Source organism: Delftia sp. WSY_10 (assembly GCF_043104705.1).
In the GTDB taxonomy this organism is placed as follows: Bacteria; Pseudomonadota; Gammaproteobacteria; order Burkholderiales; family Burkholderiaceae_C; genus Comamonas; species Comamonas tsuruhatensis.
Map to the genome: position 1 here is coordinate 226,129 of NZ_JBICKY010000015.1, position 55,682 is coordinate 281,810.

At 66.2% G+C, this 55,682-nt stretch carries 48 protein-coding genes and 5 tRNA genes (1 of these 53 running past the window's edge); 19 read left to right on the forward strand and 34 right to left on the reverse strand.

Annotation, left to right across the window (positions count from 1 at the left end; genetic code table 11):
• From ACF8ML_RS07395 to ACF8ML_RS07465, 15 genes are all read right to left on the reverse strand, one after another.
• Nucleotides 1-3,396: the 5' portion of a pilus assembly protein gene (locus ACF8ML_RS07395; RefSeq protein ID WP_392406817.1), read on the reverse strand. 1,014 nt of this gene lie to the left of the window's left edge; the window shows 3,396 of its 4,410 coding nt (coding positions 1-3,396); the start codon lies at nt 3,394-3,396; its stop codon lies off the left edge, out of view.
• Between the two features lie 115 nt (nt 3,397-3,511).
• Nucleotides 3,512-4,105: a PilX N-terminal domain-containing pilus assembly protein gene (locus ACF8ML_RS07400; RefSeq protein WP_392406820.1), complete on the reverse strand. Its 594-nt coding sequence runs from the start codon at nt 4,103-4,105 to the stop codon at nt 3,512-3,514.
• On the reverse strand, nt 4,102-4,896 hold the full coding sequence (locus tag ACF8ML_RS07405; protein ID WP_017404957.1) for a prepilin-type N-terminal cleavage/methylation domain-containing protein: 795 nt from the start codon (nt 4,894-4,896) through the stop codon (nt 4,102-4,104). The genes ACF8ML_RS07400 and ACF8ML_RS07405 overlap by 4 nt, the downstream gene beginning before the upstream one ends.
• A gap of 28 nt (nt 4,897-4,924) precedes the next feature.
• Nucleotides 4,925-5,446 carry a type IV pilus modification protein PilV gene (gene pilV / locus ACF8ML_RS07410; protein WP_392406823.1) on the reverse strand — a complete coding sequence of 174 codons (522 nt, stop codon included), beginning with the start codon at nt 5,444-5,446 and terminating at the stop codon, nt 4,925-4,927.
• 23 nt (nt 5,447-5,469) lie between these two features.
• A complete protein-coding gene (locus ACF8ML_RS07415; protein WP_133072676.1) occupies nt 5,470-5,982 on the reverse strand; it encodes a GspH/FimT family pseudopilin in 513 nt (170 codons plus the stop codon).
• Between the two features lie 446 nt (nt 5,983-6,428).
• A tRNA-His gene (locus ACF8ML_RS07420) sits at nt 6,429-6,504 on the reverse strand.
• A gap of 269 nt (nt 6,505-6,773) precedes the next feature.
• Nucleotides 6,774-6,849 (reverse strand) — tRNA-His (locus ACF8ML_RS07425).
• A 73-nt stretch (nt 6,850-6,922) separates the two neighbouring features.
• Nucleotides 6,923-8,818, reverse strand: coding sequence for a SurA N-terminal domain-containing protein (locus ACF8ML_RS07430; RefSeq protein ID WP_392406826.1), 1,896 nt, complete (start codon nt 8,816-8,818; stop codon nt 6,923-6,925).
• 57 nt (nt 8,819-8,875) lie between these two features.
• Nucleotides 8,876-8,951: transfer RNA gene (locus tag ACF8ML_RS07435), tRNA-Val, on the reverse strand.
• A gap of 14 nt (nt 8,952-8,965) precedes the next feature.
• Entirely contained in the window at nt 8,966-9,238 is a 273-nt protein-coding gene (locus ACF8ML_RS07440; RefSeq protein WP_012204727.1) for an HU family DNA-binding protein, read from the reverse strand.
• A 452-nt stretch (nt 9,239-9,690) separates the two neighbouring features.
• The gene (pgsA, locus tag ACF8ML_RS07445) at nt 9,691-10,260 is read right to left on the reverse strand and encodes a CDP-diacylglycerol--glycerol-3-phosphate 3-phosphatidyltransferase (RefSeq protein ID WP_026062576.1); all 570 of its coding nucleotides are present in this window, start codon (nt 10,258-10,260) and stop codon (nt 9,691-9,693) included.
• A 77-nt stretch (nt 10,261-10,337) separates the two neighbouring features.
• Nucleotides 10,338-12,290, reverse strand: a complete 1,953-nt coding sequence (uvrC, locus tag ACF8ML_RS07450) for an excinuclease ABC subunit UvrC (RefSeq protein ID WP_392406829.1) — start codon at nt 12,288-12,290, stop codon at nt 10,338-10,340.
• A 58-nt stretch (nt 12,291-12,348) separates the two neighbouring features.
• The gene (locus tag ACF8ML_RS07455) at nt 12,349-13,335 is read right to left on the reverse strand and encodes a tripartite tricarboxylate transporter substrate binding protein (protein ID WP_016445351.1); all 987 of its coding nucleotides are present in this window, start codon (nt 13,333-13,335) and stop codon (nt 12,349-12,351) included.
• A 51-nt stretch (nt 13,336-13,386) separates the two neighbouring features.
• A complete protein-coding gene (locus ACF8ML_RS07460; protein WP_047327164.1) occupies nt 13,387-14,376 on the reverse strand; it encodes a hydroxymethylglutaryl-CoA lyase in 990 nt (329 codons plus the stop codon).
• Complete coding sequence (locus ACF8ML_RS07465) at nt 14,373-15,590, reverse strand: CaiB/BaiF CoA-transferase family protein (protein ID WP_047217675.1); 1,218 nt, start codon at nt 15,588-15,590, stop codon at nt 14,373-14,375. Before ACF8ML_RS07465 ends, ACF8ML_RS07460 begins: the two co-directional genes overlap by 4 nt.
• A 168-nt stretch (nt 15,591-15,758) precedes the next feature.
• On the opposite strand from ACF8ML_RS07465, the gene ACF8ML_RS07470 reads away from it, so the two are divergent.
• From ACF8ML_RS07470 to ACF8ML_RS07490, 5 genes are all read left to right on the forward strand, one after another.
• A complete protein-coding gene (locus ACF8ML_RS07470; protein ID WP_017406152.1) occupies nt 15,759-16,643 on the forward strand; it encodes a LysR family transcriptional regulator in 885 nt (294 codons plus the stop codon).
• Nucleotides 16,644-16,648: 5 nt separating this feature from the next.
• A complete protein-coding gene (gene earP, locus ACF8ML_RS07475; RefSeq protein WP_392406832.1) occupies nt 16,649-17,782 on the forward strand; it encodes an elongation factor P maturation arginine rhamnosyltransferase EarP in 1,134 nt (377 codons plus the stop codon).
• A 163-nt stretch (nt 17,783-17,945) separates the two neighbouring features.
• Nucleotides 17,946-18,500, forward strand: a complete 555-nt coding sequence (efp, locus tag ACF8ML_RS07480; protein ID WP_016445346.1) for an elongation factor P — start codon at nt 17,946-17,948, stop codon at nt 18,498-18,500.
• A 153-nt stretch (nt 18,501-18,653) separates the two neighbouring features.
• Nucleotides 18,654-19,253 (forward strand): DUF2239 family protein, encoded by a 600-nt coding sequence (locus ACF8ML_RS07485; RefSeq protein WP_392406992.1) that lies wholly within the window; start codon nt 18,654-18,656, stop codon nt 19,251-19,253.
• Between the two features lie 47 nt (nt 19,254-19,300).
• Nucleotides 19,301-20,722: an MATE family efflux transporter gene (locus tag ACF8ML_RS07490; RefSeq protein WP_046983666.1), complete on the forward strand. Its 1,422-nt coding sequence runs from the start codon at nt 19,301-19,303 to the stop codon at nt 20,720-20,722.
• A gap of 63 nt (nt 20,723-20,785) precedes the next feature.
• On the opposite strand, the gene adhP is transcribed toward ACF8ML_RS07490, so the two are convergent.
• From adhP to ACF8ML_RS07535, 9 genes are all read right to left on the reverse strand, one after another.
• Nucleotides 20,786-21,814: an alcohol dehydrogenase AdhP gene (gene adhP / locus ACF8ML_RS07495; RefSeq protein ID WP_016445343.1), complete on the reverse strand. Its 1,029-nt coding sequence runs from the start codon at nt 21,812-21,814 to the stop codon at nt 20,786-20,788.
• Between the two features lie 149 nt (nt 21,815-21,963).
• Nucleotides 21,964-23,352, reverse strand: coding sequence for a 30S ribosomal protein S12 methylthiotransferase RimO (rimO, locus tag ACF8ML_RS07500; RefSeq protein ID WP_017406156.1), 1,389 nt, complete (start codon nt 23,350-23,352; stop codon nt 21,964-21,966).
• Between the two features lie 92 nt (nt 23,353-23,444).
• Nucleotides 23,445-23,984: a polyhydroxyalkanoate synthesis repressor PhaR gene (gene phaR, locus ACF8ML_RS07505; protein WP_016445296.1), complete on the reverse strand. Its 540-nt coding sequence runs from the start codon at nt 23,982-23,984 to the stop codon at nt 23,445-23,447.
• Between the two features lie 245 nt (nt 23,985-24,229).
• Nucleotides 24,230-24,306, reverse strand: a tRNA-Val gene (locus tag ACF8ML_RS07510).
• A 70-nt stretch (nt 24,307-24,376) separates the two neighbouring features.
• Complete coding sequence (locus tag ACF8ML_RS07515) at nt 24,377-25,645, reverse strand: Zn-dependent hydrolase (protein ID WP_392406836.1); 1,269 nt, start codon at nt 25,643-25,645, stop codon at nt 24,377-24,379.
• A 24-nt stretch (nt 25,646-25,669) separates the two neighbouring features.
• Nucleotides 25,670-27,130, reverse strand: coding sequence for a dihydropyrimidinase (gene hydA, locus ACF8ML_RS07520; protein WP_013803148.1), 1,461 nt, complete (start codon nt 27,128-27,130; stop codon nt 25,670-25,672).
• Between the two features lie 30 nt (nt 27,131-27,160).
• Entirely contained in the window at nt 27,161-28,654 is a 1,494-nt protein-coding gene (locus tag ACF8ML_RS07525; protein ID WP_392406838.1) for an NCS1 family nucleobase:cation symporter-1, read from the reverse strand.
• A 132-nt stretch (nt 28,655-28,786) separates the two neighbouring features.
• Nucleotides 28,787-30,106, reverse strand: a complete 1,320-nt coding sequence (preA, locus tag ACF8ML_RS07530) for an NAD-dependent dihydropyrimidine dehydrogenase subunit PreA (protein WP_012204710.1) — start codon at nt 30,104-30,106, stop codon at nt 28,787-28,789.
• 34 nt (nt 30,107-30,140) lie between these two features.
• Nucleotides 30,141-31,508: an NAD(P)-dependent oxidoreductase gene (locus ACF8ML_RS07535; protein WP_392406840.1), complete on the reverse strand. Its 1,368-nt coding sequence runs from the start codon at nt 31,506-31,508 to the stop codon at nt 30,141-30,143.
• A gap of 324 nt (nt 31,509-31,832) precedes the next feature.
• On the opposite strand from ACF8ML_RS07535, the gene ACF8ML_RS07540 reads away from it, so the two are divergent.
• A complete protein-coding gene (locus tag ACF8ML_RS07540; RefSeq protein WP_392406842.1) occupies nt 31,833-32,513 on the forward strand; it encodes a TetR/AcrR family transcriptional regulator in 681 nt (226 codons plus the stop codon).
• Nucleotides 32,514-32,517: 4 nt separating this feature from the next.
• The gene (speG, locus tag ACF8ML_RS07545) at nt 32,518-33,048 is read left to right on the forward strand and encodes a spermidine N1-acetyltransferase (protein ID WP_016445275.1); all 531 of its coding nucleotides are present in this window, start codon (nt 32,518-32,520) and stop codon (nt 33,046-33,048) included.
• Nucleotides 33,049-33,194: 146 nt separating this feature from the next.
• Here the strand turns inward: speG and ACF8ML_RS07550 are convergent.
• From ACF8ML_RS07550 to ACF8ML_RS07560, 3 genes are all read right to left on the reverse strand, one after another.
• Nucleotides 33,195-33,271: transfer RNA gene (locus ACF8ML_RS07550), tRNA-Val, on the reverse strand.
• Nucleotides 33,272-33,338: 67 nt separating this feature from the next.
• Nucleotides 33,339-35,588, reverse strand: a complete 2,250-nt coding sequence (locus tag ACF8ML_RS07555; RefSeq protein ID WP_016453022.1) for a bifunctional (p)ppGpp synthetase/guanosine-3',5'-bis(diphosphate) 3'-pyrophosphohydrolase — start codon at nt 35,586-35,588, stop codon at nt 33,339-33,341.
• Nucleotides 35,585-36,592, reverse strand: coding sequence for an alpha/beta fold hydrolase (locus tag ACF8ML_RS07560; protein WP_392406993.1), 1,008 nt, complete (start codon nt 36,590-36,592; stop codon nt 35,585-35,587). The genes ACF8ML_RS07555 and ACF8ML_RS07560 overlap by 4 nt, the downstream gene beginning before the upstream one ends.
• Before the next feature lie 69 nt (nt 36,593-36,661).
• Between ACF8ML_RS07560 and ACF8ML_RS07565 the strand changes: the two genes are divergently transcribed.
• Nucleotides 36,662-37,456: a 3-hydroxybutyrate dehydrogenase gene (locus ACF8ML_RS07565; protein ID WP_016445272.1), complete on the forward strand. Its 795-nt coding sequence runs from the start codon at nt 36,662-36,664 to the stop codon at nt 37,454-37,456.
• Between the two features lie 73 nt (nt 37,457-37,529).
• On the opposite strand, the gene ACF8ML_RS07570 is transcribed toward ACF8ML_RS07565, so the two are convergent.
• Nucleotides 37,530-38,276 carry an SIMPL domain-containing protein gene (locus tag ACF8ML_RS07570; RefSeq protein ID WP_034363125.1) on the reverse strand — a complete coding sequence of 249 codons (747 nt, stop codon included), beginning with the start codon at nt 38,274-38,276 and terminating at the stop codon, nt 37,530-37,532.
• A gap of 305 nt (nt 38,277-38,581) precedes the next feature.
• Here ACF8ML_RS07570 and ompR point away from each other — a divergent pair, with 305 nt between their 5' ends.
• Nucleotides 38,582-39,319, forward strand: a complete 738-nt coding sequence (gene ompR, locus ACF8ML_RS07575; protein ID WP_017404718.1) for a two-component system response regulator OmpR — start codon at nt 38,582-38,584, stop codon at nt 39,317-39,319.
• Between the two features lie 243 nt (nt 39,320-39,562).
• On the forward strand, nt 39,563-41,065 hold the full coding sequence (locus ACF8ML_RS07580; RefSeq protein ID WP_392406845.1) for an ATP-binding protein: 1,503 nt from the start codon (nt 39,563-39,565) through the stop codon (nt 41,063-41,065).
• 102 nt (nt 41,066-41,167) lie between these two features.
• On the opposite strand, the gene ispF is transcribed toward ACF8ML_RS07580, so the two are convergent.
• Nucleotides 41,168-41,647, reverse strand: a complete 480-nt coding sequence (ispF, locus tag ACF8ML_RS07585; protein ID WP_013803157.1) for a 2-C-methyl-D-erythritol 2,4-cyclodiphosphate synthase — start codon at nt 41,645-41,647, stop codon at nt 41,168-41,170.
• A gap of 16 nt (nt 41,648-41,663) precedes the next feature.
• Nucleotides 41,664-42,494, reverse strand: coding sequence for a 2-C-methyl-D-erythritol 4-phosphate cytidylyltransferase (ispD, locus tag ACF8ML_RS07590; RefSeq protein ID WP_279492826.1), 831 nt, complete (start codon nt 42,492-42,494; stop codon nt 41,664-41,666).
• Between the two features lie 161 nt (nt 42,495-42,655).
• Here ispD and mfd point away from each other — a divergent pair, with 161 nt between their 5' ends.
• From mfd to ACF8ML_RS07610, 4 genes are all read left to right on the forward strand, one after another.
• Nucleotides 42,656-46,150 (forward strand): transcription-repair coupling factor, encoded by a 3,495-nt coding sequence (gene mfd, locus ACF8ML_RS07595; RefSeq protein ID WP_016445269.1) that lies wholly within the window; start codon nt 42,656-42,658, stop codon nt 46,148-46,150.
• A gap of 16 nt (nt 46,151-46,166) precedes the next feature.
• Entirely contained in the window at nt 46,167-46,832 is a 666-nt protein-coding gene (locus ACF8ML_RS07600) for a hypothetical protein (RefSeq protein ID WP_392406847.1), read from the forward strand.
• Nucleotides 46,833-46,967: 135 nt separating this feature from the next.
• Nucleotides 46,968-47,681: a phosphoserine phosphatase SerB gene (gene serB, locus ACF8ML_RS07605; protein ID WP_016445267.1), complete on the forward strand. Its 714-nt coding sequence runs from the start codon at nt 46,968-46,970 to the stop codon at nt 47,679-47,681.
• A 306-nt stretch (nt 47,682-47,987) separates the two neighbouring features.
• Nucleotides 47,988-48,518 (forward strand): hypothetical protein, encoded by a 531-nt coding sequence (locus tag ACF8ML_RS07610; RefSeq protein ID WP_016453029.1) that lies wholly within the window; start codon nt 47,988-47,990, stop codon nt 48,516-48,518.
• 64 nt (nt 48,519-48,582) lie between these two features.
• Here ACF8ML_RS07610 and ACF8ML_RS07615 read toward each other — a convergent pair whose 3' ends face one another.
• The gene (locus ACF8ML_RS07615; RefSeq protein WP_016453030.1) at nt 48,583-49,068 is read right to left on the reverse strand and encodes a PaaI family thioesterase; all 486 of its coding nucleotides are present in this window, start codon (nt 49,066-49,068) and stop codon (nt 48,583-48,585) included.
• A 102-nt stretch (nt 49,069-49,170) separates the two neighbouring features.
• Here ACF8ML_RS07615 and ACF8ML_RS07620 point away from each other — a divergent pair, with 102 nt between their 5' ends.
• A complete protein-coding gene (locus ACF8ML_RS07620; protein WP_209669748.1) occupies nt 49,171-50,511 on the forward strand; it encodes a PLP-dependent aminotransferase family protein in 1,341 nt (446 codons plus the stop codon).
• A gap of 38 nt (nt 50,512-50,549) precedes the next feature.
• On the opposite strand, the gene ACF8ML_RS07625 is transcribed toward ACF8ML_RS07620, so the two are convergent.
• Entirely contained in the window at nt 50,550-50,768 is a 219-nt protein-coding gene (locus tag ACF8ML_RS07625) for a DUF3820 family protein (protein ID WP_034391884.1), read from the reverse strand.
• A 196-nt stretch (nt 50,769-50,964) separates the two neighbouring features.
• Here ACF8ML_RS07625 and ACF8ML_RS07630 point away from each other — a divergent pair, with 196 nt between their 5' ends.
• The gene (locus ACF8ML_RS07630; protein WP_209669750.1) at nt 50,965-51,750 is read left to right on the forward strand and encodes a MetQ/NlpA family ABC transporter substrate-binding protein; all 786 of its coding nucleotides are present in this window, start codon (nt 50,965-50,967) and stop codon (nt 51,748-51,750) included.
• A gap of 92 nt (nt 51,751-51,842) precedes the next feature.
• Here the strand turns inward: ACF8ML_RS07630 and ACF8ML_RS07635 are convergent, their stop codons facing one another.
• Nucleotides 51,843-52,745 carry an EamA family transporter gene (locus ACF8ML_RS07635; protein WP_016445261.1) on the reverse strand — a complete coding sequence of 301 codons (903 nt, stop codon included), beginning with the start codon at nt 52,743-52,745 and terminating at the stop codon, nt 51,843-51,845.
• Between the two features lie 97 nt (nt 52,746-52,842).
• On the opposite strand from ACF8ML_RS07635, the gene ACF8ML_RS07640 reads away from it, so the two are divergent.
• Nucleotides 52,843-53,331, forward strand: coding sequence for an Lrp/AsnC family transcriptional regulator (locus ACF8ML_RS07640; RefSeq protein ID WP_017404432.1), 489 nt, complete (start codon nt 52,843-52,845; stop codon nt 53,329-53,331).
• Nucleotides 53,332-53,387: 56 nt separating this feature from the next.
• On the forward strand, nt 53,388-53,696 hold the full coding sequence (locus tag ACF8ML_RS07645; protein ID WP_016445259.1) for a hypothetical protein: 309 nt from the start codon (nt 53,388-53,390) through the stop codon (nt 53,694-53,696).
• Nucleotides 53,697-53,736: 40 nt separating this feature from the next.
• On the opposite strand, the gene ACF8ML_RS07650 is transcribed toward ACF8ML_RS07645, so the two are convergent.
• The gene (locus ACF8ML_RS07650; protein ID WP_016445258.1) at nt 53,737-54,387 is read right to left on the reverse strand and encodes a LysE/ArgO family amino acid transporter; all 651 of its coding nucleotides are present in this window, start codon (nt 54,385-54,387) and stop codon (nt 53,737-53,739) included.
• Nucleotides 54,388-54,458: 71 nt separating this feature from the next.
• Here ACF8ML_RS07650 and ACF8ML_RS07655 point away from each other — a divergent pair, with 71 nt between their 5' ends.
• Nucleotides 54,459-55,364, forward strand: coding sequence for an HTH-type transcriptional regulator ArgP (locus ACF8ML_RS07655; RefSeq protein WP_017404434.1), 906 nt, complete (start codon nt 54,459-54,461; stop codon nt 55,362-55,364).
• Nucleotides 55,365-55,682: the final 318 nt, after the last annotated feature.

The following is a 55,682-nucleotide window of genomic DNA, read 5'->3' on the forward strand; positions in this document are numbered from 1 at the left end:
GCTGGACTCGCCGGAGGCGCTGTTCGACGCCTGGTAGCCATTGGACAGGAATACCACCCACCTGCCCTTGGACCGGCCGGCGTCGTTGAGCCGCGCCACGACGGGTGTGGGCATCGAGTAACCCATGCGTTCGTCCTGTTCAACGCCGAACTCCCACAGCAACCGGGGGGAGGTGGGGTCCGTGACGTCCAGCGCGAAGACCTGCCGCCCGCCCGCGCCCAGGCTGCCGACCAGCACCCTGTGCCAGGCGTTGCCGAAGTAGACATCGGAGACCACGGGCGTCCCGTCCACGAAGTAGCGGTGGGGAGCGCCGCCCGCGCCATACCGGGACGTCAGGACATTGAGCGAATTCTTCACCCCCGATGGAATGAAGGCGAACTCCTCCTTGCCAGATGCCGCGTCGAAGGCGTGCAGCATGCCGTCGTTGGCGCCCACATACAGCATCTCCTTGGCAGCCTGTTTCGCGGCAAAGGCGGCATAGGTGGCACTGCCCTCCAGCTTGTCCGCGGCGGAGGCGCGGTACAGGCCGCCCTTGACCCGCACCAGCGAGGAATTGACGATGTCGCCCAGCACATTGGGCTTTCCGCTGGCCAGGGGCTTGCGCACGCGCAAGTCATCGCGCACCTCGCCACGCAGGAACTCGATGCGCTTTTTTGCCTGGCCATCGGCGGAGTTCGTGGCCGGGTCCGTGTTGAGCACGGCCAGCCAGGACGCATCGGCGCGCTGCCCGCTGAGACTGGAGTACGTGAAAGGACTCAGCGACACGGCACTGCCGGTCCTGCTGGGGTAGTAGATCTTGCGGTCATCGGCGGACCGCTCCGACAGGAGTTCCGCCGCGCTCCACACCAGCGTTCTGTCGCTGGTGGTGAGCTTCTCGCGGATGACATCGCCGCTCCAGTACTGGACCTCGAACGTGGTCCGATACAGGTCGGCGCCTTCGCCCAGTGTCGCCGTGGGCATGTCCACGCTGACCGCCGTCACGGAACTGATGTTCTGCAGGATGTCGTTGAACGCCTTGGTCAATTGGTCCTTGAGCGTGCCGGCATTGGTCACCAGAAAATAGTTGTCCGGATCTCCCGTGATCTTGGAGGGGTCGCGGTCCGGCACGCCGTACTTGGCGGCATACCACAGCGGTCCCTTCAGGAAGCTGCCCGCGTCGGTCGCATTGCCGGGAGTGAAGCTGCGGGTGGCCGTGAGCCCCAGGTTCGAGCATTCCGTGCGCTGCTGGGCCGAGATGCTGCCCCGGCAGTAGCCCGGATCGCGATTGGGGGGCGTGTTGTAGGCGTAGTAGGCCGAGGCGGTGTCCTTGTCACGCACCTCCAGGTACATGCCGTCCTTGGTGGTGCCCGAGATCACATAGCCCATGTGCTGCCCCAGGCCGCCAGCGGCGTACTCGGACACCATGTCGATCTTCACCTTGCCATCGGCCTGCAGCGCGATCGTGTAGCGCGCGATGGCGTCCATGTCATGGTCGGCGCCCTGCTCCACGTCCTCGTAGTTGATGCGGAACTCCGCATAGGGCCGCCCGCCATTGACCGAGGCATCGATGTCCGCCTTGCCCGTGTTGGCAATGTTGACCACGTAGTAGTCGACGATCTGGTTGGTCGGCGTGAAGACCGCATTGTTCACGGTGCTGCCACCGGCACTGCCGGAGACGGTCTTGGCAAACGGTGCAATGGTCACAAAGCGCTTGCCGCCGATCGGAAAGCGTATTTCCGGCAGCGGTGACGCAATGGCCACGGAGTAGGTCCTCAGCGCATTCTTGCCCTGGCTGTTGCCGAAGATGGCATTCCTGGCGCCGAAACGGGCCACGCCTGCGGCATAGTAGGTGCCTTCCTTGCTGGGCTCCTCGGGAGACAGGCCGCGCGCCCATGACAGGTCTGCAATGGTCTTGACCGAAGGAGCCTGGTCGGCATTGGCCGACGTTGACTGGCCGATGAAGAAGTTCTTCCCGTCTATGCGCTCGGCCGAGCCGATGGCCGCCACCTCGTCAGAGACATTGAAGCCATTGAGGGCGCTGGCGCCGACGCTCGCGTAGCGGCTGCCGGGCAGCTTGCCGTCGTAGGAGGGATTGATGTCGCTGAGCACCGTCATGACGGGACGGGAGCAGTACTGGTAGCCGCCCCCGCCTTCGGCCTTGGCCCTGTAGGGCGTTTCCCAGGCGGGCTTGGACAGGCCCAGGGACGCATCCTTGGAGGAGCCGCCGGCGTAGTCATAGATGCCGAGGGCCTGGGACGCGCCGCTGAAATAGCGCATGGTCTCGAACATCATCTCGCTGATGGGATTGCCCCACATGGCGCACTTCGAAGGCTTGTCCAGCGAACTGATGGGGCCGGACGTGATCCAGCCGCATTCCACGTATTTGCCGCCGGTGTAGCCGATCAGCCGCTGGCGGTCTATGTTGGCGACCACGCCATTGACACCCGTCTTGAACTGGCCCGTCTGAGGGTCGACTTCCTCTGCGAAATTGCCGATATTGCGACGCAGCACGCCGCCGGCGATGTTTTTCTCGTACGAGCCTGTGAGCAGGCCGAAGTACATCTTCCCGTTCTCCCCGAAGTCGTGCAGCAGCCCCGTGGGCTTGTAGATGGTCTTGCCACCGTTGGGATAGGCCTTGCAGCTGGCCTCGAGCAACTGGACATTGCTGCTGGAGCAGGCCTCCACAAGCAGGTTGTAGTCGGTGATCCTGCTGCTGGCCCGCGCGCACGAATTGCCGCCTGCACAGTTGCTCTGCCCTGCAAAGCCCTCCTGGGACACCCAGTCCCAGATCTGGAACGAGGAGTCATTGAGCACGCGCAACTGGGTGATGACGCCAGCGGCCTCCCCCAGCGTGGTGACGGCAAACAGATGGCGCGTGCCGACCGCCGGCGGGCGCAGCGGCGCATAGTCCGAAATGCTGTAGACCTTGGCATCCCGCGCAGGGTCATAGGCCTTGCCCCAGCTGTGCGCATCCCTGGGAATGTAGGCGGTCTGCAAAACGGTGCGCGAAGCCGTGTCCTCCGCACGCATGCCGCCATAGAGCACGCGGCGTATGGCGTCCATGCGCGATGTGCCCAGATAGTTCAGGAAGTCGCCGCTCCAGTGGTTCGAGCACTTTTTCCTGTTGCTTCCGGTCGCTGCCTGCGAGGGCACGAAAACACCCTTGGAATAGCTGTAGCAGACGTTGTTGTTGAAGTAGCCGTAGTAGTCGATCTGGTCCGGCTTGTACCCGACATCGATCACACCGTCGCCGTTGAGGTCGGAGGCATCGTTGTAGGCCTCGTAGTACAGCTTGTGGTCACGCCCCATCACCAGCATGTTCAAGGGCGCCAGCGCCTGGTTCACGAACAGCGGCATCTGGGACAGCACGGTGTCCGCGCGCCCCTGGGCATGCGCCGGCGTACTGGCCAGTGCCAATGCGCACGTCCATAGCGCCAGGGCCGGCCAAGCGCGTGCCCGGCCCTGGCGCCCCCTCGGGCCATGCCTGGTCTTCCAACTTGCAATGCGAGCCATTGAAGCTCCCTCCCCCTGCTTACTTTATGAACATGTTGACGCTGGACCGCAGGCACAGCGCATGCGCTCCGCAGGCCTGGGCCTGCGACTTTTCCGTGGCCTGGGCATTGACCTCATAGAAGTCCGTGCAACCGGTGGCGGGTGCATCCAGCGCGGACGTCGCACTACCCGACTTGGGACAGGCGGTCGTGATGTATCGGGGATACCAGTACCCATCGGGCTGCTGAAACCCGACCGCCTTGGCCTTGGTCGTCCGGAAATCCGTACCGAGCCCGATGGAGTCCGTACGCACATCGGATACCGAGCAGGGAATGCCGCTGCTCTCGGCCACCGGAGTGCCGGCGCCATTGCAAGGCTTGAGTGCGACGGCATGCTCCAGCAGCTTGCGCTCACCTTCTCGCAGCGTGCCATCCGCGGTTTCATACAGCCGCTGGCTATCCACCATGTTGGCGGCGATGCGTGCCTCCAGCGTGGCCACGCGCATGCCGACCACCGCCAGCAGCAACACCAGCAGCAGCATGATCATGGACACCAGCAAGGCATTGCCGCGCTGGCGCCCGTGCAGGACACAGGACATGCAGGGGCGGCGCCGGGCTCCGATCAGCGCGGTCATGGCATCAGATTCCTCAGGGTGAGCGTGCCGGTGGCCAGTTGCAGCAGGGAGCCGGCATTCGCATCGCATCGGGCCCGGGCGCCGCCCAGTTGCGCCCAACGCTCGCAGACGGTGGAGGTCATGCCCTGCGTCACCTTGCCGGAGCTTTCCAGCAAGAGGGCAAGGCGCAGGGAACGGATGGCTTCCTGCGTCCCGGGCAACGTGGCCGTGAAGGCATCGACCCTGCGTATCGCGCCGGGCGCTGTCTGCCGATCGATGCCGAACTCGAAATGCACCGCCCGCACGCCATCGGCGAGCGGCACAACCTCCTGCGCGGCCCGGCAGACCAGCACACCACTTTCGACGGTGTATTTCTCCGCGAACATGCCGGTCGCCGGCGCCGGAGCGTCATAGGGGCCCGCGGCCCCCAGGTTCGCCGGCGTGCCCGCACAGTCGGTTTCCGCAGCGTCCCGGGGCTGGAAGCGAAGGCAGATGGTCTGCGCGTCAGCCGCGTAGAGCGCCTGTCCCTGGGCGAACTGGCAGCCGTTGGGATGGGGCGAGGAATCGGCAGGAAATGCGTCGAACATCGCCTGCGAAGGGTCTCTCCTGTAGCCTGCCTTGGAGAACTCGGAGTCCAGCACGGCCAGCGCCAGCCGGCTGTTGCCGAGGTTCTCGCTCTGCCCCACGCGAAAACCGAAGCTCGACAGCCCCTGCATGTAGATGGTGGTGGCAATCAGCACGAGGAACAGGCCGATGGCCAGCGCCACCAGAATCTCCACCAGGGACAGGCCCGCCTGGGACGGCATGCGCATGCGGCACGCCCGTGCGCCCGGCCCGCGCTCAAAGCCGCGACCGCAGCGTGAATGTGCAAAATTCATTGTCGCTTCCATCCAGACATTGGCCTTTCTTGACCGGCCAGGCCACCGTCACGGACACCAGGCCGTCGGCATCGGCGCTCACGGCGAAGGAGCTGTCGATGCGGTCCTCGGTGAGATCGGGCACCAGCTTGCGGGCCCGCTCGCCCCAGCAGGCCAGGCGCTGCGCCCGCGGCTGCGGCAAAGGCTGGCAGGCCACGGGTGCCGCGGGCATCGCGGCACCCTCCAGCTTCTGGTAGCCGCCCAGTTCCGCCACGGGCGCGCCCTTCGCGTCCAGGACCGTGGCCGTGTCCCCCCGCAGGGTCTCCAGCAGTTCGGAAGCCAGCATGGATGCCATCTGGCGACGCTCGGTATCCACGGTGTATTCAATGGCACGCACATGGACGCGCACGGCGCCCAGCAGCCCCACGGCCACCAGCAGCACGGCGACGAGTACCTCGATAAGGCCTGCGCCGCGTTGCCTGCGAGAAGGAAAAGGAATGGACATGTGGCAGACCCGTTGCACGCGCATCAGCAACTGCCGCCGGCAGGCAGCCGCTGCTGGCGCACAAGCCCGGCGCGAGTCACTCTCAGGCATTGCATGCGCGTGGCATGGCGAGCCGTGACGGTCAGCGTGTACAGCGTGCTGGCGCCGGAGAACTGCCTGGCGGTCCCCGTGGTTTCGAACAGGACACCCTGGGAAGAATCACCGGAGGGCGAGACGGTCACGGCATCAGGCACCCGGGCCTCGCGCACCAGTTGCCCGCCCGACTTGGCGGACCATGTCTGCCCCGCGCCCACGAAGCTGCTTTCCACCCGTTTGTAGACCGCTTCGGAGCGAGCCAGCTGCAGCAACGACTGCAACTCGAGCGCAGCCGAGCTGACGCGCTGGTTGGCTATTTGAGCGATGAAGGAAGGAGCGGCCAGAGCGGCCAGAATCGCGACCAGCGCCACCACCACCATCATCTCGATGAGGGTGAAGCCACGGGGCCATTGCCATGTGCCGCCTGGACAGCCGTTGCGCGTGTGACCGGGGTTTTTCATGCAAGCGTGCTTCTCGTTGCCGGGGAACCATGCGACAGGCCTGCAAGCCCTACGCCATTGCTCTTGATTGATGTTTGCAATCGTAATGCAAAGGCAATTTGGAAAACCTATTGACACAGGTTATGGGACAAATATAGGACTTGTCTTATAAAAACCTGCGCAAAGCGCAACACCCCATCCAGCAAGCCCGGCCCGCCGTCCGTGCACGCAAGCTCGGCGGAACGGCCCGCGCAACGGGCATGGCCACGGTGGCGGTACGGCAGATCGCGAAGTCAGGCAGGCCTCGCATCAAGCGCCTGAAAATCCACGGCAGCATGAGCGGCCGCAATCCAGCCGCAGCGCGATTGGCCATGCGAATATCCCGTCTGCTTCCAGCCCGAGGAAGATAAAGTTTGCGCCCAAAGCAAAAATCCCCAGTGCATTTCTGCACTGGGGATTTTCTTGTTTGGGGTGGCTGATGGGGCTCGAACCCACGACAACAGGAATCACAATCCTGGACTCTACCAACTGAGCTACAGCCACCGTTGAAGCATTCGATTATATGCCAAAAACCAGCAGACAAATGCTTTGGAACAGGCGTTGCGTGACGGATCGGGTGCAGCAGGAACAACGGCGCATCGGGGGACGCGGGCAAAGGGCAGGATGGCGCCATCCTCCATGCAGCCACAGCCGGCAGGGACCTTGTCCGGCGCACCTGAAGCTGCCGGGGACAAGCTGCCGGGCACAAGCAGACCCCCTGCCGCCCAAAGCAAAAATCCCCAGAGCATTTCTGCTCTGGGGATTTTTTTATTTGGGGTGGCTGATGGGGCTCGAACCCACGACAACAGGAATCACAATCCTGGACTCTACCAACTGAGCTACAGCCACCGTAGAAGAACGCTATTTTATTCCAAAAAACTGCTTGATTTCTGAAATTTCTGTTTTCTAGAAATTTCCCTCATCAGGGGCGCGGGACCTTGATCTGCACCTTGAGCTGTTTCTTGAGAAGCTCGTAGTATGCCATAGCTTCCGCCACGGCCGAGCTTCGCAGGAAGTCCTGCTTCTGCGCGGCAGCCGCCTGCGCATCATCGGCCGGACGCTCGACGATGCGGTTGATCTTGACCACGGCATAGCCTTGCGCGCCCAGGTCAACACCCGTCCATGCAGGCAGCTGGGCCGTGGGCGCACGCAGGGCAGCGTCCACCACTTCGCGCGACTGGCCTTCGGGCTGGTCACGGCTGATCACCTTGGCTGCGGGCAATTGCGCCGCGTCAGGCTTGGCCTTCCATGCGGCGAGCTTGGCTTCGCCATCGGCCTTGGCCAGTTCGGCGGATTTTTGCGCCACATACAGGGTGCGCAGCTTGTCGCCGACCTCGGCCATGGGCAGCGTGCGGGCAGGCGTGTACTCCACCACGCGGCCGGCCACCAACTGGTTGGAACCCAGCTCCACCGCATCGGTGTTGCGCTTGTTGTTGAGCGAATCGCTGGAGAACAGCGCCTCCAGGAAACGGGGATTGGCCAGGGGGCCCTTGACGTTGGGGCCGGGCTGGCGCGTCACATGGTCTGCCTTTTGCACGGTGAGCTTGAACTTCTCGGCCACGGGCTGCAGGCTGTCCGACTGCTCGTAGACCGCGTTGGAGAAGCCTTCCGCCAGTTCGGCGAACTTGCGCTGCGCCTGCTGCTGCTTGAGTTCTGCTTCCAGCTTGGGACGCATCTGCTCGAAGCTCGGCGCCTTGGGCTTCTTGATGTCCACCAGCGAGATGATGTGGTAGCCGAAGTCGCTGTGCACCACGTCGCTGATGTCGCCGACCTTCATTCCGAAGGCTGCGTCCTCGAACGGCTTGACCATGGCGCCACGGCCGAAGTAGCCCAGGTCGCCACCCGATGCAGCGGAGCCGCCGTCCTGCGAGTTGGCCTTGGCCAGCTCGGCGAAGCGCTTGGGGTCCTTGCGCAGCTCGGCCAGCAGTTCCTCGGCCTTGGCCTTGGCTTTCTCCTGCTCTGCCGCGGGGGCATCCTTGGATGCGTTGATCAGGATGTGGCTGGCGCGGCGCTCCTCGGGACCGGCCAGGCGCTCGGCGTTCTGGTTGTAGTAGGAACGCACATCGTCTTCGCTCAGCGTAATGCCGGCCTCGATGCTGGGCACATCCAGCAGCAGGTATTCCACTTTGGCCTGCTCCAGTTGCTGGAACTGGCTGGTGTGGGCGTCGTAGTAGGCCTTGAGGTCGGCCTCGGAGGGCTGGACCTTGCTGGCGTAGGCGCTGGCTTCGAAGCGTGCCACCTGCACTTCGCGGCGCTGGTACAGCGCATCGATGGCCTGCTTGACCTGGGCGTCGGTCGCAAAGGCCGTGCCCGTGACGCCACCCATCACCTGGTTCATGGACAGTTCGCGGCGCAGATTGGCTTCGAAGCCCTCAGGCGTCAGGCCCTGCGATCCGACCAGGGCGCGGTAGGCTTCGGCATCCATGGAACCATCCGGCTTCTTGAGCGCGGCAATCGCGGGGATTTCCTGCAGCGTGCGCACCAGCTGTGCATCGGATGCGGCCAGGTGCATCTTCTGCACGGCAGCGGCCAGCACCTGGTCACGCACCATCTTCTCCAGCGTGGCGTAGCGCGCCTGCGGCGAATCCAGCAGCTTGGGGTCGACGTTGGGGTTCTCGGCGCGCAGGCGGTCGCTTTCCATGCGGTGCGCGTTCTCCCAGTCGGCCTGTTTGATCTCATGTCCATCCACACGCGCGACGATCACGCTGGATTCGGTGAAGTAGTTCTGGTTGACCCCCACGAAGATGAACGAGGGAATGATCAGCAAGAACAACAAGATCATCACGAACTTGGAATGCTTGCGGATGGATTCGAACATGGTCTGTCTTTCAGTGGCAGAAATAGAAAAGGCGAACTTTCGTTCGCCTTTTGTTCTTGGTGGGTGCTGACGGGGTCGAACCGCCGACCTACGCCTTGTAAGGGCGCCGCTCTACCAACTGAGCTAAGCACCCCACCTTGACTGGTGTCAGTTCAGGGCATCCTTCAATGCCTTGCCCGGACGGAACTTGGGAACCTTGGCGGCCTTGATCTTGATGGTCTCGCCGGTGCGGGGGTTGCGGCCCGTGCGGGCGGCGCGCTTGCCAACGGCGAATGTACCAAAACCAACGAGCGACACTGTACCACCCTTTTTGAGGGTTTTCTTCACAGCCTCAATCGTGGAATCCAGTGCGCGAGCAGCCGCAGCCTTGGAGATGTCGGCGTTGTTAGCGATGTGCTCAATCAGTTCGGTTTTATTCACAAGATGCCTCTGGAGAAATAAGTGAATGGAATGTCTCTGCGGCCACCAACTTGGCGCGACCAGAAACCCGGCGCGACGGATACGGAATCTGGCTTGCCGTTCGACGCTTGCCTCGGGGCAGGCATCGGTGAATTAAAGCCATCGACCTTCCAGGTGTCAATGCACGCTGTGCATCGCAACGACAGGGCACGATTCTATGCGGTTTTGGCGCCAGCTTTGGCTTTGCGGCCGGTTTTTTGCGCGCAGCGGGTGCTAGCGGCTTCACGAATTGACAAGGGTTGACAATGGACTTGCCCGCCGCAGGCCTTGCCAGTGCTGCAATGTGCCTCACCGCTTCGCATCCACGACGCCGCAGCGGCTGCCCTGCCTGATTCAAATGCTTCCAAAAAAATAGCAACGCCAGACAGTTTGACGTGTCTGGCGCAGGATCCCGGGAACGGCCGGAAAGGCCCTCAGTGCGTGACCCGCGCGCGGATCTCCGGCAGGGCTTTTTGCAGGTAGTACACCATGGACCAGACGGTGAGCACGGCGGCCACCCAGATCAGCACCTGGCCCCAGACGCCGGTGTCGATCATGCCGAACACACGGCCGTCGTACAGCAGGAAGGGGATGGCCACCATCTGCGCCGTGGTCTTGAGCTTGCCCAGCATGTGCACGGCCACGCTCTTGCCCGCGCCCAGGTGGGCCATCCATTCGCGCAGGGCCGAGATGGCGATCTCGCGGCCGATGATGATCAGGGCCACGAACACATCGGTGCGCTGCAGATGCACCAGCACCAGCAGCGAGGCGCAGACCAGGAACTTGTCGGCCACGGGATCGAGGAAGGCGCCGAAGGCCGATGTCTGGTTGAGCTTGCGCGCCAGGTAGCCGTCGAGCCAGTCGGTGGCCGCGAAGACGATGAACATGACCGTGGCGACCAGGTTGCGGGTCGCCACGTCGAAAGGCGCATAGAACACCCCGACGATCAGCGGAATCGCGACGATCCGCGTACAGGTCATCAAGGTGGGGATTGTGAGAAACATGGCCGCCATTGTGTCACGTACCTTGGTGTTTGAGGTTCTGTTTGCGGGCCTGCGGTGCAGCCCGCGGGACAGTCGTTTCAATGCAATGCACGGTAGATATCTTCAGCCAGCGCGGCCGAGATGCCGTCCACGCTGCACAGGTCTTCCACCGTGGCTTCCGACACGCCGCGCACGCCGCCGAAGCGCTGCAGCAGGCGCGCGCGCTTCTTGGGGCCCACGCCCGGAATCTCCTCGAGCTTGCCGCCGCCCACGCGCACCTTGGCGCGCGCCGCGCGCATGCCGGTGATGGCGAAGCGGTGGGCCTCGTCGCGGATCTGGGCCACCAGCATCAGCGCGGCCGAGTCGTAGCCCAGGTAGATCTTCTCGCGCCCGTCGGCAAAGACCAGCTCCTCCAGGCCGACCTTGCGCCCCTCGCCCTTTTCCACGCCCACGATGCGCGAGACATCGAGGCCCAGCTGCTCGAAGACTTCGCGCGCCATGCTGACCTGGCCCTTGCCACCGTCGACCAGCACCAGGTCCGGCAGTTGCGGCTGCTTGCCGGTGAGCTCGGCACCGCCCGCCTCTCTTTGCGCCTCGGCCACGCGGCTGTAGCGGCGCGTCAGCACCTGGCGCATGGCGGCATAGTCGTCGCCGCCGGTGATGCCTTCGATGTTGAAGCGCCGGTATTCGCTGCTTTGCATCTTGTGGTGATGGAAGACCACGCAGGAGGCCTGCGTGGCCTCGCCTGCCGTGTGCGAGATGTCGAAGCATTCGATGGTGAGCTCGTCCAGGTTCTCGCAGGCCAGGTCCAGCGCCTCGACCAGGGCGCGCGTGCGCGCCTGCTGCGAGCCTTCTTCAGCCAGCAGGCGGGCCATCTGGATGTCGGCGTTCTTTTGCGCCATCTCCAGCCAGATGCGCCGCTGCTCGCGCGGCTGCTGCACGGCGGTGATGCGCACGCCGCCTTGCTCGCTCAGCAGCGCCAGCAGTTTCTTGTCCACCGGGTGGCTGACGATGAGCACGGGCGGCACGGCCACGCCGGTGTAGTGCTGGGCGATGAAGGCCTCCAGCACGATGTCCTCGACCGGGCGCGCGGATTCGGCAAGATTGGCCTCTTCCTCGCCGGCGTAGACCGAGGCGGCATCGCCCAGATTGGCGGGAAAGTAAGGCCGGTCGCCCAGATGGCGGCCACCGCGCACCATGGCCAGGTTCACGCAGGCGCGGCCGCCCTGCACTTTCACGGCGAGGATGTCCACGTCGCGGTCGTCGGCGGTTTCTATGACCTGCTGGTGCAGCACGCGCGACAGTGCCGTCATCTGGTTGCGCACCTCGGCGGCCTGCTCGTATTCCATGCGCCCGGCGTGCTCCATCATGCGGGCCTCCAGCTGGCGCAGCAGTTCCTGGGTCTCGCCGCGCAGCATGGCCTCGGCATTGCGCACATCCAGCGCATAGGCTTCGGGCGAGATCAGGTCCACGCAGGGGCCGGAGCAGCGCTTGATCTGGTAGAGCAGGCAGGGCCGCGAGCGGTTGGCGAAGACCGTGTCCTCGCAGGTGCGCAGCCTGAAGACCTTTTGCAGCAGCTGGATGCTTTCCTTGACGGCCCAGGCGTTGGGATAGGGGCCGAAGTAGCGGTGGCGCTTGTCCACGGCGCCGCGGTAGTAGGCCATGCGGGCGAAGAGCTGGTGGGCCGGCTCGCCATCCCGGCCGTCGCGCGCGGCGACGCCGGTGATCTTCAGATAGGGATAGCTCTTGTCGTCCCTGAACAGGATGTTGTACTTGGGTTGCTGCGTCTTGATCAGATTGTTTTCGAGCAGCAGGGCCTCGGCCTCGGAGCGCACCACCGTGGTCTCCATGCGGGCGATCTTGCCCACCATGTGGCCTATGCGCGTGCCGCCATGGTTCTTGGTGAAGTAGCTGGAGACGCGGCGTTTGAGGTTGATGGCCTTGCCCACGTACAGCAGCGTGCCTGCCGCGTCAAAATAGCGGTAGACGCCGGGCAGACCCGGCAGCGCTGCCACCTGGGCCAGCAGTTCATCGGAATGGGGTTCGGACATGCGCCTATTGTGGCCGCTGCCCGGGCCCGCCGCAGCGGGCCTGCGGGCCCTCGGGCTCTTACTCGGCCTCGATCTTCGAGGACTTGACCACCTGGGCCCAGTTGGCCCAGTCGGTCTTGACCATGGCGCCGAGCTGCTGCGGGTTCATGTAGTCGGCCGTGGCGCCCTGCTCCTGCGCCTTTTGCTTGAAGGCCGGGTTCTCCACGACCTTCTTGAGGTCGGCCGTGAGCTTGTCGATCACGGGCCTGGGCGTGGCGGCGGGCGCGAACACGGCAAACCAGGAGGTGGCGTTGACGCCTGCGTAGCCGGCCTCGGCCGTGGTGGGCGCATCCGGCAGGCTGGGCAAGCGCTGCGTGCCGGTGACGGCCAGCACGCGCAGCTTGCCGCTTTGCACATGGGGCATGAAGGGCGGCGCCGTGCCGAAGGTCAGGTCCACCTGGCCACCCAGCAGGTCCTGCAGCGCGGGGCCCGTGCCCTTGTAGGGCACGTGGACCATCTTGATGCCGGCCTGCTGCTCCAGCATGGCGCCGGTCACGTGCTGCAGCGATCCGTTGCCGGAAGAGGCGTAGTTCAGCTTGCCCGGGTTGGCCTTGGCATAGGCCACGAGTTCGGCCAGCGTCTTCACGGGCAGCTCGGACCGCACCACGATGATCTGCGGCGCCGACAGCACATTGGCCACGGGCTGGAAGTCGCCCTGCTCCCAGGTGCGGGCCTTGGTCAGGTGGGGCGAGATCACGTGGTAGCCCGAGTACTGCATGAGCAGGGTGTAGCCATCGGCCTCGGCACGCTTGACCAGGCTGGCCGCGATGGAGCCGTTGCCACCGCCCTTGTTGTCCACCACCACCGACTGGCCGATCACCGGCGCCAGCGCCTGGGCCGCCATGCGCGCGGCCAGGTCGGTGGTGCCGCCGGCTGCGGCCGGCACGATCATGGTGATGGTCTTGGCGGGGTAGCCGCCCTGCGCCAGCGCGGCCGTGCCGCCCAGGCCCAGTCCTGCGATGGCCATGGCCACGGCTGCGATCTGTCTGCGTTGAATCTTCTTCATCTTTGTCTCCTTGGTTTGCTCGGTTCTTGTGAATGAGAATGCGCGCCGGCCTCAGCCCTTGGCCAAAGCCCGTTCGCGGATGGCTGCGAACTCGGCCGGTGGCTGGTGCAGGTCCAGCCGCGCGCCGGCCTTGGCGATCTGGCTGGCCGTGTCATGGCCGATCAGCGCGGGCAGGCTGCGCGCGGCCGCGACGATCTGCGCCAGGTCCACGCCGGTGTCGTAGCCCATGAGCTGCAGCGCGTGGACGATGTCCTCCGTGCAGGCATTGCCCGAGGCGCCCGGCGCATAGGGGCAGCCGCCCAGGCCGCCGATGGAGGCGTCGAAGCGGTCGCCGCCCGCCTCGATGGAGGCCAGCACATTGGCCAGCGCCATGCCGCGCGTGTTGTGGAAATGCAGGGTCATGCCCAGCTGCGGCCAGCGCTGCCGGAAGGCGGCCACCATGGCGCGCACCTGGGTCGGGAAGGCCATGCCCGTGGTGTCGCACAGCGTGATGCCCTGCACGCCCAGATCGGCAAAGCGCTGCACCCAGCCGAAGACTTCCTGCTGCGGCACATCGCCCTCCATGGGGCAGCCAAAGCAGCATGACAGCGAGACGTTGACGGGCACGCCCGCCTGCTGCGCCGTGGCCACGACCTGGGCCAGCGCCGCGAACGACTGGCTGCGCTGCATGCGCAGGTTGCACAGGTTGTGGGTCTCGCTGACCGACATGACCAGGTTGAGTTCGTCCGTGCGCGCCTCGATGGCGCGCTCGGCGCCCCGCGCATTGGGCACCAGGGCGGTGTAGACGGTGCCGGGGCGGCGCTCTATCTCACGCATGACGATTTCGCCGTCGCGCAGCGCGGGAATGGCCGTGGGCGAGACAAAGGCCGTGACCTCGATCTTGGACAGGCCGGCCTGCGACAGCGCATTGACCAGGGCGATCTTGTCTTCGGTGGGGACAAAGGCCTGCTCCATCTGCAGCCCGTCGCGCGTGCCGACCTCGTTGAAGAAGACGCGGCGGCCCGCGCCCTGCCAGACATCCGTGGGGTGGACGGCATTCATTGGATCACTCCCTTGCTGCGCAGCAGCGCAATCTGTTCGGCCGTGAGGCCGGCCTCGGCCAGCACCGCGTCGGTGTCGTCGCCCACATGGGGGGCGCTGGTGCGCACCGTGCCCGGCGTGAGCGAGAGCTTGGGCACGATGCCCGGCACCTCGATGTCGTCGCCGTCGCGCGTGTGCTGGCTGAGGATCATGTCGCGGGCGCGGTAGTGCGGGTCCTCGGCAATGTCCTTGGCGGTGTAGACCTTGCCGGCCGGCACGCGTGCGGCGGCCAACTGGTCCATCACGGCCTGCACGCTCTGCGTGCGCGTCCAGCCGCCGATGACGGCATCGATCTCGGCAATGCGCGCCACGCGGCCCGCGTTGTCGGCCAGTTGCGGATCGTCGGCCAGGTCCTGGCGGCCGATGGTGGCCATCAGGCGCTTGAAGATGGAGTCGCCATTGCCGGCCACCAGCACCCAGCCGTCCTGGCAGGGATAGGCGTTGGACGGCGCGATGCCCGGCAGCGCGCTGCCTGCGGCCTCGCGCACGGCGCCGAAGGCGCTGTATTCGGGCAGCAGGCTTTCCATGACGTTGAACACGGCCTCATGCAGCGCCACGTCGATGACCTGGCCGGCACCGCCGTTCACCTTGCGGTGGTACAGGGCCATCATCACGCCGATCACGCCATGCAGCGCGGCCAGCGTGTCGCCAATGGACACGCCCACGCGCACCGGCACCCGGCCCGGCTCGGCCGTCAGGTGGCGCAGGCCGCCCATGGCCTCGCCGATCACGCCAAAGCCCGGCAGGTCGCGGTAGGGGCCGGTCTGGCCGTAGCCCGAGATACGCAGGATGACCAGCCCGGGGTTGAGCGCATGCAGCTCTTCGGGCGACATGCCCCAGCCTTCCAGCGTGCCGGGGCGGAAGTTCTCCACCAGCACATCGGCCTCGGCGATCAGGCGCCGCGCGATGTCCTGGCCCTCCTGCTGGCGCAGGTCCAGCGCCACCGAACGCTTGTTGCGCGACTGCACCTGCCACCAGACCGAGGTGCCGTTCTTGATCAGGCGCCAGTTGCGCAGGGGATCGCCCGCGCCCGGCGCCTCGATCTTGACCACGTCGGCGCCGAACTCGCCCAGCGTCTTGCCGCAGAACGGCCCGGCGATCAATTGCCCCATCTCGACCACGCGCACGCCGCTGAGCGCGCCGGGTGTGGGGGCCTGCCTTGTCTGTTGTGTCATGGGTAAGCGCTTCCTCTTTGTCTCCTGCGGCCGGCCTCCGATGGCATTGCCGCGGCGCCGATCTTGCCGCCGTCCGCGCCGGCCGCAAAACGCTCAAGCGCGACGCTGCCATCGCAAACCGGCATGGCAGAACCCAGCCGGGCGGGGCCGGGCGATAATCGCCACCCCATGAAACTCGACCCGATCTCGCTGCGCCTGTTCGTGGCCGTGATGGAGGAAAGCGCCATCGCCCGCGCCGCCGCACGCGAACACATCGCCCCCTCGGCCGCCAGCCGGCGGCTGGCCGAGCTGGAGAGCCAGCTGCAGGTGGAGCTGTTCACCCGCAGCAACCGCGGCAGCGTACCCACGGCCGCCGCCTATGCACTGCTGAACATGGCGCGCGGCGTGCTCAATGACCTGGACGGCATCGGCGAGCAGATGCGCGAGTACGGCAGCGGCCTGCGCGGCCATGTGCGCGTGATGGCCAACATCTCGGCCATCACGCAGTTCCTGCCCTCCCAGCTGCAGCGTTTCCTGGACCAGCACCCGCATGTGGACGTGCGCCTGCAGGAGCGGGTGAGCAGCGACATCGCGCGCGCCGTGGCCGACAACGAGGCCGATATCGGCATCCTCAACCAGGGCAGCTACGGCGAGAAGATCCGCCTGCGCCCGTACCGGCGCGATCGCCTCATCGTCATCGTCCCCCAGGGCCATGCGCTGGCGCGCCGGCGCTCGCTGCGGCTGGCCCAGGTGCTGGACCATGACCTGGTGGGCATGCACGCCGGCAGCGCGCTCAACCACCAGATCACGCGCGCCGCGGCCGACCTGGGCCTGCAGCCCCGGCTGCGCATGAAGGTCACGGGCTATGACGCGCTGTGCCTGATGGTGGCCTCGGGCCTGGGCGTCGGCATCCTGCCCGAAGGCAGTGCCCGCCTGTACCTGGGCGCCCTGCCGCTGCGCTGCATTGCGCTGGACGAGCCCTGGGCCGAGCGCCAGCTGATGTTGTGCGTACGCTCGCAGGAGGCCCTGCCGCCAGTGGCGCAGTTGCTGGTCGAACACCTGTGCGAACCCTGATTCCCATGCTTGCCTTCAACCCCATCCCCCCGGACCCTCTGCCAGAACAGGCCGCTGCACGGACCTGGGACATCTTCTGCCAGGTCATAGACAACTTCGGCGACATCGGCGTGTGCTGGCGCGCGGCGGCCGACCTGGCCTCACGCGGCCAGCGCGTGCGGCTGTGGATGGACGACGCCAGCGCCCTGACCTGGATGGCGCCCCGGCCGCACCCGGCCGGACTCAGCGTGCACGGCTGGCCCACGCAGGCGCAGGACATTCCGCAGGCCGTGGGTGATGTGGTCATCGAGGCCTTCGGCTGCGAGATTCCGCCGCCCTTTCTGGCGGCCATCGCGCGCCGCGCGCCGCTGTGGATCAACCTGGAGTACCTGTCGGCCGAGGACTATGTGGAGCGCTGCCACCGCCTGCCCTCGCCGGTGATGTCGGGGCCGGCTGCGGGGTTGACGCGCTGGTTCTTCTACCCGGGCTTCACGGCCGCCACGGGCGGCCTGCTGCGCGAGCCGGACCTGGCCGCGCGCCAGGCGGCCTTTGCTTCCGGGGGCCGGCAGGCCTGGCGCACACGCCACGGCATAGGCACCGGCGATTGCGCAATCTCGCTGTTCTGCTACGAACCGCCTGCCCTGCCGCACTGGCTGTGCCAGCTGCATGCTGCGCCGCCCGCACCACAGGCCACGCATCTGCTGGTGACTCCCGGGCGCGCGGCAGCCGCGGTGCAGCAGGCCATGGCCGGCGTGACCGCCGCAGACCACGGTTCGGTGACCCGGCATGCGCTGCAGCCCTGCCCCCAGCCGCAGTTCGACGAGATGCTCTGGGCCTGCGACCTGAACCTGGTGCGCGGCGAGGATTCGCTGGTACGCGCGCTGTGGGCCGGCCAGCCCCTGGTCTGGCACATCTATCCCCAGCACGACGACGCCCACCACGACAAGCTAGACGCCTTCCTGGACTGGCTGCAGGCGCCGGCCAGCCTGCGCGCCTTCCACCATGCCTGGAACGGCATGGCGCCGGCAAGCACCCTGCCCGCGATCACGGCTGCGCTGCTGCAGCAATGGCAGAAATGCGTGCAGGCGGCGCGCCTGCGGCTGCTGCAACAGACCCCATTGATTGAGCAGCTGCAAGCTTTCGTGACCGAAAAAAGCTAGAATGCACGTTTTGCCTCCCTGGAGGCGCCGTTGCGGGCGACCGCCAGCCGGCCGCCATCGACCAACCAGGGTTGCACCCGCCGCGGAACTGCGGCAGGCGCACCGTCCCAGCGACTTCGCTTGCCTGCCCTGTTGAGCGGCTTCAACCTCAGCCAAGCAAGCTATGAAAATCGCTCAAGAAATCCGCGCCGGCAACGTGATCATGCACGGCAAGGACCCGATGATCGTCCTGAAGACCGAATACGCTCGCGGTGGCCGCGGCGCCGCCACCGTGCGCATGAAGCTCAAGGCCCTGCTGTCGAACATGGGCACCGAAGTCGTGTTCAAGGCCGACGACAAGATCGACAACGTGATCCTGGACAAGAAGGAGTGCACCTACTCCTACTTCGCCGATCCGATGTACGTCTGGATGGATGCCGAATACAACCAGTACGAAGTGGAAGCCGCCAACATGGGCGACGCCATCAACTACCTGGAAGACGGCATGCAGGCCGAAGTCGTGTTCTACGACGGCAAGGCCATCTCCTGCGAACTGCCCACGTCCGTGGAACGCGAAATCACCTGGACCGAACCCGCCGTCAAGGGCGACACATCGGGCAAGGTGCTCAAGCCCGCCAAGATCGCCACCGGCTTTGAAGTGCCAGTGCCCCTGTTCGTGAGCCAGGGCGACAAGATCGAAATCGATACCCGCACCGGCGAGTACCGCAAGCGCGTCTAAACAACGCTTGCAGTTCCCTCTGCGAAGCCCCTGGCAGTCTCTGCCAGGGGCTTTTTCTTTGGGCGCGCGGCATCCATGCAGATATTTACCCGGGTTTAATTGACTTGCATATTTTACCCGGCTAATATCTAGCACATGACTACCGACTCTTGCATGGCGGGCGCCGAGCCCGCACCCAGCTACACCATCTTCCAGGGCCATGGCCGCCTGCTGCAGGGGGACAGGCATGCCGTCCTGCAGTTCCTGCAAAGCCATGAACAGCAGCCGCAAGGCAGCGGATCGGCGCCGCCGCTGTGGGTTTTCGACGACCACAGCGGCATGCGGCTGGACCTGGACTGGCGCAGCGAACTGGCCGCATCGCCCGCACCCGGACAAGCCGCCGCACCGCGCAGCGTGGGCCGCCCCAAGCTGGGCGTGGTGGCACGCGAAGTCACATTGCTGCCACGGCACTGGGAATGGCTGAACCGCCAGCCCGGCGGCGCCTCCGGCGCACTGCGCAGACTGGTGGACGAGGCGCGTGGCAAGCATGCCGCACAGGATGCCGTGCGCGCCGCCACCGAGGCCGCCTACCGATTCATGAGCGAGATGGCGGGCGACCTGCCCCATTTCGAGGACGCCAGCCGCGCCCTCTTTGCACACCAGGCCGACGCCTTTGCAAGGCACACCGCCACCTGGCCCGAGGATGTGCGAAGCTATCTGCAGCAACTGAGCAGCGCTGCCTGGTCCTCGCCGCCATCGCCAGGGCAGGACTGAAGCCCCCGCCTTCCATTGCATTTTCTCGTCGCATTAACAGACACAACATGACGAAACCTAACGAACCTCTGCCCCAGGCTGCTGCGCCTGCCGCATCCAGCCCCGCCGGGCCGCCCATCGCCCACGGCACCCAGCCACTGTGGCGCACCTTCCTGGTGTTCCTGGGTCCCATGGTCCTGGCCAATATCCTGCAGTCGCTGTCGGGCACCATCAACAGCGTCTTCATCGGCCAGATGCTGGGCGTGCAGGCCCTGGCGGCCGTCGCGGCCTTTTTTCCGGTGATGTTTCTCTTCATCGCCTTCGTGATCGGCCTGGGCGCAGGCTCCTCGGTGCTGATAGGCCAGGCCTACGGTGCGCGCATGCACGACAAGCTGCGCGCCATCGCAGGCACGGCCATGTGCATAGGGCTGCTGTTCGGCGCCGTCGTGGCCCTGTTCGGCGGACTGTTCACCGAGCCGCTGATGCGTCTGCTGGGCACGCCGCCCGACATCATGGAGCAGGCCACGCTGTATTCGCGCATCGTGCTGCTGGGCATGCCGGGGCTGTTCGTGTTCCTGCTGGCCACCTCGCTGCTGCGCGGCGTGGGCGACACGGTCTCGCCCATGCTGGCCCTGCTGATCTCCACCGGCACGGGCCTGGTCTGCACGCCGGCGCTGATTGCGGGCTGGGGCGGCCTGCCGCGCCTGGGCGTGGCCAGCGCGGGCGTGTCCATGATCCTGGGCTTCACCCTGGCCCTGGCCTGGCTGGGCTGGCGGCTGCGCCGCATAGCCAGCCCGCTGGCGCCCAATGCCGCGCTGTGGAAGGCCATGCGCATTGACCGGACCCTGCTCAAGAGCATCCTGCGCGTGGGCATACCCACGGGCGTGCAGATGATCGCCTCGTCCATGGCCGGGCTGGTCGTCGTGTCGCTGGTCAACGGCTTCGGCTCCAGCGCCACGGCAGCCTACGGTGCGGTCAACCAGATCAACTCGTTTGCGCAGTTCCCGGTCATTTCGGTGGCCATCACGGCCTCCATCCTCGGCGCCCAGGCCATCGGCGCTGGCCGCAGCGAGCGCCTGGGCGCCATCACGGCCACGGCCATCCGCATGAACCTGGTGCTGGGTGCCGCCCTGGCCCTGATCGGCAGCCTGTTCGCGCGGCCGCTGCTGGGCATGTTCATCACCGACGAGCAGGTGCTGGTGCTGGCCATCGAGCTGCTGTACATCGTGCTGTGGAGCGGCCTGCTGCTGGGCTGCTTCATTGCCCTGTCGTCCATCATGCGTGCCAGCGGCGATGTGGTCATTCCCACGGCCATCACCATCACGGTGCTCGCCGTGCTGGAGCTGCCCATGGCATGGTGGCTGAGCCGCAGCTTCGGGCTGATGGGAATCTGGATGGCCTTTCCGCTGTCCTACACCCTGACGCTGTGCCTGCAGACCGCCTACTACAAGCTGGTGTGGAAGAAGCGCCCGATCCGCCGCATGGTGTAAGGCGTGCGCCATGCAAAACAGGCTTCCCGAGGGAAGCCTGTTTTTTTGGGGGTGGGCAAAGCGTCAGGCGTTCAGGTCCAGCACCACGCGCCCTTCGATCTTGCCTTCATGCATGCGCGCGAAGATGTCGTTGATGTTCTCCAGCCGGTCGGTGGACACGGTGGCCTTGACCTTGCCCATGGCCGCGAAATCCAGCGACTCCTGCAGGTCCAGCCGCGTGCCCACGATGGAGCCACGCACCGTCACGCCGCTGAGCACCATGTTGAAGATGGGCAGCGGGAAGCTGCCGGGCGGTAGGCCGTTGAGCGATACCGTGCCGCCGCGCCGCACCATGCCCAGCGCCTGCTCGAAGGCCTTGGGCGAGACCGCCGTCACCAGGGCGCCGTGTGCGCCGCCAATCTCTTTTTTCAGGTAGGCCGCAGGGTCCGTGGTCATGGCATTGACCGTGACCTGTGCGCCCAGGCGCCTGGCCAGCGCCAGCTTGTCGTCATCCACGTCCACCGCCGCCACGTTCAGGCCCATGGCCTTGGCATACTGCACGGCCATGTGGCCCAGGCCGCCGATGCCCGAGATCACCACCCAGTTGCCGGGCCTGGTGTCGGTGACCTTCAGGCCCTTGTAGACCGTGACGCCCGCGCACAGCACGGGAGCGATCTCGATCAGGTCCACGCTGCCGGGCAGCAGGCCCACGAAATTGGCATCGGCCAGCGCGTACTGCGCAAAGCCGCCGTTGACGGAGTAGCCGGTGTTCTTTTGCTGCTCGCACAGCGTCTCCCAGCCACCCAGGCAATGCTCGCAATGGCCGCAGGCCGTGTACAGCCACGGGATGCCCACGCGGTCGCCCTCCTTCACGTGGGTGACGCCCGCGCCCACGGCGGCCACGTAGCCCACGCCTTCGTGGCCGGGAATGAAGGGCGGATTGGGCTTGACGGGCCAGTCGCCCTGCGCCGCGTGCAAATCGGTATGGCAGACGCCGCAGGCCTCGATCTTCACCAGCACATGGCCGGGATCGGGCCTGGGCACCGGGACTTCCTCGATGGTGAGCGGCTTGCCAAACTCCCGCACCACGGCGGCCTTCATGGTCCTGTTCATTCGCGCCATCCTTTCTTTGCGTCAAAGTAGGTACAGCATTTCAGCGAAGCGACCTGAACGCCTTGATCAAAATCAGGCCTTGGACCATCAAGGAAAAAAAAGCGGGCAAGGAAAACCTTGCCCGCTTTTCAGGGATGCGAATGCAGGCCTTACACGGGCTGGCCCACCAGGTCGTGGCCCTGCGTGCCCACGATGCGCGCCTTGACGAAGTCACCCACCTTGTAGGTCTTGCTGGCCTTCTCGGGCGGCAGCAGGTGCACCAGGCCGTCGATCTCGGGGGCATCGGCATAGCTGCGGCCCACGCCACCCTTCTTGCCCAGGCCCACGGACTTGTCTACCAGCACCTGCATGGTCTGGCCGACGCGCTTTTGCAGGCGTGCCGTGGAAACCTCCTCGGCCACGGCCATGAAACGCGCGCGGCGCTCCTCACGCACTTCGTGGGGCAGCATGCCGGGGATCTCGTTGGCGGCAGCGCCTTCGACCGGGCTGTAGGCAAAGCAGCCCGCGCGGTCGATCTGCGCCTCGCGCAGGAACTGCAGCAGGTGCTCGAACTCCTGCTCCGTCTCGCCGGGGAAGCCGGCGATGAAGGTGGAGCGGATCACCAGGTCGGGGCAGATCTCGCGCCAGCGCTGCAGGCGCTCCAGGTTCTTTTCACCGTTGGCGGGGCGCTTCATGCGCTTCAAGACATCGGGATGGCTGTGCTGGAAGGGCACGTCCAGATAGGGCAGCACGCGGCCCGTGGCCATGAACGGAATGATCTCGTCCACGCTGGGGTACGGGTAGACATAGTGCAGGCGCACCCAGGCGCCATAGGGCTCGGCGATCTCGGCCAGCGTCTGCACCAGTTCGAGCATGCGTGTCTTCACCGGCTTGCCGTCCCAGAAGCCCGTGCGGTACTTCACGTCCACGCCATAGGCCGAGGTGTCCTGGCTGATCACCAGCAGCTCCTTGACGCCGCCCTCGAACAGTGCACGCGCCTCCTTGAGCACATCGCCCACGGGACGCGAGACCAGGTCGCCGCGCATGGAGGGAATGATGCAGAAGGTGCAGCGGTGATTGCAGCCCTCGGAAATCTTCAGGTAGGCGTAGTGCCTGGGCGTGAGCTTGATGCCCGCCTCGCCAAAGGCGCCCGGCACCAGGTCGATGAAGGGATCGTGCGGCTTGGGCAGATGGGTGTGGACGGCATTCATCACCTCCTGCGTGGCGTGCGGCCCGGTCACGGCCAGCACGCTGGGATGCACTTCCTGGATCAGGTTGCCGCCGTCCTTGCCCGCCTTGGCGCCCAGGCAGCCGGTGACGATGACCTTGCCGTTCTCGGCCAGCGCCTCGCCAATGGTGTCCAGGCTCTCGCGCACGGCGTCATCGATGAAGCCGCAGGTGTTGACGATCACCAGGTCAGCGCCCTCGAAGGTCTTGGAGGTCTGGTAGCCCTCGGCGCTGAGCTGGGTAAGGATGAGTTCGGAGTCCGTGAGTGCCTTGGGGCACCCGAGGGAGACGAATCCCACGCGCGGAGCGGCCGCGCCGGCAGGGGTTGTCATGGTTGTTGCGTCGCTCGTGGGGGTCATAGGGGCGATATTGTCCCAGTTCTGCGCGAACTTGGTAAACCGCCCCCGAACTTATCCCTGCAAGCTCAGCTATTGCGCTTGATCCCGAGCGCGCCCAGCATCTGCTCGGTCTGCTTTTGCATCTGCTCCTGCATCTGGGCGAACATGTTCTGCGACTGCTCCATATAGCTGCTCATCATGTTCTGCATGGCGGGCGGCTGCATGCGCATGAACTGGCTCCAGGCCTCGGGCGACGTACCCTGGGCCTGCTCGGCGAGCTTGTTCTGGAAGTCGGTGAACATCTGCACGTTCTTTTCCAGGTAGGAGCCCATGTAGCCCTGCATGGCGTGGCCGTAGAAACGGATGATGTTGGCCAGCACGGTCTCGGAGAACATGGGGGCGCCGCCCGCCTCTTCTTCCAGAATGATCTGCAGCAGGATGCTGCGCGTGAGGTCTTCGCCCGTCTTGGCGTCCTTGACCACCACGGGCTCGTTGCCCATCACGAGCTGCTTGACTTCCGTCAGCGTGATGTAGGAGGACGTGTTGGTGTCGTAGAGACGGCGGTTGGGGTATTTCTTGATCACGCGCTGTGCGCTGGGGGCGGCGGCTGTTGTCGTCTCTTGCATTGCAATGCTTCTCCTCTTGTACCTGCTGTACCTGTTTGCGCCTGCTTGCACCGGCTCGTGCGGGCAATCGGCTATTGCACTGCAACAGATTCTAGGCAGCACCTGCAGCACCCGGCGCAGCAGTAACCCTGATGGGGATCAACGCATGCGACACGGCAAATGGCCGCCATGCAACCGTTGGGGCAAAAAAAATCCCGCTTGAAGCGGGATTTCTTTTTTGCAGCCCCTGGTGAGACTGCTTTGTTTGGTAGGCGCGATTGGACTCGAACCAACGACCCCCACCATGTCAAGGTGGTGCTCTAACCAGCTGAGCTACGCGCCTGTCGTTTGTTGAAGCCGCAAGTATAGCAGTGCAAAACAGGGCTTCCGGGCAAGTTGCGCAGATTTTTGGATCAACCCGCCACCCTGGCCCGTTCCAGCATGGCGTGCATCAGCACATTGCAGCCTGCGGTGATGTCGGCCGGCGTGGCGTCCTCGATCTCGTTGTGGCTGATGCCGTCCTTGCAGGGGATGAAGACCATGCCGGCCGGCGCCAGCCGCGCCATGTAGACCGCATCATGCCCGGCGCCCGAGACGACGGGCATGTGCGAGTAGCCCAGGGCCTTGGCGGCGCGCGCCACCGCATCCACGCAGTCGGCATGGAAGGGTTGGGCGGGGTAGCTGGACACCAGGTTGATCGCTATGGGCAGACCCGTCTCCCGGCTGATGCGGTCGGCCACGGCGCGGATGTCGGCGTCCATGGCTTCGCAGTCGGCATCGGTGGCGTTGCGCAGGTCGATGCTGAATTTGACCTGCCCCGGGATCACGTTGCGGCTGTTGGGATGGACCTGCACCATGCCCACGGTGCCGCGCCCGTGGGGCGGATGGCGGTGGGCGCAGGCCACCACTTCCTGCATGAGCTGCGCGGCCGCCTGCAGCGCATCCTTGCGCAGGGCCATGGGCGTGGGGCCGGCATGGGCCTCCATGCCCGTGACCACGCAGTCGTACCAGCGGATGCCCAGCACGCCGGTGACCACGCCAATGGTCCTGGCGTTGTCCTCCAGCACCGGGCCCTGTTCGATGTGGGATTCGAAGTAGGCGCCGATCGGGTGGTCGCCCGGCTCCTGGCTGCCCACATAGCCGATGCGCTCGAGCTCGCCCTTGACGGTCTTGCCTTCGGAGTCGGTGGCCGCATAGGCATGCTCCAGCGTGAAGGCCTTGGCGAACACGCCCGAGCCCATCATCACCGGCACGAAGCGCGAGCCTTCCTCATTCGTCCAGAAGGCCACCTCGATGGGCGCTTCGGTCTCGATGCCTTGGTCGTTGAGCGTGCGCACCACCTCCAGCCCCGCCAGCACGCCGTAGTTGCCGTCGAACTTGCCGCCCGTGGGCTGGGTGTCGATGTGGCTGCCCGTCATGATGGGCGGCAGGCTGTTGTCGCGCCCGGGCCGGCGCATGAAGCCGTTGCCGATCTTGTCGATGGTCACCGTCATGCCCGCCTCGCGCGCCCAGCGGGTCACCAGATCACGGCCCTGGCGGTCCAGGTCGGTCAGCGTCAGGCGGCAGACGCCGCCCTTGGGCGTGGCGCCGATCTGCGCCAGCTCCATGAGTGAATCCCACAACCGGCTTCCGTTGACGCGCAGCTGCGCGATGTCCTGCTTCACTTGGGTATCTGTATCCATTGCGGTCTCCTTGTCATGCGGGCTTCAGCGCGCCACGGCCGTGGGCTGCAGCGTGGCGGCGCGGCGCTGCACCGCATCGAAGTTGGGGCCGAAGGCCGGGCGCTTGATATAGCGCCCCTTGCCCATCTCGGCACGCAGATCGCCCTGCGCATAGGCCACCACGCCCTGGCTGATGGTGTGGCTGGGCATGCCTTGCACGGTGCGCCCCTCGAAGATGTTGTAGTCGCCCTTGGAGTGCTGGGTCTTGACCGACAGGGTGTGGGTGGCGGCGGGGTCCCAGACGACCAGATCGGCATCGGCCCCCACGCCGACCAGGCCTTTGCGCGGATAGATGTTGAACAGCCGGGCAGTGTTGGCCGAGGTGATGGCAACGAATTCGCTGGGCGTCAGCCGGCCGGTGTTCACGCCCGCATCCCAGATCACGGCCAGGCGCTCTTCCACGCCGCCGGTGCCGTTGGGGATCTTGGCGAAGTTGTCCCGGCCCATGGCTTTCTGCGCGGCGCAGAAGGTGCAATGGTCGGTGGCCGTGGTGTGCAGCTGGCCCGACTGCAGGCCCTGCCACAAAGCCTCCTGGTGGCCCTTGGCGCGGAAGGGCGGGCTCATCACATGGGCGGCCGCCTTGGCGAAGTCGGGGTCGCGGTACACGCTTTCGTCGATCACCAGATGGCCGGCCAGCACCTCGCCATACACGCGCTGGCCGCGCGCACGGGCAGCGGCAATGGCCTGCGCCGCCTCGGTGCAGCTGACATGCACCACGTAGATGGGCACGCCCAGCACGCCGGCGATGGCGATGGCGCGGTTGGCCGCCTCGGCCTCCACCATGGGAGGGCGGGCCAGCGGGTGGCCCTCGGGCCCGGTGATGCCCATCTTGGCCACTTCCTGCTGCAGCAGGTAGACCAGCTCGCCGTTTTCGGCATGCACCGTGGGCATGGCGCCCAGCTCCAGCGCGCGCTTGAAGCTGTTCACCAGGGTTTCGTCGTCGCACATGATGGCGTTCTTGTAGGCCATGAAGTGCTTGAAGCTGTTGATGCCCTCCTCGCGCACCAGCGTGCCCATATCGGCATGGACGCTGTCGCTCCACCAGGTGACGGCCACGTGGAAGGAGTAGTCGGCCGCAGCCTTCTCGGCCCAACCGCGCCATTTGCGGTAGGCGTCCAGCAGCGGCTCCTGCGGATCGGGAATGACGAAATCGATGATGCTGGTGGTGCCGCCGGCCAGCGCCGCCGCCGTGCCGGTGTAGAAGTCATCGGCCGTGACCGTGCCCATGAAGGGCAGTTGCATGTGGGTGTGCGGATCGATGCCGCCAGGCATGACGAACTGCCCCGAGGCATCGATCACCTGCGCCCCGGCCGGCACCAGGGCCGCCACATCCGGCCCCACGGCCGCAATCGCCCCATCCACACACAGCACATCGGCCTTCTCCTGCCGGTCTGCATTCACCACCGTGCCGCCACGCACCCATACCGAACCCTGTGATTGACCCATAGCGTCATGCCTCCTGTTGGTTGGTCCGGCCTATGCCTTGCTCAGCGCGGGTGCGCCCTTGGTCACCTGGCCTGCCATGCCGATGCGGTAGACCACGCCGGCAATGAACAGGCCGATGAACCATGCGTAGTCATAGGCATGCTTGAAGAAATCACCCACGTTCGGGAATGCAGCGGGGAACGCCGCGTGCAGGAAGCCGGGCAGGTTGGGCGCCACGCCCAGGGCGAAGGCCGCCACGGCCACCCAGTTCCAGCCGTTGGAGTAGCGGTAGACGCCCTCTTCCCTGTACAGGTCTTCCACCACCAGCCGCTTTTTGCGCACCAGGAAGTAGTCCACCATCAGAATGCCCGCGATCGGCCCCAGCAGGGCCGAGTAGCCGATCAGCCAGGTGAAGATGTAGCCCTCGGTCGATTCCAGGATCTTCCAGGGCATCATCACGATGGCAATCGCCACCGTCATGTAGCCGCCCACGCGGTAGCTGATCTTCTTGGGCGCCAGGGCGGAGAAGTCATAGGCCGGCCCGACCAGGTTGGCCGCCAGGTTCACGCTCACGGTGTCGATCAGCAGCACGATCAGCGCGATCAGAACGGCAGCGCCCGTCATGCGGCTGGCGACATCCACGGGGTCCCACAGGGCCTTGCCGTAGATCACCACGGTGCCCGATGTCACCACCACCGCCAGCATGGCCAGCAGCCCCATGGGCACGGGCAGGCCGATGGCCTGGCCCACGACCTGGTCCTTCTGCGACTTGGCAAAGCGCGTGAAGTCCGGAATGTTCAGCGCCAGCGTGGCCCAGAAGCCCACCATGGCCGTCAGCGACGGCCAGAACACCGACATGAACTGGCCCGCCTTGGAGCCGCCCGGCGCGTACTGCGAAGGCTGCTCCATGATGGGACCGAAGCCGCCGGCCTTCTGGTAGACCCATCCCAGCAGCACGAAGCAGATCAGGATCTTGAGCGGCGCAGTCCAGGTCTCCAGCTTGCGGATGGACTCGATGCCATGCACCACGAAGTAGAACTGGATCGCCCAGAACACCAGAAAGCACACCAGCTGCCCCACATTGATGCCCAGGCCCGCGATCTTCTCGCCTTCCAGCGGATGGCCCAGCAGCACGCCCAGCAGGGTGTAGATCATCATGCCGCCGAACCAGGTCTGGATGCCGTACCAGCCACAGGCCACCAGGGCGCGCAGCAGGGCGGGCAGCTTGGCCCCGTGGGTGCCGAACGAGGCTCGGGCCAGCACGGCAAAGGGAATGCCGTACCTGGCCCCGGCATGGCCGATGAGCAGCATGGGAATCAGCACGATGAGATTGCCCAGGAACACCGTCATCACCGCCTGCGACCACGACATTCCGTTCGTGATCATGCTGGCGGCCAGCGTGTACGCCGGAATGCACATCACCATGCCTATCCACAGGGCGGCGAAGTGGTACCAGGTCCAGGTTCGCTGGCTAGGCAGCGTGGGTGCGAGGTCGTGGTTCCACAGGCTGCCTGCGGACTCACCGGAATGCGGGGCATGCGACATTGCGAAGCTCCTTCTCGAAGAGAGAAATCACCAATCCATTGCTGATCCAGGGTCTGACCTTTTCCATCAAGCGCATTTCGTGCCAGGTCGGCCCGGATGCGGGCCGTGCGCCGACCTGCCGCAATGCCCCCTCTAGCCCTGCGCCGTCACGGCCTGGCGCATGGGGTTGTTCGGATGCGTGGTCCAGTTCGCATACTCCCCGGTGACCGTCTGGCCGGTGCGGGGGTCCACCTCGCCCGGCTGCAGGCTGCGCATGGTGATGCACTCGGGCACGGGGCAGATGGACACGCACAGGTTGCAGCCCACGCATTCGGTGTCATCCACCTCGAACCGGCGCACACCGCCCTCCTTGCTGAAGGTGATGGCCTGGTGGGAGGTGTCCTCGCAGGCCACGTGGCAGCGCCCGCACTGGATGCAGCTGTCCTGGTTGATGACGGCCTTTTCGATGTGGTTGAGGTTGAGGTCCTTCCAGTCCCTGACCGTGGGCACGGCCCGGCCCTGGAAGTCCTCGATGCGCGCAAAGCCGTGCGCGTCCATGTAGTTGGACAGCCCGTCGCACATGTCCTGCACGATGCGAAAGCCGTAGACCATGGCCGCCGTGCACACCTGGACATTGCCGCATCCCAGCGCAATGTATTCGGCCGCGTCCTTCCAGGTGGTGATGCCGCCAATCCCCGATATGGGCAGGCCCGCCGTCTGCGGATCGCGCGCGATCTCGGCCACCATGTTCTGGGCGATGGGTTTCACGGCCGGGCCGCAGTAGCCGCCGTGCGAGCCCTGGCCGTCGGTGCTGGGGTGCATGACCAGGGTGTCCAGATTCACGCCCATCAGCGAGTTGATGGTGTTGATCAGGGACACCGCATCCGCCCCGCCGGCCTTGGCCGCCCGCGCGGGAAAGCGCACGTCGGTGATGTTGGGCGTGAGCTTCACGATCACCGGCAGCCGGCTGTACTGCTTGCACCACTGCGTGACCATCTGGATGTACTCGGGCACCTGGCCCACGGCCGCACCCATGCCGCGCTCGCTCATGCCGTGCGGGCAGCCGAAGTTCAGCTCCAGCCCGTCGGCGCCGGTGTCCTCCACCATGGGCAGGATGCGCTTCCAGCTTTCCTCCACGCAGGGCACCATCAGCGAGGCGATCAGCGCGCGGTCAGGCCAGGCCTTCTTCACGCGGGTCATTTCCTCCAGGTTGGTGCGCAGCGGCCGGTCGGTGATCAGCTCGATGTTGTTCAGGCCCATCACGCGCCGGTCCTGCGCCATGAGGGTGGAGTAGCGCGGCCCGTTCACGTTGACCACATGCGGGTCCTCGCCCAGCGTCTTCCATACCACGCCGCCCCAGCCGGCCTCGAATGCGCGGGTGACGTTGATCTCCTTGTCCGTGGGCGGTGCCGAGGCCAGCCAGAACGGATTGGGGCTGGAAATGCCCAGAAAGCGGCTGCTGATGTCTGCCATGTCGATGCTCCTTGAAAAGCGCGGGCACAGCCGCTCAAACCCCGGCCGCCACGGCGCTGGTCAGCGCCTGGTGCATGGCCCGCGCGGCGACCTTGCCGTGCTCCACCGCCTGCACGGTCAGGTCCTGGCCACCGGCGCGGCAGTCGCCGCCGGCCCACACGCGCGGCACGCTGGTGCGGCCTTCGTCGTCGGTGTCGATGCGGCCGTCACGCAGGGCAATGGCCGCGCCCGCCGGCGTGGCGACATAGGTCTGGCCAATGGCCTTGAGCACCATGTCGGCCGGCACGTCGAACACCTCCTGCGTCACCTGCAGCCTGTCGCCCTCCATGCGGGTGCTGGCCATGCGCACGCCGCAGACCTTGCCGTCCTGCACCAGGATCTCCTGGGGCGCGGCCCACAGCCGCAGGTTGACGCCATGGGTCTGCGCCCATTCCTGCTCCACCCAGGAGGCGGACAGCGCATCCTTGCCCCGGCGGTAGAACATGGTGACCTCGTCGGCGCCCAGCAGCCGGGCCTGCACGGATGCATCCACCGCCGTCATGCCACCGCCGATCACCACCACGCGCCGGCCCACCGGCACCGTGGATTTGTCGGCCGCCTGGCGGATGTCGGCAATGAAGTCCACCGCATTGCGCAAGCCTTCGGCCTGCGGCTCGGCCGTGCCCAGCGCATTGACGCCCGCCAGGCCCAGGCCGAGGAATACGGCGTCATGCTCTGCCAGCAGCGAATCCAGCGTGAAATCTCGCCCCAGCCGCTGGTTGTTGCGCGGCGTGATCCCGCCCACGGACAGCAGCCAGTCGATCTCCTTCTGCGCAAAATCGCCCGGGGTCTTGTAGCTGGCCAGCCCGTATTCATTGAGCCCGCCCAGCTTGGGCCGGGCATCGAACAGCACCACCTCATGGCCCTGCAGCGCCAGCTGATGGGCGCAGGTCAGGCCGGCAGGGCCAGCTCCGACCACGGCCACCTTGCGGCCCGTGGCGGCGGCACGCTGGAACAGCGGTGCACCATCGGAGGCCATGAAGGCATCGGTCGCATAACGTTGCAATGCACCAATTTCGACCGGCTTGTCTTCCTGGGTGTTGCGCACGCAGGCCTGCTCGCACAGCTGCTCCGTGGGACAGACGCGGGAGCACATGCCGCCCAGCGGATTGGCCGTCAGGATCTCGCGCGCCGCGCCACGGACGTTGTCCTGGGCAATGCGGGCAATGAAGGCCGGCACATCGATGCTGGTAGGGCAGGCCGTGGTGCACGGCGCGTCATAGCAGTAGTAGCAGCGCTCGGCCTCGATCAAGGCCTGGGAACGGTTCAGCGCGGGATGGGCGTCGGAGAAATTGGCCGCGTAGTCGGCCAGGTTCAGGCGGCCGGCGGCAATGCCGCAGGCGCGTTGCGCGGGGCTATCCATGGTGCATCCTCCAGAGTCAGGATTGAGGGCGTGAAAGGGGCCGCGGCATGCAGGTGCACGCCGAGCCATCTCGGACAACGCAAGGCGGACCGCAGGAAGGACTCCTGAACGGCCCCGGATCCAACAACACAGTCTTCGGAGGTTTCATCGTGGTCCTCGCATGTGTAAGTGACGCCTCTTGTCGGGCGCACTGGGGGTGGAACGGAATTTACGCGGGTGAAAAAATTTACCAATCAGTAAAATCACCCAGAAAGTCGTCAGCAAGAAAGATGCCAGACAATCGCACCAAAATGGCGCCACTTATCCCGACTTACCATCTGCGCAATGGCAACCCTTTCTGACAATGCGCCCTCTTCCCTGGCGCGATCGGCCACGCGCAAACCCACGGCTGCGCGCCTGCGCAAGGAACTGAACATCCTGCAGACGGCCGAGCTTCACTTTGCGCAATACGGCTTCGAAGGTGCATCGCTGGAACTGATCGCGCACGACGCCGGCCTGAGCCGCCACAACCTGCTGTACTACTTCGCCAGCAAGGAGGAGCTGTACCTGCGCGTGCTGGGCGATGTGCTGACGCAGTGGCTGGCCGGCATGTCCGACCTGCTGCGGGGCGACGACCCTGCGGAGGCCCTGCGCATCTACATCCGGGCCAAACTGCAGTCCTCGCGCGAACGGCCCCATGGCTCCCGTGTCTTCACGCGCGAGGTGATGGCCGGCGCGCCCCGCTTCGGGCAGGCCATATCGAGCCAAGTAGGCCCGGCGCTGGCAGCCGACGTGCAGGCCTTCGAGCGCTGGGTGGCGCAGGGCAAGATTGCCCGCGTGGATTTCACCCACCTGATGTTCATCCTCTGGTCCGTGACCCAGGCCTACGCCGACCAGCAGGCCCAGTTCGCGCTGCTGCTGGGCCGGCCGGAACTGACCGCCGACGACTACGACACGGCGGCCGATCTGATCTACCGGCTGGTAATCCGTGGCCTGCAGCCGGATACCGCGGCTCTCGCACAATGAGCGCATGAATCACAGCATCCGCCTGAGACCCCTGGAGCGCGAAGATCTGCGCTCCGTGCATCTGCTCAACAACAATGCCGCCATCATGCGCTACTGGTTCGAGGAGCCTTACGAGACCTTCGACGAGCTTTCTGCGCTCTACGACGCGCACGTGCACGACCAGACCGAGCGCCGCTTCATCGTCGAGCACCAGGGCGATCGCGCCGGTCTCGTCGAGCTGGTGGAGATCGACCTGATCCACCGGCGCGCCGAGTTCCAGATCATCATCGCCCCCGAGCAGCAGGGCCAGGGCATCGCAGCCCAGGCAACGCGGCTGGCGCTGGACTATGGCTTCAAGACGCTCAACCTGCACAAGATCTTTCTCCATGTGGACCAGGAGAACGAGAAGGCCATCCACATCTACGCGCGCATAGGCTTCGTGCAGGAAGGCGTGCTGATCGACGAGTTCTTCGCCAACGGCCAGTACCGCAACGCCATCCGCATGTACCTGCTGCAAAACGACTACCTGCAGGCACAGGCCGGAGTCGGCACCTGACCTCCTGACAGAGGAGCGCGGGCCCTGCCCGCCTCCTTGACCGGCAAGTCTCCCCATCGTTGGCGGGCGCACAAACAAAAAAACCAAACAAAAAAGCCTTCTGAGTGATCAGAAGGCTTTTTGCATTCCATCTGGCAATGGAAAATTGGTAGGCGCGATTGGACTCGAACCAACGACCCCCACCATGTCAAGGTGGTGCTCTAACCAGCTGAGCTACGCGCCTGTGTTTGTTCGAGAAAGTGATTCTAGCACGGGTTTTCCAGGACTCCGGCAAAAATACCCGAACAGGCTCAGCGCCGCCGTGCCGAACGCACGCCCGCCACGGCGGCCACGATACCCAGCACCTTGTTGAGGCGACCGGAATCGGCCACTTCCACGGTGAAGGTCATCCAGGCCGTTCCCTTGACGGATTGGGTCTGCACGCCGATGACATTGGTCTTCTCCCGCGCAAAGACTTCGGAGATATCGCGCAGCAGGCCCTGCCGGTCGGCCGCTTCCACGGACACATCGACCGGGTAGACGGCCGAGGCCACGGCCGCCGCCTTGGGCTGGCCCCAGGCCACGTCGATCACGCGCTCGGAATTGCGCGCTGCCATTTCACGGAAGTTGGAGCAGTCGCAGCGGTGCACGCTCACGCCCTTGCCGCGCGTGACAAAGCCCCGGATGTCGTCCGGCGGCGCAGGCTTGCAGCACTTGGCCAACTGCGTCATCAGCGAATCCACGCCCACGACCAGCACGCCGCCCTTGGGCGAGTCCGTGCCACGTGCCTTGCGCACCGGGGAGAATTCCTCGACTTCCTCCTCCGCCTCGGCCGGTCGCAGCACGGTCTCGATGTTGCGCAGCGAGTATTCATCCTTGCCGACGACTTCGAACAAGGCATCGGCCGATTTGAAGCCGAGCTGAACGGCCAGCTCCTCCAGCTTGACGGCCGTCTTGCCCTCGCGCTGCAGCAGTTTCTCGACCGCCTCGCGGCCGCGCGCCACGGTCTCGTGCGTGGCCTGGGCATTGAACCAGGCACGCACCTTGGCCTTGGCCCGGTTGCTGGTCAGGTAGCCGAGGTCGGCGTTGAGCCAGTCGCGCGAGGGGCGCCCCTCCTTGACCGTGGTGATCTCCACGGTCTGGCCGTTTTGCAGCGGCGTGTTCAGCGGCACCATGGCGCCGTCCACGCGCGCGCCGCGGCAGCGGTGCCCCAGGCTGGTGTGCACCGAGTAGGCAAAGTCCACGGGCGTCGCGCCCTGCGGCAGCTCGATGACGGCCGCGTCGGGGGTGAGCACGTAGATGCGGTCCTCGAACAGGCCGCGATGGTGGGCGCCCGCCAGGTCGCTGCCCCAGGCCAGCAGCTGGCGCAGCACGGCAATCTTGGCGTCGTACTCGCTGCTGGCGGTGACGCCCGCGTATCCCTTGGTGCCCGCCTCCTTGTAGGCCCAGTGGGCGGCCACGCCGTGCTCGGCATGGTCGTGCATGGCCTGGGTGCGGATCTGGATCTCGATGGCGCGGCCCGTCTCGTCGCGCACCACGGTGTGCAGCGACTGGTAGCCGTTGGGCTTGGGCTTGGCGATGTAGTCGTCGAATTCCGCCTCGATGGGCGTGAACTGCTCGTGCACCCAGGACAGGGTGGCGTAGCAGTCCTTGATCGTGGGCACGACGACACGCATGGCGCGGATGTCGAAGACCTGGTCGAAGTTCAGCGACTTGCCTCGCATCTTCTTGACGATGCTGTAGATGTGCTTGGGCCTGCCTTGCACGGTGGCGCTGATGCTGTGCGCGCGCAGGTCGGCCTCCAGCCGTGCGCGCATCTGCTCCATATAGGCTTCACGCTCCACGCGCTTTTCATCGAGCAGGCGGGCCACTTCGCGGTAGGTCTCGGGCTCCAGGAAGCGCAGGGACAGATCCTCCAGCTCCCACTTGATCTGCCAGATGCCCAGCCGGTTGGCCAGCGGCGCAAACACCGTCAGCGCCTCGCGCGCAATGCCGGGCGAGACCGGGCGCTTGCTGGCTGCGTAGTAGCGCAGCGTCTGCAGGCGCGACGCCAGCCGCAGCAGCACCACGCGCAGGTCGCGCGAGAAACCCAGCAGCATCTTGCGCACGTTCTCGGTCTGCGTGGCCTCATCGTCCAGGTACTGGCCGCCCAGCTCGGCGCCGCGCGCCTGCTCCTGCACGCGCATGAGCTTGTTGGTTTCCACGGCCAGGGTGGCGAAATTCTCGCCAAAGGCCTTGGCGATCACTTCCTGCGGGCGATTGAGGTGCACGCTGGCATGCACCAGATAGATCGCCGCCTGCATGGTTTCGGAGCCGCCGATGGTCTTGAGGATGGCAGCCACCGCATCGGCATGGGCCATGGTGTTCTCACCGGACTCCATGGTCTCGGTGGCGATCAGCGGCTCGGCAAAGCTGCGCGCGCGCGCCAGCGCGTTGACCTGTTCGGGCAGGGTCTGCGACGTGGCCGTGATCAGGTGCGGCAGCACCGACGGCACCTGGCCCGGCGCGGCTGCGGCGGGCGAAGGCGCCTGCACGGCGGCCTCGCTGCTGGCAGTCTTCATTCGTCACTCTCCCTGGCCTGCTCGGCAAGATTCATGGTGCTTGGCAAGCGCTCTTCTCCCCATAAGAACCGGCACAGCAAGGCCACCTGCCCTGCTGCGACGAAGGTGGGCGCATGCCCCACCCCTTCAAATTCCACGCAATGCGCCTTCGGGCCGCGCTGCGCCATGGCCTGTGCCGTGGCCGCCGTCAGCAGGTCGGACTGCGCACCACGAACTAGCAAGACGCGTGCCTTGATCTGGTCATACAGCTGCCACAGCAGCGCTTCGCCGGCCTGGGCCATCTCGCGCGTCATGTGCTGCAGGGGCACCGCAATCTGAGGGTCATAGTGCAGGACAAGGCCGCCATCGGCGGCCGGCCGCATCATAGGTCGCGTCAATCGCAACCATTGCCCTTCGCTATGTGGGCCGAAGCCTTCGGAAATCAAGAGCAGCGCATGGGCTGCCTGCTCAAGATTTTCAAAATGCACGCCCTTGCCCAGGTACTGACCTATGCGCTCCAGGGCAGACCACTCGATGACAGGTCCCACATCGTTGAGCACCAGCATGCGAATGGGCGCCGGCAGCGGCAGCCCCGGCTGGCCCGCAAGCGCCATGCCGATCAGCCCGCCCATGCTGGTGCCCACCCAATCCAATTGTTCGACAGGCGCCTGCGCATGCACCTGGGCCAGCAAGGCCAGCATGTCGGCTGCGTAAAGAGGCACCTGGTAGGCGGTCGGATCCTGCAGCCAGTCGCTTTCGCCACGCCCGACCACATCGGGGCAGATCACGCGGGCACGTTCGCTGAGCCGCTCGGCCAACGCGTCGAAGTCACGCCCCTGGCGCGAAAGGCCGTGCACGCAGACCACGACATGGGGATGGTGCGGATCGCCGGTGCGATTCCATTCCCAATAAGCCATGCGGTGCGAAGCATTCTCTTGAGCAGCCGGGCTGGCAGTACGGCTCCAGGGTGAGGCACGCCCGGCAACCCCCGGGCAGGATACGTAGTTCAGCGTAGGATGATTCATGGAAACGCATTCGCGGAGCCGGCGCCGATAATGGCTGTGTTGCATCGTACATTCATTCGGAGACTCTCTATGTTGAAAGGCAAGACCGCCCTCGTGACCGGCTCGACCAGCGGCATCGGCCTCGGGATCGCGAAGGCGCTGGCCCGCCAGGGCGCCAATATCGTGCTCAACGGTTTCGGCGATGTGGACGGCCCCCGTGCCGAAGTGCTGGCCGCAGGCCAGGCCGCCGGCGCCCAGGTCGCCTATCACGGCGCCGACATGAGCCGCGTGGCGGACATCGAGGACATGGTCCAGTACAGCGTGCGCAATTTCGGCCAGATCGACATCCTCGTGAACAATGCCGGCATCCAGCACGTGGCGCGCGTGGAAGACTTCCCGCCCGAGCGCTGGGACGCCATCATCGCCATCAACCTGTCCAGCGCCTTCCACACCTCGCGCCTGGTCCTGCCCATGATGCAGGCGGCCGATGGCGGCAAGGGCTGGGGCCGCATCATCAACGTGGCCTCGGTGCACGGCCTGGTGGGTTCGGCGCAGAAGTCTGCCTACGTGGCGGCCAAGCACGGCATTGTCGGGCTGACCAAGGTCACGGCGCTGGAGAACGCCACCTCCGGCATCACCTGCAACGCCATCTGCCCCGGCTGGGTGCTGACGCCACTGGTGCAAAAGCAGGTGGACGCCAAGGCCGAGCAGCACGGCATCAGCAACGAAGAAGCCAAGAAGCTGCTGCTGGGCGAGAAAGAGCCCTCCATGCAGTTCACCACGCCCGAGGAACTGGGCGAACTGGCGGTGTTCTTCTGCTCGCCCGCCGCAGCCAACGTGCGCGGCGTGGCCTGGAACATGGATGGCGGCTGGGCGGCGCAGTAAGCGCGCCAGCACCGGTTCACGTCAAAAAAGGAGCGCCACGGCGCTCCTTTTTTCATGGGTGGCCCACGCCTGCTCAGTACATCTGCACCGAGCCCGACACGTGGACCATCACCTGCGCCTTGCCCGCTTCCACGGACACGGCATCCATTTCCGCGCCGGCGGCCTTGGCGGACATGGCCATCATGCGCGGACGCGGCATGGGCACGGAGGTGTCGCTGCTGCTGACATTGACCTCGCGCAGGCTGTAGTTGGCAAAGCCGAAGCTCTTGGACAGCGTGGTGGCACGCTGCTTGAACTGTTCGATGGCCTTGGCCTGGGCCTCGCCTTCGACCTTTTCACGGGCCTCGCGCGACAGGCCGAAGCCCACTTGCGACAGCGTCATGTCCTGCACCTGGGCCGCCGTCTGCGTGATGCGCGCGAAGTCGCGGCCCTGCAGAAGAATCTCGGCGCGGCCCTGCCAGCCTTCCACCTTGTTGTCCTTGCCATAGCGCGGATAGATGCCGAAGCTGCCGGTGCTCACATCCATCTGGCCCGGCTGGGCGCTGCGCTTGGTCACGGCCATGGCGGCCTCGACCACCTTCTGCAGCTGGGACTGGACCGTGGCGGCATCACGCCCTTCGCGCGTGGCCGACAAGGTGGCGGTCAGCAGGTCCTGCACCACGTCCACCGAGCCTTCTGCAGACAACTGCACCACGTTGGCAGGCTGTGCCGGCGCCGTGGCGGCGTTCTGCGCCCAGGCACCGCTGGCACAGGCCAGCGCAGTGGCCGCGACCACGGACTTGACCCAGGGGCGGGACAGCTGTTTGGAAAGCTTGCTCATGCGTTCACCCTTTGAAATGAAAGGTAGTTCAGGGATACAACTGCATGCCGCCCTTTCGCTACGGCATGCCGCCAGATGGTGACAGGTGTGGAGCCAAGCAGGCCTGCCGGCTCTTCCATTGGCAACATTATTGCAACGATAAATGCATCAGCATGGAAAACCCATAGTTAAATATTCTAAAGACACATTTTCCGTTCTAAATTTAAACGCAACATCTGTAACACACGGCAATATTTCGGGGGTTTGTCCAGACTTTTCGGCGCAAGCTGGTAACAATGGCGGCTGTTACAAATGACCGACCGAGGATGAACATGGCCACTACGACCAACCGCACCGACAAGATCCTGGTGGTGGATGACGATGCGCGCATCCGCGACCTGCTGCGCCGCTACCTGACGCAGGAAGGCTTCGAGATCATGATTGCCGAAGATGGCAAGGCGCTGAACCGCATCCTGCTGCGCGAAACGGTGGACCTGATCGTGCTTGACCTGATGATGCCCGGCGAAGATGGCCTGTCCATCTGCCGCCGCCTGCGCTCGGCCAACGACCGCACGCCCATCATCATGCTGACCGCCAAGGGCGAGGATGTGGACCGCATCGTGGGCCTGGAAGTGGGCGCCGACGACTACCTGGGCAAGCCCTTCAACCCGCGCGAACTGCTGGCCCGCATCCATGCCGTGCTGCGCCGCCGCCCGCCGCAGGAAGCGCCGGGCGCGCCTTCCGGCGACAACGAGGTGGTGAGCTTCGGCCCCTTCACCTTCGACCTGGGCACGCGCGTGCTGCAAAAGAACGGCGAGGAACTGCCGCTGACCACGGGCGAATTCGCCATGCTCAAGGCCCTGGTGCGCCACCCGCGCCAGCCGCTGTCGCGCGAGAAGCTGGCCCTGCTGGCGCGCGGCCGCGAATTCGAGCCCTTCGACCGCAGCCTGGACGTGCAGGTCTCGCGCCTGCGCAAGCTGATCGAGGAAGATGCCGCCGCTCCGCGCTATATCCAGACGGTCTGGGGCGTCGGCTATGTGTTCGTACCGGACGGCGCGAACTGAAATGCATCACCCCCTGAGGCGCTGCGCGCCTTCCCCCTCTCTCGCTCCGCGGGAGGGGGACGACGCCCTCGCCGCGAGGCGGCTCTTGCTCGGCGTCCCTGGGTTGGGGCCGTAACGTTTTATGTGCCGTTGACAATGCGCAGCGCCAAAACCTCACCCTGTCGACCGAGACAACCGGTAACGCAGGCTGGCCGGCACAGGCGTAATCTCGCAGCCGGCCCCTAGAATGACGAACCGCATTCCATGAGTTCCTTCACCGTCCCGCCCCACGACGCCACAAGCCCTGCGCCCCTCGACTACGATCGGCGCATGACTGCGCGCTCTCCGCTGGGACTCAACCTTTTCTGGCGTACCTTCTGCCTGCTGGCCCTGCTGTTGGTGGGCAGCATCCTGGCGTGGCTGCAGACGCTGCGCGCCTTCGAGTTCGAGCCGCGCACGCTGCACACCGCCCAGCAGATCGCCTCGCTGGTCAACCTCAGCCGCGCGGCCCTGGTGCATTCGGATGCCATCAACCGCGTCTCGCTGATCAAGACCATGGCCGACCAGGAAGGCGTGCGCATTCTGCCGCGCGAGCCTGGCGACAGCTTCGAGCTGCTGGACCAGAGCACGCTGGGCAAGCGCCTGACCGAAGAACTCACGCGCCGCCTGGGCTACGGCACCATCGTGGCGCGCAGCGTCAATGGCGAACCGGGGCTGTGGGTGGGCTTCACCATCAATGGCGACCGCACCTGGCTGCTGATGGACCGCTCGCGCTTCACGCCGGCCAGCGGGCGCACCTGGCTGATCTGGCTGATCACGGCCGGCCTGCTGTCCCTGGCGGGGGCGGCAGCCATCGCGCGCCTGATCAACCGGCCACTCAAGCAGTTGAGCTATGCGGCCAACCGCGTGCGAGATGGCGACTTTGACGCCAGCCAGCTCGACGAGGAAGCCGTCACCAGCGAGATCCGCGAGGTCAACATCGGCTTCAATCGCATGGCGCAGAAACTGGCCCAGCTGGAGCAGGACCGCGCGGTGATGCTGGCTGGCATCTCCCACGACCTGCGCACGCCGCTGGCGCGCCTGCGGCTGGAGACCGAGATGAGCGTGGTGGACGACGTGGCGCGCGAGCACATGGTGGCCGACATCGTGCAGCTGGACGCCACCATCGACAAATTCCTGGACTACGCCCGCCCCGACCATGTGACCCTCAACCCGGTGAACCTGCATGCCGTGGTGTCCTCCTGCGTCTATGCGGTGCAGGACCACCGCGAGCTGCAGATCAGCATGGCCGTGCCCGAAGGCGTCTATGTGCTGGCCGACGAGGTGGAACTGGCGCGCGTGATCTCCAACCTGTTCGAGAACGCACGCCGCTACGGCAAGACGCCCGAGACCGAAACCACCCACGTGGATGTGACGGCATCGGAACGCGAAAGCTGGGTGGTGATCCGCATCCGCGACCATGGCCGTGGCGTGCCGCCCGAGCAGCTCGCCAGCCTGACCCAGCCCTTCTTCCGTGGCGACTCCGCGCGCACGGCCGCAGCGGGCGCGGGCCTGGGCCTGTCCATCGTGGACAAGACGGTGCAGCGCATGGGCGGCGTGTTTGCGCTGTCCAACTCCTCCACGGGCGGGCTGGTTGCCCATGTGCAGTTGCAGCGTGCCTCGGGCGTGGCCAAGGGTGCCGAGCCCGAGCAGCGTCTGCAGCGCCCGCAGATCAAGCGCCAGCTGCCCCCGCGTGCGCAGGACGGCGCCCTGGACGGCGAGGACTGAGCCCGCAGCGCGCGTTCGGCAGATACGTTCGGCAGATACAAAGGCCCCGGCGATCGTTGACCGATCGCCGGGGCCTTTTGCATGGGGATGGCACCCCGCTGGTCAGGCGCGGAACAGCAAGGCGGCAGCGCGCGCCTCCATGGCCTGCTGCTGGCCCACGGGGCCAAGCTTTTCGGCCGTCTTGGCCTTGACGTTGACCTGGTCCAGCGCCAGCCCCAGCGCCGTGGCGATGCGCTCGCGCATGGCAGGAATGTGCGGCGCCAGCTTGGGGGCCTGGGCAATGATGGTGCTGTCGATGTTGCCGATCTCCAGCCCCGTGGCGCGCACGCGGCGCGCCGCTTCCACCAGCAGCACCAGCGAATCGGCGCCACGGAATTCGGGGTCGGTGTCGGGGAAATGCCGGCCGATGTCGCCCAGCGCCGCGCCGCCCAGCAGCGCGTCGGTGATGGCGTGCAGCAGCACGTCGGCATCGGAATGGCCCAGCAGCCCCAGTTCGTGCGGCACCTCGATGCCGCCCAGGATCAGCTTGCGCCCGGGCACCAGGGCATGTACGTCCCAGCCCTCGCCAATACGAAAATTCATGTGAAACATTCCAGGTTCAGAAAAATGGATTGCCCGACGCCTGCGGATGGTCGCGCTGGCCCCGGTATCGCTCCAGCGTGGTGCTGCGCTCGCGCTGCGACAGCACGGCGGCGGCCAGCGCGAAATCGTCCGGATAGGTGACCTTGAAATTCTGCGCGCCGCCAGGCACCAGGCGCGGGCGCTGGCCCACGGCCTCCATGGCACTGGCCTCGTCGGTCACGGCCGAGCCGGCGTGCTGCAGCGCATCGAGCAGCGGCGCGATGCGGAACATCTGCGGCGTCTGCGCCAGCCATTTGTCGCTGCGGTCCACCGTGCCCGCCACGCGCACCCCGCTGGGCCCGGCCACGGCCGTCTTGAGTGTGTCGGGCAGCTTGTGCGCCAGCAGGCCGCCCACGGCATCGTGCTCGCAGGCGTCGATCAGGGCATCGATGAGCGCGGGCGTCACCAGGCAGCGTGCGGCATCGTGCACCAGCACCCAGTCGTGCGCGCCCGCACCGCGCGCCAGCAGTTCCTTGAGCCCGTTGGTCACGGATTCGGCCCGCGTGGCGCCTCCGCATGCCGCCGTGGAGTAGCGCGTGGGCGAGGGGCCCGGCAGGCCCTTGCGCCAGAAATCATCACCGGGCGCGATCACCACCAGCGTGTGGTGTACGCGCGTTGCACCCGCAAAGGCGGCCAGCGTGTGCGCCACCATGGGCGCACCGGCCACCAGGTGGTATTGCTTGGGCAGTTCAGGCGCAGGCGCATCGGGCGCGATGGCGCGCGAGCCCGTGCCCGCGCAGGGGATCAAGGCCCACAGGCGGGCCGGCTCCAGGGATGCGGGCGCAGCCGCCGCAAGCAGATCTGTCATGGTGGCGCATTGTAGTGACGGCCATGTGCCGCCATGGCCATGCGGGCATGCCTGCATGGCCGCCATGCGTGCTGGCTAAAATGCTTCGATACCCCTCTGCGCGTGCCGAGGGGTTTTGTCGTTACTTCGCCCAGGCGCTGCGGCGCCCACGTCCAAGCACCATGGAACTGCCCAAGCTCACTCCCGGAAAACGCTTCACCCTGCCCCGCCCCGTGGGCAGCGCCGACGCCCTGCTGCTGGCCCGCCTGGGCGAGCGCGAGAAGGCGGCAGGCCGGGTGACGGCCATCGTCACGGCCGACGCCTCGGATGCCCAGCGGCTGATCGACGAGATGGCCTTCTTCGCCCCGGGCCTGCGCTGCGCGCTGTTCCCCGACTGGGAGACCCTGCCCTACGACAGCTTCTCTCCCCACCAGGACCTGATCAGCGAGCGCCTGGCCACGCTGTGGCGCATCAACCAGCGCGACAAGGAGCATGGCGCCGACGTGGTGCTGGTGCCTGCCACGACCGCGCTGTACCGGCTGGCGCCGCCCTCCTTCCTGGCCGGCTACACCTTCGAGTTCAAGAGCGGCCAGAAGCTGGACGAGGCCAAACTCAAGGCCCAGCTGACGCTGGCCGGCTACCAGCATGTCTCCCAGGTGGTCAGCCATGGAGAGTACGCGGTGCGCGGCGGCCTGATCGACCTGTTTCCCATGGGCTCGCTGCAGCCCTACCGCGTGGATCTGTTCGACGACGAGATCGACTCCATCCGCACCTTCGACCCCGACACCCAGCGCAGCCTCTACCCCGTGCCCGAGGTGCGCCTGCTGCCCGGCCGCGAGTTCCCCATGGACGAGGACGCGCGCGCCAAGTTCCGCCAGCGCTGGCGCGAGCTGCTGGAGGGCGATCCCACGCGCAGCCGCATCTACAAGGACATGGGTCAGGGCATTGCCACGGCCGGTATCGAGTACTACCTGCCGCTGTTCTTCGACGAAACGGCCACCGTGTTCGACTACCTGGGCGCCGATGCCACCGTGGTGATGCATGGCGACCTGGAGCCGGCCTTCCAGCGCTTTTGGCAGGACACCAAGGAGCGCTTCCGACTGGTGCAGGGCGACCCCGAGCGCCCGGCCCTGCCGCCCGAGGTGCTGTTCCTGTCCGCCGACCAGTTCTACACGCGCGCCAAGGAGCACGCCCAGCTCGCGCTGCGCCCAGGCACCGAGGACGTGGCAGACAGCGCCATCTTCCAGAAGCTGGAGGACCTGTCCGTGGTGCGCGGCGCGGAAGACCCGCTGGCGCGGCTGCAAAGGCACATTGCCGCCAGCGCCCACCGCATCCTGCTGCTGGCCGAGTCCGATGGCCGCCGAGAAAGCCTGCTGGACTTCTTCCGCGCCTCGGGCGTGAACCCGCCGGTCTTCGACTCGCTGGCCGAGTTCCAGGGCGATGCGGGCGAGAAGGTGGGCATTGCCACGGCCGGGCTGATGAACGGCTTTGCCTGGGTGGAGGAAGGCCTGGACTTCGTCACCGAGACCGAGCTGTTCGCCACCAGCCCCACGGGCCGCAGGCGCCGCCGGCAGGAGCAGGTCAGCGATGTCGAGGCACTGATCAAGGACCTGTCCGAACTCAAGGTGGGCGACCCCGTGGTGCACTCGGACCACGGCATCGGCCGCTACCAGGGCCTGGTCCACATGGACATGGGCCAGAAGAACCCCGACGGCACGCCGGCCGTGCAGGAATTCCTGCACCTGGAGTACGCTGGCAACGCCGTGCTCTACGTGCCCGTCAGCCAGTTGCAGCTGATCAGCCGCTACACGGGCGTCTCGCCCGAGGACGCGCCGCTGCACAAGCTCGGCGGCACGCAGTGGGAAAAGGCCAAACGCAAGGCGGCCGAGCAGGTGCGCGACTCGGCAGCCGAGCTGCTGAACATCTACGCACGCCGCGCCGCACGCCAGGGCCATGCCTTCCGCTACTCGCCCCAGGACTACGAGCAGTTCGCCAACGACTTCGGCTTCGAGGAAACGGCGGACCAGCGCGCCGCCATCCACGCCGTGATCCAGGACATGATCAGCCCCCAGCCCATGGACCGCCTGGTCTGCGGCGACGTGGGCTTCGGCAAGACCGAGGTGGCGCTGCGCGCGGCCTTCGTGGCCATCACGGGCGGCAAGCAGGTGGCCTTTCTCGCGCCCACCACGCTGCTGGCCGAGCAGCATTACCAGACCCTGGTGGACCGCTTCTCCAAGTGGCCGATCAAGGTGGCCGAAGTCTCGCGCTTTCGCTCGGGCAAGGAGATCACGGCGGCCGTCAAGGGCATTGCCGACGGCTCGGTGGACATCGTCGTGGGCACGCACAAGCTGCTGTCCGAGTCCACGCAGTTCAAGAACCTGGGCCTGCTGATCATCGACGAGGAGCACCGCTTCGGCGTGCGCCACAAGGAAGCCATGAAGGCCATGCGCGCCGAGGTGGACGTGCTCACGCTGACGGCCACGCCCATCCCGCGCACCATGGGCATGGCGCTGGAAGGCCTGCGCGACCTGTCCGTCATCGCCACCGCGCCCCAGCGGCGCCTGGCCATCAAGACCTTTGTGCGCAACGAGGGCACGGGCGTGATCCGCGAGGCCGTGCTGCGCGAGCTCAAGCGCGGCGGCCAGTGCTACTTCCTGCACAACGAGGTCGAGACCATCGAGAACCGCAAGCAAAAGCTGGAGGAAATCCTGCCCGAGGCCCGCATCGCCGTGGCCCACGGCCAGATGCCCGAGCGCGAGCTCGAACGCGTGATGCGCGACTTCGTGGCCCAGCGCTACAACATATTGCTGTGCTCGACCATCATCGAGACCGGCATCGACGTGCCCAGCGCCAACACCATCCTCATCAGCCGCGCCGACAAGTTCGGCCTGGCCCAGCTGCACCAGCTGCGCGGCCGCGTGGGCCGCAGCCACCACCAGGCCTATGCCTACCTGATGGTGCCCGACCTGGACAGCCTGACCAAGCAGGCCCAGCAGCGGCTGGAGGCCATCCAGCAGATGGAGGAACTGGGCTCGGGCTTCTACCTGGCCATGCACGACCTGGAGATCCGCGGCGCCGGCGAGGTGCTGGGCGAGAACCAGAGCGGCAACATGATGGAGGTGGGCTTCCAGCTCTACAACGAGATGCTGTCCGAGGCCGTGCGCAGCCTCAAGGCCGGCAAGGAGCCCGACCTGCTCAGCCCGCTGTCGGCCTCCACCGACATCAACCTGCACGCGCCGGCCCTGCTGCCGGGCGACTACTGCGGCGACGTGCACCTGCGCCTGTCCTTCTACAAGAAACTGGCCACGGCCCGCACCAGCGACCAGATCGACACCCTGCTCGAAGAAATCGTGGACCGCTTCGGCAAGCTGCCGCCCCAGGCGCAGACGCTGATCGACGTGCACCGCCTGCGCGTGCTGTCCCAGCCCTACGGCGTGGTCAAGGTCGATGCGGCGCCCGGCGTGATCAACATCACCTTCAAGCCCCAGCCGCCCGTGGACCCGATGGCCATCATCCACCTCATCCAGAAGAACAAGCACATCAAGCTGGCCGGCAACGAGAAGCTGCGCATAGAGCGCGCCCTGGACAATCCCAAGGACCGCGCCCAGATGGTGCGCGACGTGCTGCGCAGCCTGGGCCAGCCGCTGGTGGAGGCGAAGGCGGCCCAGCCCGCATAGAAGGGTTGTCCTAGCCATGTTCCTCGAAGCGAGCATCTCCCTGCTGGCCCTGGCCGCCGCGCTGTGGCTGCGCCCCTGGCGCATGCTGGCCGGCCGCCCGGGCCCGGGCGGGCCGCTGGACCGCATGGCCTCGCCCCTGGTCACGCCGCTGCTGGGCGTGCTCGTGCTGCTGCCCTGGATCTGGGCCCTGCCCGCGCTGCACCGCATGCCGCTGCAACTGCAGTGGTCCTCGGCGCCGCTGGTGGTGCTCATGCTGGGCTGGCCTCTGGCCGTGCCGCTGCTGCTCGTCGTGGGCGGGCTGGCGGCCCTGCTGTCGCCGGCCCTGGGCTGGGGAGATGCGCTGGGCATCTCGGTCTGGCAGGGCATCGTGCCCGCCACGCTGGCCATGCTCTGGGGCGCGGCGCTGCGGCGCTGGCTGCCGCACCAGATCTTTGTCTTCATTCTCGCGCGCGGCTTTGCGGGCACGGTGCTGTGCGTCTTCATCTCGGCCCTGCTGGCCCAGGCCGCAGGCCACTCGCTTCCCGGTGTCAACGAGGACCTGTCGCGCATTGCGCGCTGGCTCATGGCCTGGGGCGATGCCGTGATCACCGGCATGGTGACGGCCATCTTCGTGGTGTTCCGTCCCCAATGGCTGGCCACCTGGTCGGACGCCATCTACCTGCGCCGCCCGCCCGCGCCCTGAGGGCGCATCCAGGCACAAGCCGTGGCGCGCCGCAGTGCCAAGGCCAGTGACTGCGCCGCGCGGCCCTGGCTCTGGATATGATTCGCGCCTGATACCCGCCAGCCCGGCGGCCCGTCCCTTTTTGCTGCCCCACCCATGACCGATGTCACCGAATTCGCGCCCGGACTGCTGATCCGCGGCATCCAGCCGCCACTGAAGCTGGCCGACTACAAGCTCATCGCGTTCGACATGGACTCGACGCTGATCACCATCGAATGCATCGACGAGATCGCCGACGCCACCGGCAAGAAGGCCGAGGTCGCGGCCATCACCGAAGCCACCATGCGCGGCGAGATCACCGACTTCAAGGACAGCCTGCGCCAGCGCGTGGGCAAGCTCGTCGGCGTGACCGAGGCCGACATGGCCCGCGTGCTGGCCGAGCGCCTGAAGCTCTCCCCGGGCGCCGAAACCCTGGTGCGCGCAGCCCAGGCTGCGGGCCTGAAGGTGCTGCTGGTCTCGGGCGGCTTCACCTACTTTGCCGAGCACGTGCGCGGCATGCTGGGCATCGACTTCGTGCGTGCCAACGTGCTGGAGATGCGCGATGGCGCGCTGACCGGCGGCCTGATCGAGCAGCCCTGGGGCGACATCTGCGACGGCGCCGAAAAGCGCCGCACGCTGCTGGAAGTCGCCTCGCTGCTGGGCATTCGCCCCGACCAGTGCATCGCCGTGGGCGACGGCAGCAACGACATTCCCATGATGCAGGTCGCAGGCCTGTCCGTGGCCTACCACGCCAAGCCGCGCGTGCGCAACGAGGCCAAGGTCTCCATCACCGAAGGCGGCCTGGACCGCCTGCTGGAAGTGCTGCGCTGAAAACCGGCGGCGGGGGCTGGCGCAGGCCGCTGCACTGCTCCGCAATCAATAGCTGAGAATGTTTTGTGGGCTTGCTTTTCCGGCAGGCCCCGGTCTTTTCTACAATGCTTGATGCAGCCCCATAGGCCACCGCCTCAGCGCCGGTGGCTCTCCTACAACAGCAGGCTGCACACCGGCGTATCCGCATGCCGGTGCTTGGAATCTCCCGCCCCATCCCCATGTGACACCCAAGGCCGCAGGCCTGCCCGCAGACGGGCGGCCTGTGGCGCTCCGACCGGCGCAGGCCCGCCTGCGCCGACCGTGCACATGACCACCATGATTGGAAAAACCTTCGTGAAGACTTCGTTCCGCACCACTGCCTCCGTGATCGCCCTGGCCATTGCATCGCTGACCGTGCCCACGCTGGCCCAGGCCAAGCGCATGGGCAGCGGCGGCAAGTCCGTGCGCCCGGCGTCGATCGGCAAGGCCCCTGCCCAGCCCGCAGCGCCTGCGGCGCCCACCGCCAGCAAGGCGGCAACGCCTGCCAGCCCGGCAGCTCCTGCCACGCCAGCAACGCCGGCCGCGCCCGCCGCAGCCGCCGCTCCGGCAGCGGCACCTGCCACTGCAGGTGCTGCAGGCCCGGGCATGATGGGCACGCTGGGCGCCGCCGCCGTGGGCGCCGTTGCCGGCTCCATGGCCGGCAATGCGCTGGCCGGCGCCATGACCCCTGAAAAGGACGCTGCCGCCAAGGAGGCCGAAGCCAAGGCCAAGGCCGCCGAAACCGAGGCAGCCGAGCTGCAGCGCAAGGCCGATGAAGCCAAGGCCAAGGCAGAAGCCGCCCGCGCCGCCGCCAAGTAAACCGCCTGCTTCTTGCAAAAGGCCGCGCCTGTCGCGGCCTTTCTGTTTTGTCCAGCGGCCTGCTTCAACGGCCTTGCGCATGCTCTCCACGCAGCGTCATCACGGCGCTGGCGATGCTCGCAACGGCCTTGCCATCATCACGCTCGATTTCACAGCGGTAGTGGCTGATCGTGCGCCCACGGTGCTCGGCCCACGCCCGCGCGCACAGCCTGGAGCGCCAGACCGGGCGCAGGAAGGCCGCCTTCAGGTCGATGCTGGTGAAACTCTGGCCTGGCTCCATCAAAGTGGAATGCGCCGTGCCTATGGCAGCATCGGCCAGTTCGCACAGCATCCCGCCATGGACCGTGCCCTGCTGGTTGCCATGGCGCTGCGCATCGGCGTCGAACTCCACGACGGCCATGGCTTCGCCGACGGCCACTATGCGAAACCCCAGCATCTGCGAGATCGCGGTCGGATAGCGCATGTGCGTGGCCTCGTCTGCGGCAAGCCGCCCTTCGATCTGCCGCTGCAGATAGTCGAGCACGGGGAGATAAGTGCGGGGAAGATGCATGGATTTCCTGTCTGGAGCGGGAGGGCAAGGCCCGGGAATGCCCGTCTCGCCAGTGTGATGACCTAGACTGGAACAATCAAAAAATTGTCCTAACTACACTCCATGGCTGCCTCTCGCGTTGCTCTGCTGACTGAACGGCTGGCCGAAGACATCCGCGCCGGCCGGCTCGCCCCCGGCACGCTGATGCCCACGCACCGCGACCTCGCGGCCCGCCATGGCATGGCCGTGGCGTCCGCCAGCAAGGTGTATGCGCGGCTGGCCTCCCTCGGCCTGGTCATCGGCGAAACCGGGCGCGGCACCTTTGTGCGGGATCGGCCGCAGCAGCGCGAATGGGATGGCGGCGACGAATCCCGCCTGAGTTCGGACACGGCCGACCTGTCCTTCAACCATCCCACCTGGCCCGGACAGGCCGGGCTGTTGCGCTCCATGCTGCGCGAACTGGCTGCTTCGGGCGACCTGGCTGCGCTCATGCACCAGCAGCCGCCCGGCGGCCGGTTGCACGAGCGGCGCATCGTGGCCGACTTCCTTGCCCGCGAACGCGGCCTGGCTGCCGAGCCGGAACGCATCTTCCTGGTCAACGGCGCGCAGCAAGGACTGGACGTTGCCGTGCGTGCGCTGCTGCGGCCCGGCGATGCGGTGGCCGTGGATGCGCTGACCTACCCGGGCTTCAGGATGCTGGCCGAGCTCCAGGACCTGGACCTCCAGCCGGTCCCTGCCCTTGACGAGGGTCCCGACCTCGATGCATTGGAGCGGCTGTGCGCACGCCGGCGCATACGCGCCATCCATGCCATGCCCACGCTGCACAACCCCCTGGGATGGGTGATGCCGCTGGCGCAGCGCCAGCGCCTGGTGGAGATCGCAAGGCGCCACGATTGCCTGCTGATCGAGGATGCTGCCTATGCCTTTCTTGCAGGCAAGGCGCCCGCAGCCCTCGCAACGCTGGCGCCAGAGCGCTGCATTCACGTCTCCAGCCTCTCGAAAAGCGTGGCCAGCGGGTTGCGCTTCGGCTTCATGGTGGTGCCCCAGGCATGGGCAGGCCGCGTCAAGGCCGTGGTGCGCGCCAGCCACTGGAGCATGCCGGGCCTGGTCACGGCCATGGCCACGCGCTGGATGGCCAGCGGCTCCGTGCGGCAGCAGGAACAACGCATGCGGCAGGAGGCACGGCGCCGGCAGGCGATTGCGCGCAAGGCGCTGGCAGGAATGCAGATGCTGGCCCACCCCTGCTCGCTCTTCCTCTGGCTGCGCCTGCCCGGGGAGCTGCGAATGGACCGGGTGGCCACGGCGCTGGCCCAGTGCGGCATCGCCGTATCGCAGGCCCACGCCTACGCAACGACTCCCCATGCCCCGCATGCGCTGCGCCTGGGACTGGGTTCGGTGCCTCTGCCGCAACTGGAGGCCGTACTCGTTCAGTTGCGGGATACCGTGGAAGGCTTTCCCCCCTGAGCCTGCCGGGCCAGGGCCTGGTTCAGCGGCCTTGCGCTTCAGCGCGGCCCGGCGCGCAGCGGCTGCAGCAGGTGCGACAGGCCGTTGTGGTCCAGCTCCTGCATCAGCGCCAGCAACTGGCCCAGCTCTCCCTTGGGGAAGCCTTCGCGTGCGAACCAGTTCAGATAGTTGCCGGGCAGGTCGGCGATCAGCCGGCCCTTGTACTTGCCATAGGGCATGTGCACCAGCACCAGCTTTTGCAGCATTTCGGAGTCCATGGCGGCGATGGTACGCGCTGCGGCATCGCAAGAATCTGCATAAAAAGCCACAGCCTTATAACCAAATAGCAAAATTGTTCATTGCGGCCGCTGGCGCCGCACTAGACTATGCGCCTGCCTGCCGTACCGCCCGATACAGAACCACTCCACCGGGCCTGCGGCGTTTTTGCAACCCGTTGAAGAAAGTCCTCCGGTCATGTTGAAGAAAGCACTCTCCGCAATCGCGATTGCCACGCTGGCCCTGACGGCCCAGGCCGCCGACGTGCTCAAGGTCGGCGCCACCGCCGTGCCCCATGCAGAAATCCTCAACCATGTGAAGCCGGCCCTCAAGGCCCAGGGCGTCGATCTGCAGATCAAGGAATTCAGCGACTACGTGCAGCCCAATGCGGCCGTCGAGGACAAGCAGCTGGACGTGAACTTCTTCCAGCACCAGCCCTACCTGGACAGCTACAACAAGGACCGCAAGACCTCGCTGGTGGCCGTGCCCAATGGCAAGGTCCACGTGGAGCCCTTCGGCGGTTACTCGCAGAAGATCAAGAACGTGAAGGATCTGAAGGACGGCGCCACCATTGCCATCCCCAACGACCCCTCCAACGGCGGCCGCGCCCTGATCCTGCTGGCCAAGCAGGGCCTGATCGAGCTCAAGGACCCCAAGAGCCTGACCCCCACGCCGCTGGATGTGGCCAAGAACCCCAAGAAGCTCAAGTTCAAGGAACTCGAAGCCCCGCTGCTGCCGCGCGCACTGGGCGATGTGGACCTGGCGCTGATCAACACCAACTACGCCATCGAGGCCAAGCTCAATCCCACCAAGGATGCGCTGTTCATCGAAGGTGCCGACTCGCCCTACACCAACATCGTGGTGTCGCGCCAGGACCGCGCCAACGATCCCAACATCGCCAAGCTGATGAACGCACTGCACACGCCTGATGTGAAGAAGTTCATCGTCGAGAAGTACAAGGGCGCCGTCGTTCCCGCGTTCTGAATGCGAGGTGGCCGCAGCCTTGCCGGCTGCGACCGCCGCGAAAAAAAAACGCTGCCCCGGCAGCGCTTTTTTTGTGGCTGGCATTCCTTGCCTCAGCCTGCGGAGGCCACCTCCGCCGGCGCCTTGGCCGCAGCAGCCGGCCGCGTGATGGCGCTGCCCATGGCCGCGCCCATGATGCAGGCAATGGCCAGCCACTGCGTTCCCACCAGTTGCTCATGCAGCAGCAGCATGCCCATGAGGGCGGCTATCGCGGGCTCAGTTGCAAGCGCGATGCCGAAGGTGGCGGGCGGCAGGCGGCGCAGCGCCATCATCTCCAGCGTGTAGGGCAAGGCGCTGGAGATGGCCGCAACCATCAACCCGAAAAGAAGTATGGATGGCTGCAGCAGCTTGGCCCCCGCCTCGGCCACGCCGAAGGGCACCACCACCATGGCGGCGAACACCAGGCCCAGCGACACGGCCTGGCCGCTGGGAATGCTGCCCAGCCGCTGGCCCAGCAGGATGTACAGCGCCCAGCAGATGGCCGCGCCCACGGCGCAGGCAATGCCCACGGGCTCCAGCACCAGGGCGCCGGCGCTGGCACCGCCTATGGGCAGGATCAGGGCCAGCCCCGCCACCGCCAGCGCCAGCCAGACAAAATCCACGGGCCGGCGCGAGTGGTAGATGGCCACGGCCAGCGGCCCCGAGAACTCGATGGCCACGGCCAGGCCGAAGGGAATGGTGCGCAGCGCCATGTAGAACAGCAGGTTCATGGCGCCCAGCGCCACGCCGAAACGCAGCAGCGCCCAGGCCTGAGGCCGCGCCAGCGTCCAGCGCCAGGGCCGCCAGATGGCCACCAGGATCAGCGCGGCAAAGCCCACGCGCAATGCCGAGGTGCCTTGGGCACCCAGCACCGGAAAAAGCTGCTTGGCCAGTGACGTTCCCACGCCCAGCGCCGTCACCGAGCCCAGCACGGCCAGCAGCGGCCAGGCGCGGTTCCATGTGATGTTTGTTGTCATGGCGCGTACGATATTGCAAGCGCACCGCGCAAACAGCTCGTTTTTGAGCCGCTTCACGCAATATTCGCTCTTTTCCTCTTCTCGCCGCCAGCCGCCCATGCCCGCCATCGCCCTGGACTCCTTCGACCGCGCCATTCTCGACGTGCTGCAGCGCGACAACCTCACGCCACAGCGCCTCATCGCCGAGCGCGTGCACCTTTCCGCGCCGGCCGTGCAGCGGCGCATCAAGCGGCTGCAGGAGCTGGGCGTGATCGCGGCCAACGTGGCCGTGGTCGATCCGGCGCGCATAGGCCGGCCGCTGACCGTGCTCATCAACGTGCAGCTGGTCAACGAGCGCCCCGATCTGTCGCAGGCCTTTCGCGCACGCGTGGATCGGGAGGATGCGGTACAGCAGTGTTATTACGTGACCGGTGAAGCCGACTATTCATTGATCGTCACGGCTGCCGATATGGAGGAGTACCAGGCGCTGGCGGCTCGGCTGTTTGCGGGGGACGACAACATCCGGCGCTACACCACCTCGATAGCGCTGGAACGCGTCAAGACCGGGCTGCAGCTACCGCTGCAGCCGCAAGCCACGGATGCCTGACCACCGTCATCAGATCGTTTTGAACATAGAACGCCATCACAGGCAGGGAGACTTCAATGAGCGCACCGCATCCGGACAGCATGGCCAATCTGGTGGCCATCCGCACCCTCGACAAGTACGAGAACGACTATTTCCCCAAGCGCGACCGCATCACCATCGCCTTTCGCGGCGATCTGGCAGAGCAGTTCAAGTACGACAAGATCCGTCCGCTGTCGCCGGCCCAGCGCCATGGTCACCGCGTGGTGATCGAGGCCGAGAGCCAGAAGACCGGCACCACCGGCCACTACTGCATCGAGTGCAACAGCTGGAACCTCATCGAGGCCGTGGGCACCTGGGCACCGGAGCCGGAGCAGGCGGCGGGCTGAGCCTGCCGCTTCTGGCCGGCCCAGGCCAGCCCAGGCCGGCTCAGGCCCCGGCAGGCGCCCAGACGCTGCCGGCCACCCACCAGGCCAGCGCCAGCATCATCACGCCCGTCAGGCCATCGAGAATCCGCCAGGCACGCGGCTTCTCGAACAGGCGCCTGAGGCGGCGGCCTGCAAAGGCCAGCAGCACGAACCATGACAGGCTGGCCGAAGCGGCGCCAATCACATACACCCATTTGAGCGCGCCTTCCTGGCGCGCGCCGATGGAGCCCATCAGCAGCACCGTGTCCAGATAGACATGGGGGTTGAACAAGGTGATAACGGCCAGCGTGGAGACCACGCCCAGCAGGCCGCGCGGCGCCAGCTGCCCGCCCGAGGCGGCCAGCTGCGCATCGGGCGCCATGGCCATGCGCCACAGCGCCATCAGGCCGTAGGCCAGCAGGAACAGGGCGCCGCCCAGGGTCAGGTAGCGGGCCAGATCGGGGTTGTCGCCCAGCAGCCGGGCCATGCCCGCCACGCCCAGGCCGATGAGCACCACGTCGCTGACCACGCACCATGCCACGCAGGCGCGTACATGCTGGCCGTGCACGGCCTGGCGCAGCACATACAGGTTCTGGGCTCCGATGGAGACGATGAGCGACAGGCAGACCGTGAAGCCCGCCAGCCAGGAAGAAGAAACATTTGCAGTCCACATGGGCAGGGATTGTCTGGCTCGCAAATGGTTAAGTAAAATTACATTTACTCAATCAAATGAAGAATATCTAAATGCTCGACTACGCCGGACTCGAAGCCCTGGCAGCCGTGGTGCGCGAAGGCAGCTTCGAACGCGCGGCGCGCAAGCTGCACGTCACGCCCTCGGCCGTCTCCCAGCGCATCAAGCTGCTGGAAGAGCGCGTGGGCCAGGTGCTGGTGCTGCGCGGCCAGCCCTGTTCAGGCACGGAGGCAGGCCGCCGCCTGTGCCTGCATGTGGAGCAGGTCGCCCTGCTGGAAAACGACCTGCGCCGCAAGAACCCCGAACTGGTGCCCGAGGGCCAGACGGCCCTGCCCACGCTCAAGCTGGCCGTCAATGCCGACTCGCTGTCCACCTGGTTCATGGACGCCATGTCCGCCTTCACGCGCGACGGCAACGAGCTGCTGGACATCAGCATCGACGACCAGGACCACACGGCCAAGCGCATCCGCGAGGGCGAGGTGCTGGCCGCCGTCACGGCCACGTCCTCGGCCATTCCGGGCTGCAACACCTGGCCGCTGGGACGCATGCGCTACGTGGCGGCGGCCAGCCCCGACTTCATCCGCCGCTACCTGAAGGACGGCATCACGCCCGAGGCCATGGCGCGCACGCCCATGATGAGCTACGGCCGCAAGGACAGCCTGCAGGACCAGTGGCTGCAGCGCCTGGGCGCGGAAGGCCGGCGCAGCACGCCGCGCCACTTTCTGCCGTCCAACCAGGGCTATACGCGGGCCTGCGAGCTGGGCATGGGCTGGGGCATGCACCCGCCGCTGATGATCGGCGCGCAACTGGCCGAAGGCAGCCTGGTGGAGCTGCTGCCCGGCAACGATCTGGACATTCCCATGTACTGGGCCCATGCGCGCAATGCGCAGGCCAGCCTGCAGCGGCTGACGGACTGCGTGATCCAGGCGGCAGCCGCCTGTCTTGACCCGATGGAGTGAGGGGGCCATTGACGGCCCCTCTTTCCCCGCCTCGCCCACTCCGTCGAATCCACATCCCCGGCCAATGCGTTTTTGCCGGCCCGGGATCATCGCAATACCGGAAACAAACAGGTCTTCCATTCATTGAATCCGCTGAAATACAGGCGTCAGAAGATAATCCCGCGCACGCCAGGAAAATGCAAACAGGAACAATCTTAGAAATCAAATAGGAGCATTCCCATAAGGCAGATACAAGCGTCCCGGGGGGCAAAAAGAAGGACTCAGATTTTCTGAAAAGCCTTGACATCATTTGCAGTGAGCCTAGAGAATTCGCGGGCC

What these genes read in the sequence shown, in the direction of transcription:
- ACF8ML_RS07400 (WP_392406820.1), bottom strand. Translation starts at nt 4,105, where the DNA reads ATGACCGCGCTGATCGGAGCCCGGCGCCGCCCCTGCATGTCCTGTGTC.
- ACF8ML_RS07405 (WP_017404957.1), bottom strand. Translation starts at nt 4,896, where the DNA reads ATGCGCATGCCGTCCCAGGCGGGCCTGTCCCTGGTGGAGATTCTGGTG.
- pilV (WP_392406823.1), bottom strand. Translation starts at nt 5,446, where the DNA reads ATGTCCATTCCTTTTCCTTCTCGCAGGCAACGCGGCGCAGGCCTTATC.
- ACF8ML_RS07415 (WP_133072676.1), bottom strand. Translation starts at nt 5,982, where the DNA reads ATGAAAAACCCCGGTCACACGCGCAACGGCTGTCCAGGCGGCACATGG.
- ACF8ML_RS07430 (WP_392406826.1), bottom strand. Translation starts at nt 8,818, where the DNA reads ATGTTCGAATCCATCCGCAAGCATTCCAAGTTCGTGATGATCTTGTTG.
- pgsA (WP_026062576.1), bottom strand. Translation starts at nt 10,260, where the DNA reads ATGTTTCTCACAATCCCCACCTTGATGACCTGTACGCGGATCGTCGCG.
- uvrC (WP_392406829.1), bottom strand. Translation starts at nt 12,290, where the DNA reads ATGTCCGAACCCCATTCCGATGAACTGCTGGCCCAGGTGGCAGCGCTG.
- ACF8ML_RS07455 (WP_016445351.1), bottom strand. Translation starts at nt 13,335, where the DNA reads ATGAAGAAGATTCAACGCAGACAGATCGCAGCCGTGGCCATGGCCATC.
- ACF8ML_RS07460 (WP_047327164.1), bottom strand. Translation starts at nt 14,376, where the DNA reads ATGAATGCCGTCCACCCCACGGATGTCTGGCAGGGCGCGGGCCGCCGC.
- ACF8ML_RS07465 (WP_047217675.1), bottom strand. Translation starts at nt 15,590, where the DNA reads ATGACACAACAGACAAGGCAGGCCCCCACACCCGGCGCGCTCAGCGGC.
- ACF8ML_RS07470 (WP_017406152.1), top strand. Translation starts at nt 15,759, where the DNA reads ATGAAACTCGACCCGATCTCGCTGCGCCTGTTCGTGGCCGTGATGGAG.
- earP (WP_392406832.1), top strand. Translation starts at nt 16,649, where the DNA reads ATGCTTGCCTTCAACCCCATCCCCCCGGACCCTCTGCCAGAACAGGCC.
- efp (WP_016445346.1), top strand. Translation starts at nt 17,946, where the DNA reads ATGAAAATCGCTCAAGAAATCCGCGCCGGCAACGTGATCATGCACGGC.
- ACF8ML_RS07485 (WP_392406992.1), top strand. Translation starts at nt 18,654, where the DNA reads ATGGCGGGCGCCGAGCCCGCACCCAGCTACACCATCTTCCAGGGCCAT.
- ACF8ML_RS07490 (WP_046983666.1), top strand. Translation starts at nt 19,301, where the DNA reads ATGACGAAACCTAACGAACCTCTGCCCCAGGCTGCTGCGCCTGCCGCA.
- adhP (WP_016445343.1), bottom strand. Translation starts at nt 21,814, where the DNA reads ATGAACAGGACCATGAAGGCCGCCGTGGTGCGGGAGTTTGGCAAGCCG.
- rimO (WP_017406156.1), bottom strand. Translation starts at nt 23,352, where the DNA reads ATGACAACCCCTGCCGGCGCGGCCGCTCCGCGCGTGGGATTCGTCTCC.
- phaR (WP_016445296.1), bottom strand. Translation starts at nt 23,984, where the DNA reads ATGCAAGAGACGACAACAGCCGCCGCCCCCAGCGCACAGCGCGTGATC.
- ACF8ML_RS07515 (WP_392406836.1), bottom strand. Translation starts at nt 25,645, where the DNA reads ATGGATACAGATACCCAAGTGAAGCAGGACATCGCGCAGCTGCGCGTC.
- hydA (WP_013803148.1), bottom strand. Translation starts at nt 27,130, where the DNA reads ATGGGTCAATCACAGGGTTCGGTATGGGTGCGTGGCGGCACGGTGGTG.
- ACF8ML_RS07525 (WP_392406838.1), bottom strand. Translation starts at nt 28,654, where the DNA reads ATGTCGCATGCCCCGCATTCCGGTGAGTCCGCAGGCAGCCTGTGGAAC.
- preA (WP_012204710.1), bottom strand. Translation starts at nt 30,106, where the DNA reads ATGGCAGACATCAGCAGCCGCTTTCTGGGCATTTCCAGCCCCAATCCG.
- ACF8ML_RS07535 (WP_392406840.1), bottom strand. Translation starts at nt 31,508, where the DNA reads ATGGATAGCCCCGCGCAACGCGCCTGCGGCATTGCCGCCGGCCGCCTG.
- ACF8ML_RS07540 (WP_392406842.1), top strand. Translation starts at nt 31,833, where the DNA reads ATGGCAACCCTTTCTGACAATGCGCCCTCTTCCCTGGCGCGATCGGCC.
- speG (WP_016445275.1), top strand. Translation starts at nt 32,518, where the DNA reads ATGAATCACAGCATCCGCCTGAGACCCCTGGAGCGCGAAGATCTGCGC.
- ACF8ML_RS07555 (WP_016453022.1), bottom strand. Translation starts at nt 35,588, where the DNA reads ATGAAGACTGCCAGCAGCGAGGCCGCCGTGCAGGCGCCTTCGCCCGCC.
- ACF8ML_RS07560 (WP_392406993.1), bottom strand. Translation starts at nt 36,592, where the DNA reads ATGAATCATCCTACGCTGAACTACGTATCCTGCCCGGGGGTTGCCGGG.
- ACF8ML_RS07565 (WP_016445272.1), top strand. Translation starts at nt 36,662, where the DNA reads ATGTTGAAAGGCAAGACCGCCCTCGTGACCGGCTCGACCAGCGGCATC.
- ACF8ML_RS07570 (WP_034363125.1), bottom strand. Translation starts at nt 38,276, where the DNA reads ATGAGCAAGCTTTCCAAACAGCTGTCCCGCCCCTGGGTCAAGTCCGTG.
- ompR (WP_017404718.1), top strand. Translation starts at nt 38,582, where the DNA reads ATGAACATGGCCACTACGACCAACCGCACCGACAAGATCCTGGTGGTG.
- ACF8ML_RS07580 (WP_392406845.1), top strand. Translation starts at nt 39,563, where the DNA reads ATGAGTTCCTTCACCGTCCCGCCCCACGACGCCACAAGCCCTGCGCCC.
- ispF (WP_013803157.1), bottom strand. Translation starts at nt 41,647, where the DNA reads ATGAATTTTCGTATTGGCGAGGGCTGGGACGTACATGCCCTGGTGCCC.
- ispD (WP_279492826.1), bottom strand. Translation starts at nt 42,494, where the DNA reads ATGACAGATCTGCTTGCGGCGGCTGCGCCCGCATCCCTGGAGCCGGCC.
- mfd (WP_016445269.1), top strand. Translation starts at nt 42,656, where the DNA reads ATGGAACTGCCCAAGCTCACTCCCGGAAAACGCTTCACCCTGCCCCGC.
- ACF8ML_RS07600 (WP_392406847.1), top strand. Translation starts at nt 46,167, where the DNA reads ATGTTCCTCGAAGCGAGCATCTCCCTGCTGGCCCTGGCCGCCGCGCTG.
- serB (WP_016445267.1), top strand. Translation starts at nt 46,968, where the DNA reads ATGACCGATGTCACCGAATTCGCGCCCGGACTGCTGATCCGCGGCATC.
- ACF8ML_RS07610 (WP_016453029.1), top strand. Translation starts at nt 47,988, where the DNA reads ATGACCACCATGATTGGAAAAACCTTCGTGAAGACTTCGTTCCGCACC.
- ACF8ML_RS07615 (WP_016453030.1), bottom strand. Translation starts at nt 49,068, where the DNA reads ATGCATCTTCCCCGCACTTATCTCCCCGTGCTCGACTATCTGCAGCGG.
- ACF8ML_RS07620 (WP_209669748.1), top strand. Translation starts at nt 49,171, where the DNA reads ATGGCTGCCTCTCGCGTTGCTCTGCTGACTGAACGGCTGGCCGAAGAC.
- ACF8ML_RS07625 (WP_034391884.1), bottom strand. Translation starts at nt 50,768, where the DNA reads ATGGACTCCGAAATGCTGCAAAAGCTGGTGCTGGTGCACATGCCCTAT.
- ACF8ML_RS07630 (WP_209669750.1), top strand. Translation starts at nt 50,965, where the DNA reads ATGTTGAAGAAAGCACTCTCCGCAATCGCGATTGCCACGCTGGCCCTG.
- ACF8ML_RS07635 (WP_016445261.1), bottom strand. Translation starts at nt 52,745, where the DNA reads ATGACAACAAACATCACATGGAACCGCGCCTGGCCGCTGCTGGCCGTG.
- ACF8ML_RS07640 (WP_017404432.1), top strand. Translation starts at nt 52,843, where the DNA reads ATGCCCGCCATCGCCCTGGACTCCTTCGACCGCGCCATTCTCGACGTG.
- ACF8ML_RS07645 (WP_016445259.1), top strand. Translation starts at nt 53,388, where the DNA reads ATGAGCGCACCGCATCCGGACAGCATGGCCAATCTGGTGGCCATCCGC.
- ACF8ML_RS07650 (WP_016445258.1), bottom strand. Translation starts at nt 54,387, where the DNA reads ATGTGGACTGCAAATGTTTCTTCTTCCTGGCTGGCGGGCTTCACGGTC.
- ACF8ML_RS07655 (WP_017404434.1), top strand. Translation starts at nt 54,459, where the DNA reads ATGCTCGACTACGCCGGACTCGAAGCCCTGGCAGCCGTGGTGCGCGAA.